This is a genomic window from Peribacillus sp. SIMBA_075 (assembly GCF_046534585.1).
This window is the reverse complement of the sequence record NZ_JAWRYN010000005.1, coordinates 115344-173014: the sequence shown is the minus strand read 5'-3', so window position 1 is coordinate 173014 and position 57671 is coordinate 115344. Positions and strand designations below refer to the sequence as shown.

Annotated in this window: 59 protein-coding genes, 1 pseudogene and 3 riboswitches (2 of these 63 cut by a window edge); of the genes and pseudogenes, 46 read left to right on the top strand and 14 right to left on the bottom strand. The window is 40.3% G+C overall.

Features of this window, described 5'->3' with window-relative positions; translation table 11 throughout:
* From SB775_RS06675 to SB775_RS06635, 9 genes are all read left to right on the top strand, one after another.
* Positions 1–170 carry the 3' portion of a hypothetical protein gene (locus SB775_RS06675; protein ID WP_089364046.1) on the top strand. The gene continues 160 nt to the left of window position 1, outside the view, so the window shows 170 of its 330 coding nt (coding positions 161–330); its start codon lies beyond the left edge, outside the window; it ends in the stop codon at positions 168–170.
* A 177-nt stretch (positions 171–347) separates the two neighbouring features.
* Positions 348–1712, top strand: coding sequence for an aspartate aminotransferase family protein (locus tag SB775_RS06670; protein WP_410860956.1), 1365 nt, complete (start codon positions 348–350; stop codon positions 1710–1712).
* A gap of 23 nt (positions 1713–1735) precedes the next feature.
* A complete protein-coding gene (locus tag SB775_RS06665; protein WP_061466113.1) occupies positions 1736–2425 on the top strand; it encodes a CoA transferase subunit A in 690 nt (229 codons plus the stop codon).
* Entirely contained in the window at positions 2392–3057 is a 666-nt protein-coding gene (locus SB775_RS06660) for a 3-oxoacid CoA-transferase subunit B (RefSeq protein ID WP_089364044.1), read from the top strand. Before SB775_RS06665 ends, SB775_RS06660 begins: the two co-directional genes overlap by 34 nt.
* A 9-nt stretch (positions 3058–3066) precedes the next feature.
* Positions 3067–4338 (top strand): peptidase, encoded by a 1272-nt coding sequence (locus SB775_RS06655; RefSeq protein ID WP_410860955.1) that lies wholly within the window; start codon positions 3067–3069, stop codon positions 4336–4338.
* A gap of 80 nt (positions 4339–4418) precedes the next feature.
* The gene (gene ablB, locus SB775_RS06650; protein ID WP_410860954.1) at positions 4419–5267 is read left to right on the top strand and encodes a putative beta-lysine N-acetyltransferase; all 849 of its coding nucleotides are present in this window, start codon (positions 4419–4421) and stop codon (positions 5265–5267) included.
* A gap of 82 nt (positions 5268–5349) precedes the next feature.
* Positions 5350–6735 (top strand): sigma-54 interaction domain-containing protein, encoded by a 1386-nt coding sequence (locus SB775_RS06645; protein WP_410860952.1) that lies wholly within the window; start codon positions 5350–5352, stop codon positions 6733–6735.
* Positions 6736–6854: 119 nt separating this feature from the next.
* Positions 6855–8258, top strand: coding sequence for a lysine 2,3-aminomutase (gene kamA / locus SB775_RS06640; protein ID WP_410860951.1), 1404 nt, complete (start codon positions 6855–6857; stop codon positions 8256–8258).
* Between the two features lies 1 nt (position 8259).
* A complete protein-coding gene (locus tag SB775_RS06635) occupies positions 8260–8541 on the top strand; it encodes a YokU family protein (protein ID WP_089364039.1) in 282 nt (93 codons plus the stop codon).
* Positions 8542–8751: 210 nt separating this feature from the next.
* Here the strand turns inward: SB775_RS06635 and SB775_RS06630 are convergent.
* Positions 8752–9749, bottom strand: a pseudogene (locus SB775_RS06630) (amino acid permease); the annotation flags it as partial.
* A 202-nt stretch (positions 9750–9951) separates the two neighbouring features.
* Here SB775_RS06630 and qoxA point away from each other — a divergent pair.
* The 5 genes from qoxA (at position 9952) to SB775_RS06605 (ending at position 14431) form a co-directional block, all read left to right on the top strand.
* Positions 9952–10893, top strand: a complete 942-nt coding sequence (gene qoxA, locus SB775_RS06625; RefSeq protein ID WP_318686430.1) for a cytochrome aa3 quinol oxidase subunit II — start codon at positions 9952–9954, stop codon at positions 10891–10893.
* A 50-nt stretch (positions 10894–10943) separates the two neighbouring features.
* Positions 10944–12899: a cytochrome aa3 quinol oxidase subunit I gene (gene qoxB / locus SB775_RS06620; protein ID WP_061463594.1), complete on the top strand. Its 1956-nt coding sequence runs from the start codon at positions 10944–10946 to the stop codon at positions 12897–12899.
* Entirely contained in the window at positions 12890–13486 is a 597-nt protein-coding gene (gene qoxC, locus SB775_RS06615; RefSeq protein ID WP_061463593.1) for a cytochrome aa3 quinol oxidase subunit III, read from the top strand. Before qoxB ends, qoxC begins: the two co-directional genes overlap by 10 nt.
* Before the next feature lie 2 nt (positions 13487–13488).
* Positions 13489–13776: a cytochrome aa3 quinol oxidase subunit IV gene (gene qoxD, locus SB775_RS06610; RefSeq protein ID WP_089364036.1), complete on the top strand. Its 288-nt coding sequence runs from the start codon at positions 13489–13491 to the stop codon at positions 13774–13776.
* 355 nt (positions 13777–14131) lie between these two features.
* On the top strand, positions 14132–14431 hold the full coding sequence (locus SB775_RS06605; protein WP_410860950.1) for a hypothetical protein: 300 nt from the start codon (positions 14132–14134) through the stop codon (positions 14429–14431).
* Positions 14432–14656: 225 nt separating this feature from the next.
* On the opposite strand, the gene SB775_RS06600 is transcribed toward SB775_RS06605, so the two are convergent.
* Complete coding sequence (locus SB775_RS06600) at positions 14657–14779, bottom strand: hypothetical protein (protein WP_410860974.1); 123 nt, start codon at positions 14777–14779, stop codon at positions 14657–14659.
* A 733-nt stretch (positions 14780–15512) separates the two neighbouring features.
* On the opposite strand from SB775_RS06600, the gene SB775_RS06595 reads away from it, so the two are divergent.
* The 7 genes from SB775_RS06595 (at position 15513) to SB775_RS06565 (ending at position 22459) form a co-directional block, all read left to right on the top strand.
* Complete coding sequence (locus tag SB775_RS06595; RefSeq protein ID WP_061463589.1) at positions 15513–15755, top strand: YozE family protein; 243 nt, start codon at positions 15513–15515, stop codon at positions 15753–15755.
* A gap of 14 nt (positions 15756–15769) precedes the next feature.
* A complete protein-coding gene (locus SB775_RS06590) occupies positions 15770–17536 on the top strand; it encodes an ATP-binding protein (protein ID WP_410860949.1) in 1767 nt (588 codons plus the stop codon).
* A gap of 175 nt (positions 17537–17711) precedes the next feature.
* The gene (locus SB775_RS06585) at positions 17712–18419 is read left to right on the top strand and encodes a hypothetical protein (protein ID WP_061463587.1); all 708 of its coding nucleotides are present in this window, start codon (positions 17712–17714) and stop codon (positions 18417–18419) included.
* A gap of 174 nt (positions 18420–18593) precedes the next feature.
* A complete protein-coding gene (locus tag SB775_RS06580) occupies positions 18594–18764 on the top strand; it encodes a YozD family protein (RefSeq protein ID WP_064505166.1) in 171 nt (56 codons plus the stop codon).
* A gap of 242 nt (positions 18765–19006) precedes the next feature.
* Positions 19007–19711 (top strand): purine-nucleoside phosphorylase, encoded by a 705-nt coding sequence (deoD, locus tag SB775_RS06575; protein WP_061463586.1) that lies wholly within the window; start codon positions 19007–19009, stop codon positions 19709–19711.
* Positions 19712–20005: 294 nt separating this feature from the next.
* Positions 20006–21463 (top strand): lmo1851 family serine protease, encoded by a 1458-nt coding sequence (locus tag SB775_RS06570; RefSeq protein WP_410860948.1) that lies wholly within the window; start codon positions 20006–20008, stop codon positions 21461–21463.
* A 108-nt stretch (positions 21464–21571) separates the two neighbouring features.
* Positions 21572–22459: an LCP family protein gene (locus SB775_RS06565; protein ID WP_410860946.1), complete on the top strand. Its 888-nt coding sequence runs from the start codon at positions 21572–21574 to the stop codon at positions 22457–22459.
* A gap of 176 nt (positions 22460–22635) precedes the next feature.
* On the opposite strand, the gene mtnA is transcribed toward SB775_RS06565, so the two are convergent.
* The 3 genes from mtnA to SB775_RS06550 form a co-directional block, all read right to left on the bottom strand.
* The gene (gene mtnA / locus SB775_RS06560; protein WP_284470451.1) at positions 22636–23682 is read right to left on the bottom strand and encodes an S-methyl-5-thioribose-1-phosphate isomerase; all 1047 of its coding nucleotides are present in this window, start codon (positions 23680–23682) and stop codon (positions 22636–22638) included.
* 14 nt (positions 23683–23696) lie between these two features.
* The gene (gene mtnK, locus SB775_RS06555; protein WP_410860945.1) at positions 23697–24899 is read right to left on the bottom strand and encodes an S-methyl-5-thioribose kinase; all 1203 of its coding nucleotides are present in this window, start codon (positions 24897–24899) and stop codon (positions 23697–23699) included.
* 77 nt (positions 24900–24976) lie between these two features.
* Positions 24977–25131: riboswitch (SAM riboswitch) on the bottom strand.
* A gap of 71 nt (positions 25132–25202) precedes the next feature.
* Positions 25203–25985 (bottom strand): carbon-nitrogen family hydrolase, encoded by a 783-nt coding sequence (locus SB775_RS06550; protein WP_289320220.1) that lies wholly within the window; start codon positions 25983–25985, stop codon positions 25203–25205.
* A gap of 99 nt (positions 25986–26084) precedes the next feature.
* Between SB775_RS06550 and SB775_RS06545 the strand changes: the two genes are divergently transcribed.
* From SB775_RS06545 to SB775_RS06515, 7 genes are all read left to right on the top strand, one after another.
* On the top strand, positions 26085–27257 hold the full coding sequence (locus tag SB775_RS06545; RefSeq protein WP_089364029.1) for a pyridoxal phosphate-dependent aminotransferase: 1173 nt from the start codon (positions 26085–26087) through the stop codon (positions 27255–27257).
* Positions 27258–27385: 128 nt separating this feature from the next.
* Positions 27386–27538, top strand: a riboswitch (SAM riboswitch).
* Positions 27539–27643: 105 nt separating this feature from the next.
* Entirely contained in the window at positions 27644–28876 is a 1233-nt protein-coding gene (mtnW, locus tag SB775_RS06540; protein ID WP_410860943.1) for a 2,3-diketo-5-methylthiopentyl-1-phosphate enolase, read from the top strand.
* Positions 28877–28882: 6 nt separating this feature from the next.
* Positions 28883–29542, top strand: coding sequence for a 2-hydroxy-3-keto-5-methylthiopentenyl-1-phosphate phosphatase (locus SB775_RS06535; protein WP_410860942.1), 660 nt, complete (start codon positions 28883–28885; stop codon positions 29540–29542).
* Complete coding sequence (locus tag SB775_RS06530; protein ID WP_410860941.1) at positions 29539–30168, top strand: methylthioribulose 1-phosphate dehydratase; 630 nt, start codon at positions 29539–29541, stop codon at positions 30166–30168. Before SB775_RS06535 ends, SB775_RS06530 begins: the two co-directional genes overlap by 4 nt.
* Positions 30169–30190: 22 nt before the next feature.
* Complete coding sequence (locus SB775_RS06525) at positions 30191–30724, top strand: cupin domain-containing protein (protein ID WP_410860940.1); 534 nt, start codon at positions 30191–30193, stop codon at positions 30722–30724.
* Positions 30725–30848: 124 nt separating this feature from the next.
* Complete coding sequence (locus tag SB775_RS06520; RefSeq protein ID WP_410860938.1) at positions 30849–31775, top strand: CobW family GTP-binding protein; 927 nt, start codon at positions 30849–30851, stop codon at positions 31773–31775.
* A 62-nt stretch (positions 31776–31837) separates the two neighbouring features.
* Complete coding sequence (locus tag SB775_RS06515; RefSeq protein ID WP_284470457.1) at positions 31838–31972, top strand: hypothetical protein; 135 nt, start codon at positions 31838–31840, stop codon at positions 31970–31972.
* 68 nt (positions 31973–32040) lie between these two features.
* On the opposite strand, the gene SB775_RS06510 is transcribed toward SB775_RS06515, so the two are convergent.
* Positions 32041–32283 carry a hypothetical protein gene (locus SB775_RS06510; protein WP_061463574.1) on the bottom strand — a complete coding sequence of 81 codons (243 nt, stop codon included), beginning with the start codon at positions 32281–32283 and terminating at the stop codon, positions 32041–32043.
* A 110-nt stretch (positions 32284–32393) separates the two neighbouring features.
* Between SB775_RS06510 and SB775_RS06505 the strand changes: the two genes are divergently transcribed.
* From SB775_RS06505 to SB775_RS06480, 6 genes are all read left to right on the top strand, one after another.
* Entirely contained in the window at positions 32394–32660 is a 267-nt protein-coding gene (locus tag SB775_RS06505) for a hypothetical protein (protein WP_089364061.1), read from the top strand.
* A 118-nt stretch (positions 32661–32778) separates the two neighbouring features.
* Complete coding sequence (locus SB775_RS06500) at positions 32779–33741, top strand: YncE family protein (protein ID WP_410860936.1); 963 nt, start codon at positions 32779–32781, stop codon at positions 33739–33741.
* Between the two features lie 5 nt (positions 33742–33746).
* The gene (locus SB775_RS06495; protein ID WP_061463571.1) at positions 33747–34433 is read left to right on the top strand and encodes a response regulator transcription factor; all 687 of its coding nucleotides are present in this window, start codon (positions 33747–33749) and stop codon (positions 34431–34433) included.
* Positions 34430–35845 carry a sensor histidine kinase gene (locus SB775_RS06490; protein WP_410860935.1) on the top strand — a complete coding sequence of 472 codons (1416 nt, stop codon included), beginning with the start codon at positions 34430–34432 and terminating at the stop codon, positions 35843–35845. Before SB775_RS06495 ends, SB775_RS06490 begins: the two co-directional genes overlap by 4 nt.
* Before the next feature lie 19 nt (positions 35846–35864).
* Entirely contained in the window at positions 35865–36302 is a 438-nt protein-coding gene (locus SB775_RS06485) for a FixH family protein (RefSeq protein WP_410860934.1), read from the top strand.
* Between the two features lie 448 nt (positions 36303–36750).
* Positions 36751–37470 carry a CAP domain-containing protein gene (locus SB775_RS06480; protein WP_410860933.1) on the top strand — a complete coding sequence of 240 codons (720 nt, stop codon included), beginning with the start codon at positions 36751–36753 and terminating at the stop codon, positions 37468–37470.
* Between the two features lie 163 nt (positions 37471–37633).
* Here the strand turns inward: SB775_RS06480 and SB775_RS06475 are convergent, their stop codons facing one another.
* Positions 37634–38101 carry an Hsp20/alpha crystallin family protein gene (locus SB775_RS06475; protein WP_410860932.1) on the bottom strand — a complete coding sequence of 156 codons (468 nt, stop codon included), beginning with the start codon at positions 38099–38101 and terminating at the stop codon, positions 37634–37636.
* A 159-nt stretch (positions 38102–38260) separates the two neighbouring features.
* Here SB775_RS06475 and SB775_RS06470 point away from each other — a divergent pair, with 159 nt between their 5' ends.
* Positions 38261–39034 (top strand): SDR family oxidoreductase, encoded by a 774-nt coding sequence (locus SB775_RS06470; RefSeq protein WP_410860930.1) that lies wholly within the window; start codon positions 38261–38263, stop codon positions 39032–39034.
* Positions 39035–39083: 49 nt separating this feature from the next.
* Here the strand turns inward: SB775_RS06470 and SB775_RS06465 are convergent, their stop codons facing one another.
* Together SB775_RS06465 and SB775_RS06460 are read right to left on the bottom strand one after the other, a co-directional pair.
* Positions 39084–40439, bottom strand: coding sequence for an MATE family efflux transporter (locus SB775_RS06465; RefSeq protein ID WP_410860929.1), 1356 nt, complete (start codon positions 40437–40439; stop codon positions 39084–39086).
* A gap of 128 nt (positions 40440–40567) precedes the next feature.
* On the bottom strand, positions 40568–41680 hold the full coding sequence (locus SB775_RS06460) for a mechanosensitive ion channel family protein (RefSeq protein ID WP_286141001.1): 1113 nt from the start codon (positions 41678–41680) through the stop codon (positions 40568–40570).
* 202 nt (positions 41681–41882) lie between these two features.
* On the opposite strand from SB775_RS06460, the gene SB775_RS06455 reads away from it, so the two are divergent.
* Both SB775_RS06455 and SB775_RS06450 read left to right on the top strand, forming a co-directional pair.
* A complete protein-coding gene (locus SB775_RS06455; protein ID WP_410860928.1) occupies positions 41883–42962 on the top strand; it encodes an undecaprenyldiphospho-muramoylpentapeptide beta-N-acetylglucosaminyltransferase in 1080 nt (359 codons plus the stop codon).
* Positions 42963–43014: 52 nt separating this feature from the next.
* Complete coding sequence (locus tag SB775_RS06450) at positions 43015–43164, top strand: DUF2639 domain-containing protein (RefSeq protein WP_089364016.1); 150 nt, start codon at positions 43015–43017, stop codon at positions 43162–43164.
* 33 nt (positions 43165–43197) lie between these two features.
* Here the strand turns inward: SB775_RS06450 and SB775_RS06445 are convergent, their stop codons facing one another.
* From SB775_RS06445 to SB775_RS06430, 4 genes are all read right to left on the bottom strand, one after another.
* Positions 43198–43881, bottom strand: coding sequence for an LrgB family protein (locus SB775_RS06445; RefSeq protein ID WP_081108829.1), 684 nt, complete (start codon positions 43879–43881; stop codon positions 43198–43200).
* The gene (locus tag SB775_RS06440; RefSeq protein WP_410860926.1) at positions 43856–44248 is read right to left on the bottom strand and encodes a CidA/LrgA family protein; all 393 of its coding nucleotides are present in this window, start codon (positions 44246–44248) and stop codon (positions 43856–43858) included. Before SB775_RS06440 ends, SB775_RS06445 begins: the two co-directional genes overlap by 26 nt.
* Positions 44249–44454: 206 nt before the next feature.
* The gene (locus SB775_RS06435) at positions 44455–45009 is read right to left on the bottom strand and encodes a GNAT family N-acetyltransferase (RefSeq protein ID WP_061463563.1); all 555 of its coding nucleotides are present in this window, start codon (positions 45007–45009) and stop codon (positions 44455–44457) included.
* A 352-nt stretch (positions 45010–45361) separates the two neighbouring features.
* Positions 45362–46141 carry an undecaprenyl-diphosphate phosphatase gene (locus tag SB775_RS06430; RefSeq protein WP_410860972.1) on the bottom strand — a complete coding sequence of 260 codons (780 nt, stop codon included), beginning with the start codon at positions 46139–46141 and terminating at the stop codon, positions 45362–45364.
* Positions 46142–46366: 225 nt separating this feature from the next.
* On the opposite strand from SB775_RS06430, the gene SB775_RS06425 reads away from it, so the two are divergent.
* The 5 genes from SB775_RS06425 (at position 46367) to dapF (ending at position 50995) form a co-directional block, all read left to right on the top strand.
* Positions 46367–46687 carry a DUF4870 domain-containing protein gene (locus SB775_RS06425; RefSeq protein WP_061463562.1) on the top strand — a complete coding sequence of 107 codons (321 nt, stop codon included), beginning with the start codon at positions 46367–46369 and terminating at the stop codon, positions 46685–46687.
* Between the two features lie 224 nt (positions 46688–46911).
* Positions 46912–47706 (top strand): hypothetical protein, encoded by a 795-nt coding sequence (locus tag SB775_RS06420; protein WP_410860924.1) that lies wholly within the window; start codon positions 46912–46914, stop codon positions 47704–47706.
* An 88-nt stretch (positions 47707–47794) separates the two neighbouring features.
* A complete protein-coding gene (locus tag SB775_RS06415) occupies positions 47795–48367 on the top strand; it encodes a beta-class carbonic anhydrase (protein WP_061463560.1) in 573 nt (190 codons plus the stop codon).
* 156 nt (positions 48368–48523) lie between these two features.
* Positions 48524–49825 (top strand): NCS2 family permease, encoded by a 1302-nt coding sequence (locus tag SB775_RS06410; protein WP_089364012.1) that lies wholly within the window; start codon positions 48524–48526, stop codon positions 49823–49825.
* A 183-nt stretch (positions 49826–50008) separates the two neighbouring features.
* Entirely contained in the window at positions 50009–50995 is a 987-nt protein-coding gene (gene dapF, locus SB775_RS06405) for a diaminopimelate epimerase (RefSeq protein ID WP_061463558.1), read from the top strand.
* A 16-nt stretch (positions 50996–51011) separates the two neighbouring features.
* On the opposite strand, the gene ligD is transcribed toward dapF, so the two are convergent.
* Positions 51012–52856: a DNA ligase D gene (gene ligD, locus SB775_RS06400; protein ID WP_410860921.1), complete on the bottom strand. Its 1845-nt coding sequence runs from the start codon at positions 52854–52856 to the stop codon at positions 51012–51014.
* A 149-nt stretch (positions 52857–53005) separates the two neighbouring features.
* Between ligD and ku the strand changes: the two genes are divergently transcribed.
* The 4 genes from ku to metH form a co-directional block, all read left to right on the top strand.
* Positions 53006–53848 (top strand): non-homologous end joining protein Ku, encoded by an 843-nt coding sequence (ku, locus tag SB775_RS06395; RefSeq protein WP_410860919.1) that lies wholly within the window; start codon positions 53006–53008, stop codon positions 53846–53848.
* Positions 53849–54364: 516 nt separating this feature from the next.
* Positions 54365–55015, top strand: coding sequence for an MOSC domain-containing protein (locus SB775_RS06390; protein WP_410860918.1), 651 nt, complete (start codon positions 54365–54367; stop codon positions 55013–55015).
* A gap of 111 nt (positions 55016–55126) precedes the next feature.
* Positions 55127–55225: riboswitch (SAM riboswitch) on the top strand.
* A gap of 103 nt (positions 55226–55328) precedes the next feature.
* Positions 55329–57176 (top strand): bifunctional homocysteine S-methyltransferase/methylenetetrahydrofolate reductase, encoded by a 1848-nt coding sequence (locus tag SB775_RS06385; protein ID WP_410860917.1) that lies wholly within the window; start codon positions 55329–55331, stop codon positions 57174–57176.
* Positions 57169–57671 carry the beginning of a methionine synthase gene (gene metH / locus SB775_RS06380; protein ID WP_061463554.1) on the top strand. Its footprint extends 2947 nt past the window's final position, so only the first 503 of its 3450 coding nucleotides appear in the window; it begins with the start codon at positions 57169–57171; its stop codon lies off the right edge, out of view. Before SB775_RS06385 ends, metH begins: the two co-directional genes overlap by 8 nt.

Here is a 57671-nt window from a genome sequence, read left to right as displayed (position 1 = left end):
GTCATTCCTGCATGAAAAATGTTTTGCGTCATCCGTCTTTAAAAGAGTATGAATATGTACATACATCAGTTATCGATAAAACTGCTTTTTATAAAAATGTGCTGGCTGTTTTAAAGGATGAAAGTTTTTTGGAGTCAATTCGTGAAGAAAAACTAAATAGCGTATTGTAAGAAAAAAGTGTATCTCTTGTGGATACACTTTTTTTGTTCCTATTTTTTTCCGAACATGAAACCAAGAAATTTATCCGTTTACATGCATAGGTCAATTTCCTTAGCAAGATTGCCTTCATCTGGACATACACTTTACAATAATGCATTTGTTTATAAAGAGAAGGAGTGTGTGGGTTTATGGAGCAGTCCTCATTGATCAAGCCGGTCCTGGGAGGAACCTACCCGACTATCAGTCATGGTCAGGGAGTGTTTTTATACGACAAAGAAGGAAAGGATTACCTTGATGCTTCTTCCGGTGCTGTTACTGCCAATATTGGCCATGGCGTCCAGGAAATCATGGAGGCGATGGTAAAACAGGCTCGACAGGTTTCATTTGTATATCGTTCCCAATTTACCAGTGAAGCTGCAGAGAATCTTGCCGGAAAAATTGCTGAATTGACCAAAGGGGATCTGACATATAGCTTTTTTGTAAACAGCGGCTCCGAAGCGACTGAAACTGCATTGAAAATTGCCATCCAGCATTGGCAGGAAAAAGGGAAGCCCAAGAAACAGAGAGTCATATCGAGGTGGATGAGCTACCATGGTATCACGATGGGGGCTCTTTCAATGTCTGGCCATCCGATTCGCCGGGAACGATTTACTCCTTTACTTGAATCATATCCTTCTGTATCTCCTCCATATTGTTACCGGTGTCCACTCCAACTTGATCCCCATACGTGTGGTATGGCCTGTGCTTCTGAATTGGAAGCGTCGATCCGGCGTATTGGCAGTGAAAATATAGCTGCTTTCATCGCAGAACCTGTTATTGGAGCAGCCGGAGGTGCCATTATTCCTCCTGATGGTTATTTTCAAAAACTCAAGAAAATCTGCGAAGAGAATGATATTTTATTCATTGCCGATGAAGTCATGACTGGATTTGGACGTACCGGTAGGATGCTTGCTTCCGAATATTGGGATGTGGAACCTGATATCGTAACATTTGGTAAAGGTATGAGTGGCGGGTATACCCCGATAGCGGCCGCAGTAATGACCAAAAACGTGATGGAGCCAATAATCAAAGGCTCGAAGTCAATTATCGGAGGCCATACGCTTAGTGCAAATCCATTATCGTGTGCGGTTTCTTTGGCCGTTTTAGAATATGTCGAGAGGAATGAACTTGTCGAAAAATCAGCCGATAGGGGAAAGGACCTAATTAGGGGCCTGAAGAAGTTAGCTGGGAAGTATTCCTTTATCGGTGATATACGTGGCAGGGGTTTATTGATTGGCATCGAATTTGTTCAGGATAAAGCCACGAAGTCCCCATTTCCGAAGGAGGCTGATGTGACCAATGAAATCATTGAATTGGGAATGAGGAATGGAATACTGCTGTATCCCGCGGCGGCAGGCCTTGACGGTGTGACCGGGGCAGCCATCATCATCTCCCCCCCGTTAACGATATCGGAAGAGGAGTGTGCAGAATTGTTAATGCGGATCGATATAACTTTTCAGCAATTCAATGAATCCAAAGGAAAACGTCCAGCACAACAAGGAAGTGAGTCATAGTGCCGGAAAATACATTCCAGAAGATTTGTCGTTTGGAGGATGTCCGCCATCTCTTTAAAGATAATCAGTCCATCCTGTATGGGGGGTTCGGTGGCATAGGGACACCTCCAGGATTGATCAATTTGATTTTGGAGTCAGGTATAAAGGGTTTAACCTTGATTGGGAACGATACAGGTTTCCCTGATATAGGAATTGGAAAACTTGTCACCCAACGCCGTGCGAAAAAAATCATCGTTTCCCATATCGGTTCCAATCCAAATGCAGGACTATTGATGAACAATGGAGAGCTCGAAGTGGAGTTCTCTCCGCAAGGGACGCTTGTCGAACGCATCAGGGCCGGGGGGATGGGGCTAGGTGGGGTATTGACTGATATTGGAATTGAGGCTGATTTCGTCCGGGACGGCAAGCAAACAGTAAAGCTAGGTGAGAAAAATTATCTGGTGGAATCTGCATTAACTGCCGATATTGCCATTGTTTATGCAGAAATGGCAGATCCTTATGGAAATCTCATCTTTGATAAAAGCGCCAGGAATACGAATCCACTTGTAGCTACGGCCGGACAAATCACTATAGTCGAAGCCATGCAAATCGTTCCGCTTGGCTCTTTGGATCCAGAGGACATCATTGTACCGGGTGCCTTTGTGGATTATATCATTCCATCAAAAGGAGTCGATTGGAAATGGGTTTGGGAACCGAAGATAGAAATCGAATAGCGAAACGGGCAGCATCAGAAATAAGCGATGGGATGCTGGTCAATTTGGGAATTGGCATTCCATCCCTTGTACCGAATCATCTTTTGAATGACCATAAGGTTATGTTTCATGCTGAAAATGGCCTTGTAGGTATTGGCAGTTCTCCTGAAAAGGGTAAAGAAGATGCCCATCTTTGCAATGCTGGGGGGCTGCCGATCACCATTAGAGCGGGGGCTTCCTACTGCGACAGTACGGTTGCATTTGGGATGATACGGCGCGGCAGGGTTGATATCACGATTCTTGGAGCCCTTCAAGTAAGTGAAGTGGGGGATCTCGCTAATTGGATTGTCCCGGGAAAGCGGGTGCCAGGCATGGGCGGTGCCATGGAATTGGCTGCAAAGGCAAAAAAGGTCATCGTCTTAATGGAACATACCGATAAAGCGGGCATGTCTAAATTAGTCAAAAAATGTACGTTGCCGTTAACCGCCAAGAAATGCGTACATATGATCATCACTGAGCTAGGGGTGTTTTCTGTAAATTCGGAAGGCCTTTTATTAACTGATGTATTTGAACCGTTCAGTATTCAGGAAATCAGGAATCGGACCGAAGCCTTGTTTACCGTCTCAGAAAACATCCATATTTTAAAAGAATGAGAGAGGAGAATGGATATGTATGAGGAAAAAATAAGAAAATGGTTGAATGATTCAAGGACGAATGGGATTCAGCTTTTGCAAAAACTGGTTCAGGAACCGAGTAAAAGGGGGCAAGAAGGAAGTGCACAAGCCATAGTGGTCGAGAAGTGCAGACAACTGGGTCTTGAAATAGATCTATGGGAAATCGGGGATGAACAATTAAGGAAACATCCCCATTTTTATTGTGACCGCAGGGATTTTAAAGGGAATCCGAACCTTGTGGCTATTAAAAGAGGAACCGGCAAGGGGAAATCCCTCATTTTAAACGGCCATATTGATGTAGTTCCTGAAGGAGATCATGCAGCATGGCATGATGATCCGTATAGCGGCAAGTTAATGGACGGAAAAGTGTTCGGGCGGGGAACGACAGATATGAAAGGCGGCAATGTTTCTTTATTGCTAGCCATTGAAGCGATTGTCGAATCTGGAATCCAATTAAAGGGGGATTTGATTTTTCAGAGTGTGATTGAGGAGGAAAGCGGTGGTGCCGGTACACTTGCGGCAGTCATCCGAGGGTACGAAGCTGATGGGGCAATCATTCCGGAGCCTACCAATATGAAACTATTTCCTTTACAGCAAGGTTCGATGTGGTTTCGACTGAAAATAAAGGGCAAGTCTGCACATGGAGGCACGAGGTATGAAGGAGTCAGTGCAATTGATAAATCGGTTAGTGTAATGAAAGAAATCAAGAGGCTTGAACAAGAACGGAATGAGTCACTCCGTCATTCACTCTATAAAAATGTACCCATCCCCATTCCGATCAACATAGGTAGCATTCAAAGTGGGAATTGGCCTTCTTCCGTGCCGGATATAGCCGTACTTGAAGGAAGATTCGGTGTCGCACCTAAAGAGACCATGGAAGAGGCACAGAAATCACTAATACAGCGAATAGATGCTTTAAACCAGAGTGATGAATGGTTCAAAGAAAAACCTATTGAATTAGAATGGTTTGGGGCCAGATGGCTCCCTGGCAATCTCGAAATGGATCATCCGCTTATGAAAACCATTGGCACATACTATGAAAAAGTGGTGGGGGAAGCCCCGCTTGTCGAAGCGTCCCCTTGGGCGACGGATGGAGGGTATCTTTCAGGGGTTGGTTCGACTCCCGTAGTTGTATTTGGACCAGGGGAAACAAAAATGGCCCATGATTCCAACGAATATATAGAAGTGAATAAAATGATGGAGGTTGCAGAAATCATCGCATTGACCATAATTGAATGGTGTGGCGTGGAACCGCAATAATTATTTTCCCCGGGGTCTGATTCTAGAAGGGGTCAGGCCTTCTTTTACAATGATCGATTGATGTGAAAGGAGTGAGACAAATGGAGACGGGAATGATTGAAAAAAGAATTCAAAAGCAAAGGTGCACAATACATATCACGATCGACCAATTTAATAAGCGGGTCAGGGTTGATGATTATCTAGGTCATTTTCAAGAATGCGTAGAGGAGTCTCTGAAGGTAGCTAAAGGTATGTCAGCGGAGAAAATCATCTTCAAGTCACGCAAGGAAAACGTTCTGGAATTACTTGCCCAGGGCTTTTTATATGAAGGAAGCATTGATAAATTCTTTTTGGGAAGCGATTGTTTCTTCCTTGTTAAATATAAGAGGAATGAAAGGCGAAACAGTGAAGAATGGGAAAAGGAAGATCAAATCCTCTCGGATATTCAGAGTCTGCCGATAAAAACCGGACTAGATGATCCACCTTCAGCTTATCAAGGCCGTATGGCGGAAGTTACCGATGCACTTCAGCTGTCACAATTGTATGGGAAAGTCTTCGAAGTGTATCCCACTCCGATGAATGATCCGTCATATGTGAAAAAGTGCATGGAAAAGGGAACGGTTTTTTATGTTTTTGTTCATGAAGGGAGAATCGTCAGTGCTGCTTCCGCAGAAATTGATTCTTTTTATCGTAATGCGGAAATCACTGATTGTGCAACATTGCCGGAACATCGGCAGTATGGTTTGATGAAACACTTGATTTCCGCACTAGAAGACTATCTTATTTCGCATGGGATTTTTTGTATCTATTCAATTGCCCGGTCGCTCTCATTCGGTATGAATGCTGCATTGCATCAGCATGGATACTCGTACCGCGGACGTTTGGCCAATAATTGTTATATCTTAGATAAACTGGAAGACATGAACCTTTGGGTGAAAAATTTTACTTGAATGCTCATTTTTAGGCGGTTCATGACAAGTTTTTGGCATTTCCTCATATACATCTAGGAATAAGGTCTAGAGGAGGGATATCTTGCCAAGTGAATTTTTTAATACAAGTGAAGTGTTGGAAGCGATATTAGAAACCATTGATGAAGGCATTCATGTGATAGATCCAAAGGGACAGACCATCTTTTATAACGGAGTGGCGGCCAATCATGATGGGATGAAAAGAAGTGAGGTGCTTGGAAAACCGTTGCTTGAAGCCTTTCCTTCTTTGAATCACAAATCATCGACATTACTACGGGTCATTAAATCTGAAAAACCAATCTACAACCATAGTCAATCGTATGTAAATGCACATGGGCGAATCATTGAGACGCTAAATACGACGCTCCCCATATATGTGGATGGGTTTATGATAGGTGCAATAGAAATTGCCAAGGATTATTCAAGCTTGAAGCAATTATCTGAAAGATTGGCTGACCTGGAAAGCTCGCTCAAGACAATCAAAAGTCCTGAAAAAAAAACGCCTGGGAACGGCCGATTGTATTCTTTTACTGAAATCCTGACAAATGATACGGGGTTTAAAGGTTTGATATCACAAGGGAAAAAGGCTGCCCGCTCCTCTTCATCGGTATTGGTTTATGGGGAAAGTGGTGTAGGAAAAGAGCTTTTTGTTCAAAGCATCCACAAGGATTCGAGCCGCAGCAAAGAACCATTCATTGCGCAAAATTGTGCGGCCTTGCCAGAAAATTTATTGGAATCTCTCCTATTCGGTACCGCTAAAGGAAGTTACACTGGTGCCATGGAACGCCAGGGATTGTTTGAATTAGCCAACGGCGGAACCTTGTTTTTGGATGAATTGCAATCGATGCCGATTGACTTGCAAGCAAAGCTTCTGCGTGTGCTTGAAGATGGGTTCATAAGGAGGATAGGCGGTACAAAGAGTGTTCAGGTGGATGTCAGGATCATGGCAGCGATGAATATAAATCCTATAAAGGCGGTATCGGAAAACAGGCTGAGGCCAGATTTATTTTACAGATTAAACGTATTGAGCTACGAGCTGCCTCCGCTAAAGGAACGGACTGATGACATACCCCTTCTTACAGAACATTTCATATCAATTTTTAACAGTAAATTAGGACTGTCCATAAAGGGCATTGATGAGCAGGCAAAGGTTTTTTTTCAGGAATATCATTGGCCTGGAAACGTAAGGGAGCTAAAACATACGATAGAATTCATGATGAACCATACTGAGAAGGATGTTTTGAACATGGAAGATCTGCCCCAGTTTTTAAAAAAGGGTTCCCCTTCCTCATCAGAAAAAATAATTCCCCTTCGTGAGGCCATGATTGAAATGGAAACAAAATTGATTACTGAGGCCCTTCTTCAAACGAACGGAAATGTTTTTCAGGCATCGAGGCTATTGCAGATTCCAAGGCAGACCTTACAATATAAAATAAAAAAACATATTTGAATCTGAAAAAACCGGATGCAGCCAGCTGTCCGGTTTTTTTTAGGTGCCTTCGAATTTTGGTGTCATTTTGGCACACTTCTTGCATTTAATACTACTATCATAACTCAGGAGGTATAACCATGTTATTTGACTTATATAAGCCAGATCGCAATTGGAAAGATATAGAGCTCTGGAAAGATGTAACCGAAGAACAATGGAACAACTGGCTGTGGCAGCTTACGAATACGATCCGAACTGTTGATGATTTGAAAAAGGTGATAAACCTGACTCCGGATGAAGAGGAAGGTGTGAGGATTTCCATAAAAACCATCCCATTGAATATCACCCCATATTATGCTTCGTTAATGAATAAAGATGACCCAAGGTGTCCAATCAGAATGCAATCGGTTCCCATCTCGGAAGAAATGCATAAAACCAAATATGACATGGAAGACCCCCTTCATGAGGATGAGGACTCCCCTGTACCGGGACTGACCCATAGATATCCGGATCGTGTCCTTTTTTTGGTGACGAATCAGTGCTCCATGTACTGCCGTTATTGTACGAGAAGACGCTTTTCAGGCCAAATTGGAATGGGCGTGCCCAAAAAACAATTGGACGCTGCAATCGGTTATATACGTGACACACCGGCAGTTCGGGATGTCCTTATTTCCGGCGGTGACGGATTATTGATCAATGATACGATCCTTGAATATATCCTCAAAAATTTAAGGGAAATTCCTCATGTTGAAATAATCAGGATAGGTACACGGGCTCCGGTTGTTTTTCCTCAAAGAATCACTGAAAATTTATGTACCATTTTAAAAAAGTATCATCCGGTTTGGCTGAATACTCATTTCAATACCTCAATCGAAATTACCGAAGAGTCAAAGAAAGCATGTGAGATGCTTGCCGATGCAGGAGTACCTGTGGGTAATCAGGCCGTTATTTTAGCGGGGATAAATGACAGTGTCGCTATCATGAAAAAGCTGATGCATGACCTTGTCAAGATTCGGGTTCGACCATACTATATTTATCAGTGCGATCTATCGGAAGGCATCGGTCATTTCAGGGCTCCCATATCAAAAGGGATTGAAATCATCGAGGGACTACGTGGCCATACATCCGGGTATGCCGTTCCAACCTTTGTTGTCGATGCACCAGGGGGTGGCGGGAAAATCACATTACAACCGAATTATATCCTTTCACAATCACCGACAAAAACAGTGCTTCGTAATTTTGAAGGAGTGATTACAACATATCCCGAACCTGAGCACTACACACCAGGGCTTGCAGATGATTATTTCAAAGGGATATACCCTGAAATGGAAGAAAAACGGTCAGATATAGGAATTGCTGGTTTGATGAACGACAAGCAATTTAATTTGGTCCCTGAAGGACTGAAGCGAATGAATCGACGGGAAAATTATGGGACCAACCCAGAGCATGCTTCATTGAAAAACCAGCGTGAAAAGAGAGATCTGTTAAAAGAAAAGAAATTCCAGGCACAGCAAAAAAAGAGCACTCCAAAGGGAGATGAATAGCATGGAGACGTGTCCATGGTGTGAGAAAGGGAAGCTTGCATCGGTAAAGGGGACGGTGTATTGGGAACTGCCGGATGGTTCGAGGGCTGTTGAAATTGATGAAACGCCATCGTTCCATTGTGATAATTGCCATGCGCTATTTCAGAGTGATGAAACGACTAAAGAGATTGAAGACCAGCTGTTTTTAATTGATACGAAACAGTTAGGGAAACAGACGACGTATGACGGGTTATTGAAGATGAAGCGGGTGTTAAAGCGGAATTATTTTGACTTTGGGGAATAACAAAATAATTAGAAGTTGCCTCATCTACTTTTTTTGGTGAGGTTTTTCTGTGCGCCCGGCGGTGCGGTCTATAGGGTGCACATCTCGAACGGTGAAGGCATTAGTAGCGGTGGCTTTCCGTGGTGACGCGGAATTCTGAAGTGAATTGAGATGGATTATTTAGAAGCCTCTTTTGGAGAGGTCTTTTGAAATTTCTTTAATAAAACAACTAATTTTTATTTTCAAAATACGAAGAGCAGAAATAATAATGAAGCTAATTAACAAAATTAAGATCCCTGCGGCTGTCGTAATGTTCTCGTAAATCTTACCAGGTAACAGCAACGAAGTGATAATAATCACCGCCATCTGCGAGGTTCAAAAGGAGTGTTGTTACCCCAAATAAATGAAACGGTCATCGTTGAAAAACCAGCTAAGATAATAGTTGCGTTATTTATCCAGTGCCGTTACAAAAGGACTTTCCTTTTATTAAACGCCACATGTGCAGCCATATAAACTGCAAGTCGGAGTGAAATGATATAAATCACCACTTGTACTATTAACATAATGATAACCGCTTTGGGAGCATCTTCCTTCCTTTTAAGTCTCATGGCCATAAGTCCAATTACTTCTTCCTCCATAACCGTAAAAGTCATAGATTAAGAATGACCAAAAACCTTTCCAGCCTTTCGGGAAATAGTTCATTGACTAAAATTAGGCAACCCAGCATGTTTTACATCCCCGTGAATCCATCCGACACGGCAGCCCTGCAAGAATAATAAAATAACAATAGCCGCCGTTTTGATAACGGTCAGTAAATAAAACCCTCATTGCCGATTAAAACGACAATAATCGTGAGAATGGCGTATCCAGCTGCAAAGAGCCAAAGAGGAACATTTGGAAACCAAAATCTTGATAAGGTCGAAAGAGCCGTTAATTGGCCACCCATAAGGAGGATGTTTGAACTCCAATAGTTCCAGCCGCGTTAAATTTGACCCAACGCCCATAAGTTTGTTTGCATAGTAGCAGAAAGATCCAACTTGAGGATCTTCAGCCGTCATTTTAGCTAATAAGCTGTATACAATATAGGTTCCAAATAGCTGCGAAAAAAATCCAGTACAAATAGTGCAGCAAACCCCTATTAAGGACAATTGCCACCTTTTTAAATTTTCTTCTTCACTACCCTTATTATGACCACTAGGAAAAAAAATCCATGCAGTAACTCCCCACATATTCAAATTCCTTTTCAAAGCAAGTAGGTATTTAAATTACCTGTTTCTCTGAACATTCTCTATTGAATTCATACATATTCATCCCGCCTAAAAATGCAATTGTGAGAAATTACCATTCTTAATACACGTTTTTTGGGATAACTTCATTTTTTGTGGATAACTTAGAAATGAAATCTTAAATCTTAAATGAAAGGATACATATATGAAAACAAAATGGGTTTTATTTGCTATTCTTTCTACCATAGTCAATCTGCTTTCTGGCTGTGAATCATTAGCGGTCTTAGATCCTAAAGGACCTCAAGCCCAAACGCAAGCAAATGTGATTTGGCTATCAATTGCGATCATGACGGTTATTGTTATTGTTGTTTGTGCTATTTTAGTCTTTGTGTTAGCGAAATACCGTGACTCTAAACTACCCAAAGATTATGAACCACCCTACATTGAAGGGAATCATGTTGTTGAATCGATTATTGTGGGGGTGCCAATTTTAATCGTCATTTTCTTCTCCGTTGTTTCTGTAATTTCCAACAATAAAGTGGAAGCCACGCCGGAAGGGTACAAAGGTCAAGATCCATTAGTTATTTACGCTTCGTCATCTGACTGGAAGTGGCATTTTAGTTATCCAGAAAACGATATCGAGACAATAAACTACTTGTATATTCCAACAAATCGACCACTTGAATTTAAACTTTATTCATTCGGGCCTATCACGAGTTTCTGGATTCCACAACTTGGCGGTCAAAAATATGCCATGTCTAACATGGTGACCACATTACACTTAGCAGCGGACGAATCAGGGGAAATGATGGGACGAAATGCAAACTTTAGTGGGAAAGGATTCGCAGAAAATACGTTCCACGTCGAAGCGATATCTCAAGATAAGTTTGATGAATGGGTAAAGGAAGTTAAAGAAACTGCGAATCCTATTACTGAAGTAAGATTCAATGAATTATTAAAACCGGGTCATGAGGGACAGTTAACGTTTACTGGAACACATTTAGGCTTCTCACCAGCTCCAGAAGGTGAAAATGCTGGACATCATCATGGTTCAAGTGACTCTAACTCGAATTCAAAAGGTGAACATATGGAGCATGATCATAAGTCAAGTAATAGTAAAGAAAAATCAGCACACAATCATGAATAATTTCTTAGTCCAACTCAAGAAAAATCGTTTCAGAAAGGAAACACAAAAGTATGGGTTTTTTCTCTAGATTTCTTATACCAAATCCTAGTCCTGTCATTTACTCATCAATGGTGGCCATTGGTGTTACTGTTCTCTTGATCATTGTTGGTTTAACCCACTTTAAAAAATGGTTTCATTTATGGAGTGGCTGGCTTACAACGGTCGATCATAAAAGAATAGGTATTATGTATCTTATATCTGCGTTGTTGATGCTATTTCGTGGTGGAGTAGATGCTGTGATGATGCGTGCGCAACTTGCCGTACCGGATAACAAATTATTAGATTCACAGCACTATAATGAAATTTTTTCAACACACGGGGTTGTGATGATTCTCTTTATGGCGATGCCGTACATTATGGCCTTAATGAATTTCGTAGTGCCATTACAAATTGGAGCCCGAGATGTAGCATTCCCACGTCTAAATGCCATAAGTTTCTGGTTGTTTTTTATGGGTGCGATGCTATTCAACATCTCTTTTGTAATTGGTGGTTCTCCTGATGCAGGGTGGTCATCTTATTTCCCGCTTGCAGGTAATGAATTTAGCCCGCATGTTGGAACGAATTATTATATGATTGGTATTCAGATAGCCGGAATAGGCACATTAATGACGGGGATAAACTTTTTGACGACCATTCTTAAAATGAGAGCACCTGGTATGACATTAATGAAACTGCCAATGTTTACATGGTCTTCTTTAGTCACAAGCATTATTATCATTTTCGCATTCCCTGTATTAACAGTGGCGCTGATCATGGGAACAATGGATCGACTATTCGCAACCAAGTTTTTCACAATCACTGATGGCGGTATGGATATGCTTTGGGCTAACCTGTTCTGGGTTTGGGGACATCCTGAAGTATATATCTTAATCTTGCCTGCATTTGGTCTTTTTAGTGAGATTATCCCAACCTTTTCACGACGTAACCTATATGGCTATCGATCAATGGTTGCTTCAATGGTATTTATCTCTATATATTCATTCTTCGTTTGGACGCACCATTTCTTTACAATGGGGCAAGCAGCATATGTTAATAGTATTTTCTCGATTACAACGATGGTAATTGCTATTCCGACTGGAATCAAGATCTTTAACTGGTTGTTCACGATGTGGAAAGGTAGAATCAGATTTACTGTACCTATGCTTTATTCAATAGGTTTCATACCTCTTTTCACAATAGGTGGAGTTACCGGGGTTATGCTTGCGATGTCAGCGGCGGATTATCAATACCATAATACAATGTTTTTAGTAGCTCACTTCCACAATGTCATTATTCCGGGTGTAGTATTTGCTGTGCTTGGTGCCGGTACTTACTACTGGCCGAAAATGTTTGGTTTCATGTTAAATGAAAGAATTGGGAAATGGGCGTTCTGGTTTCTAACCATTGGTTTTTGCTTAGCATTCTTCCCTATGTATATCACTGGTTTAGATGGTCAAGCACGTCGTATGTACACATTTTCTGAATCGACTGGATTTGGACCATTGAATATGATTTCGTTTATCGGGACAGCATTAATGGCAATCAGTTTTGTATTAATCGTATATACGATTTATTATAGCATTCGCCATGCTTCAAGAGATGTTAGTGATGATCCGTGGGATGCACGTTCCCTTGAATGGGCTACTCATAACCCCGTACCAGAATATAACTTTGCTATTATTCCACAAGTGAACTCAAGGGAAACGTTTTGGGATGCTAAATATAAAGGTCATGAATTATTCAAGGGTGACTATGAAAAAATTCATATGCCCAATAACACCGGCGGACCGTTTATCATGTCCTGCATCTTCTTTGTCTTTGGATTTGCGTTAGTATTCAGCATATGGTTTCTTGCGATTATTGGGTTAATCGGTATCTTTGTTTGCATGGCTTATCGTTCATTCGAAATAGATCATGGGCATTACATTTCTGTTGAAGAAATTAAAGAGACAGAAGCAAAATTTGGGGGTGTTAGTAAATGGAAATAGATCACTCGCAACCTCTTGAATATAGTACGGAACAAAATCGTCTAAATATTTTAGGCTTCTGGATTTTCCTTGGAGCCGAAATTATGCTTTTTGGCACACTCTTTGCATCATATTTTACATTAGTTGATCGTACGGGTAACGGTCCTATTGGAGCAGAAATTTTTGAAATCACTCCAGTACTTGCTGAAACATTTTTGCTCTTAACAAGCAGCTTTGTCATCGGGCTTGGAATTCATGCAATGCGACTTGGCAACAAGAAAGCCATGTTGACATTCTTCGTAATCACTCTTCTTCTTGGAGTAGGATTCATAGGATTTGAAATTACTGAGTTCATTACCTATTATCGCGAAGGAGCTACACTGCAAACTAGTGCATTTACATCGATGCTCTTTACAACATTAGGGACACATGGAGCACATGTAACATTAGGACTTTTCTGGGGGTCATTCATTATCCTTCAAGTGAAAAACCGCGGATTGACACCTGAAACAGCCAATAAATCCTTCATTTTTTCTCTTTACTGGCATTTCCTGGATATCGTTTGGATCTTCATCTTCACCTTTATCTACATGAAAGGAATGACATAAACATGAAGGAATTTTTCCCGGCTAAACAAGTATGGGGTTTTGTATTTTCATTGATTTTGACGGTTGTAGCCCTTTTGGTTTACTTTTTCAATATGTCAAAAGCAACAGGCATGACGATTTTTATATTGACAGCATTCATACAAGCAGCTGTTCAACTAGTTGTGTTTATGCACGCTCGAGAAACTGATGATAGCAAATCAATTTTTATGACTCTATATTGCGCTATATTCCTAGCTCTAATTACTGTCTTGGGTACAATATTATGTATGATTTGGGGTTGGAGTTATTGATATGAAACAGTTTGGAAAACAGAAGGTGAATGAAGAGTAATTGAAGTTGGAAATAGGGACAATGAGCCATGAATAGGAAAAAGTTTAGAATGCACTATCACAATATAACTGCTGATAAAGGGGTATGGCTTTTGTAATTCCCTTTTAAGGTTATTTCCAACGTTTAAACATTCTCGCTATTCAAATTAAATAATACACTCTACTCTAATGGATGCATTGTTATTTAAGTATATGTATTTAATGTTTTGCTTATGGAATCTAACTAATGGGGGTCTTTAGTAACAGAAACAAGCGATTTGCTGGGGGAAATAGCCACTGATAGTGCCTGGGGAAAAGTAATAGCAAGGTGTTTGATGTGGGGAAAGGGTATCAAAAAGAAATTACTATTTCTCCAGATGCAATGAAAGCTTATCAAGAACTTCATCGTGAAAATCCTACTCGTGAGTTATATGTTCTTCATACTAATCGTAAGAACCTCAATATCAAAAAAATGTGTAGGTGTAAGGCGATAGTGAAAAGACTGGATTTATTACAGCAAATAAAAGCAATAAATAATATGGAAAAACTAACAATAGGTCCAATTGGAAGGCAAGTAGAGATGATTATTCTATACTTGCCTTTTAATTTATATGTACTCACTTATAAAGTAAGTTAAACAAAAGCTAAGTTCTTTTTGTTCATTAAAGTAACAGATGGTGCTAGCAAAAGGAATCAGTTGAACAACCGTGTGTCTTTTGGCTTCTTTTCGCATGTTTTCTTTAGATAAGACACACATCCCATACTTACAATAAAAAACGGTGTCCCTACATTCGTGTTGATGCTCCAGGGGGAGAGGGGAAATCACACTGCAGCCGAATTATCTGATCGTTTATCTTCCATATCAGGATATACCCCAATAATCATCCGCAAGTCCAGGAGTATAATGCTCAGTATATGTTGTTATCGCACCTTCAAAATTTCGCAGCACCGTTTTTGTTGGATATTGTGAAAGGAACGAATGCATCGACGGGAAAATTACGTGACTAACCCAGAACATGCGTAATGAACATGAAATGGCTGTTGAAACTTAACTACTTTGACTTTTAGAATGGCTCTTTTCGTAAAGATTGTTGTTTTTAAAACGAAACTATTTAAGGTTGATTGGAGCGGAAATGCGAGACTCCTGCGGGAGCAGCGGGACAGGTGAGACCCCACAGTCGTTTACGCCGAGGAGGCTCACCGCCCGCACCAAGGAAAGCGAGCATCTGGAGGGGAAATCAACCACAACTCACTACCTGGTAAATAGCAACAAAGTATGTGAAAACAGCCTTTAGAATAAAGGATAAATTACCAATCCCCTCATTTTAGGCAGAAAAAGCGTAAATCGCTTTTTCTATCTTTGATGAAGGGGATTTTCCCAATCACTAAAAGTAAACAATCGGGTCATTGAATATTTGAAGTAATACCGCCCATTATGCGGCATGAATGACCATGCTTTTAATGATGAACATAAAAGGCTAAAGCGTGAATGAGTACAAAAAATTTCCCGTCTTTACAAGGATGGAATTAATAAGGAATGAGAAGGATATTTATATTGTATTTCCAGCTTATATCGAATGCGGTTTTTGTAGAAAAATCGTATATTTTTATAAATTGAGGAAGAAAAAACCAAATTGATTTCTAAAAAAGTGGACGGAAGCGAAAGTTTCCGATATATTAAAGCAGAAATCATAGTTATTTTAGGGGGGCTCGACATTATGAGACCATTTTATTTATATTTAATGAAATTTCGACAACCAAAGGAAATTGATTCAATCACTAAATTTGCCAATCATGCCTATCAGGATCATGGCTTTCCAAAACAATCGACTGATTATAATGAAGTGAGCAGTTATTTAGAATTGAATGCAGACTATCTCGAAAGTATGTCAGTATTCGATCATGCATGGGAACAATATGTCCAAATAGAAGAAGGACTCCTATTGGGAGATCAGGAATAGGGAGGATCGGAAGGATGCTTAAAAGCCTTCAAACCCGAATTTTGCTTTATTCTTTACTTATAGCAAGTGTTCCTGTTCTGATATTGGGAATCATATCCTATGAATCACAACGGTCCCTGCTGGAAAAGGAAGCAAAAAATGCCTTGAATGCAGGTTCGCTGAATATTGTAAATGAAGCATATAGCTATTTGAACGAACGGATCAGTGATGTGAAGTTAATGAGTACGAATTCGGTAATCATCAATCCGGACTCTTCAAAAGAAGAGAAGTCAGTTGAACTAAAAAAGTTTATCGATGCAAAAGGAAATTATTACGGTGTCTTGCATTTGGATATGGAAGGCAATGTCATTGCAGATACCTCCAATAAAATGATCGGGGATAACCTCGCGAAGAGAATATGGTTCAAAGAGGCCAAAGAAGGTCATGAATTCCTTTCTGACGTATATAAAACCCAGGCTTACTCAGAACCCATAATTGCTTTAAGTGCGCCTGTATATGATAGTACAGGGAAGATGACCGGTGTTGTGTCTCCAGCTTTCCGATTGGAAGGGCTTTGGGAGATGATGGAGAAAAAGGCTAATGAAATTAGCGATAAATACCCAGTGGACTTTTTCATGATTAATCAGGACGGTATCATGATTTCGAAAAAAAAACCACATGGCGTCATTCAGAATTCAGCCTTGGAGGAAATGGGATTAACGAAGGAACAACTGATGGAAGCTTCGTTATCGGATGAATTGTACAGTGCAGAGAATGGGGAAAAAATACATTCTATCCAGCCTGTCCATACGATAGCACAAACGGAGAATAAGTGGTTTGTTGTTGTTGGGGCAGATAAGAAACAGGTGTTTCAGCCTTTGAATGACCTTTTATCACGGTATCTGACCATCTACAGCATCGTATTTGTTTCTATCATTCTGGCAGTCTATTTACTTACAAAGACACTTGTGCGTCCAGTTCAGGATCTTGTCGAAGCGACTGAAGATTTCATTGAAGGGAAGGAATTCGTCGTTTCCAATAAAAGAAGCTTCGAAGAAATGGAAAAATTGAATCTCGCCTTTCTAAGAATGATGGAAACGATAGAAGATCGTGAAAAGGAAATCGTCCGTACAGAAAAATTAAAATACGTTGGCCAGCTTGCTGCCGGGGTCGCCCATGAAATCAGGAACCCGCTGACGACAATAAAGGGCTTTTTCCAACTATTGAAGAGCCAGGATCATGATAAAACATTAATAGAAAAATATAGTGATGTCATGCTGCATGAAGTGGATCGGGTCAATGTATTCGTGACACAACTTCTTGATTTGGCTAAACCTCATCAATTAGAATGGGAGAAAATAGATTTAAAAGATTTCCTTGATGAAATTATAGATACCTATACTTCTTCAATTCCTAGTTCTCCTGTAAAATTAATTAATGGAGTGACACAATCCGTCTTTGTTTATTCAGACAAAAACCGGTTAAGACAGGTCCTCTTGAATGTCCTGAATAATTCTTCTGAGGCCATCGAAACAAAAGGCCAGATTGAACTACACCTGACTGCCGTGTCCCAATATGTAAAATTAATGATCAGAGATGATGGAAAAGGCATCAGTCCCGAGAATTTTAAAAAAATCGGCATGCCCTTTTATACCACTAAACCTGATGGAAACGGCTTAGGTGTAGCGACCTGCATCCAGATAATGGAGGAATTAAAAGGGAGATTCCAAATTGAGAGCGTTTACGACGAAGGAACGAAAGTGACGCTCATAATCCCTACTACGAACCGTCTCATAAAATGAGACGGCTTTTTGGTTGTAGTAAAATAATGTACAAGGTTTTTCATTCCCCTTCAATAAAATGTCAAGTTACATATCTAAATGAGCAAAATGCCCTCTCTTTTCCATTAACCTCCATGTTTGTTTGTGCATATAATTTACTAATCAACGATAAGGACCATATTGGGGGATGTCTCTTATGGGCAAAAAAAAACAGCCGAAATATAAATTAGGCGATACAGTCGTAATAACAATGTATGGGACAGTCGGGAAAATAACCGATGTCAAATTTCTCGATGGTGCTTATGTGTATGAAGTGAACTATAGTGAAGGTCTTTATATTGAAAAAACATTGCAATCCATAAATGAATATGAAGGAGAAATCCTTTATCAAAAAGAACAAATCGATATTGAATATAAATATTTATTAGGTGACTTAGTCCAGGTAGATGGATATGAACAGGATTATTTCAAGATAATCGGTTATCGAACGGAGATTTGGCGCTATAAGGAAAATGCCTGGGAGGATGTAATCTATGAGTTATCAAGAATCTCGGATGGTGAATGGCTTGAAGCGCATGAAGAAGAACTGACTTTGATAGCCGATGCTAAACGTGCAGATGGGATCATTAAAAAGTTAGGACTGCTCCTTTCTAAAAAGAATAATGAGCTTGCTATCATTGCTAAACAAAACAACCCTGGTAAAGGTGAGCGAGAAATGACAATGACAAAAAATGAAAAAAAGGAAATGATTGATGGACTGTTGGATTTATATAATGATTATTGTAAGCTCTATGAACATTTTGGCGATGATGAATATCGTCATATCATGAAGATTGCCCTTGCTAAAATTGAAAAAGCGGCAGAGGAAATTTACCCAGATCATAAAAAAAAGCAAACGAAGTGAAAAGTATGCCAAACTTTTAAAGGATCAATTTCCAAGTTTCTTAAAAAACCATTTAATTGGCCGGGAAGGGACCATGGTAAATGTAGGTCCTTAAAATGATTTTCCATAATGGAATGCCTTACTGGAATATTTGTCTCTACACACTCATAGACCTTTAATTAAGGGGGCGATGATTTGCGAGAAATTGAGGTTTTTATTGATACAGAAGAGATAGCGGAATTCTTTTTTCAAGAATTGATAAGACGGGGCTATCTTCCAACAGAAGCTGAAGTTGAAGATCTTGCTGACATCACATTCGAGTATCTTCTTGAAAAATGCATAATTGACGAAGAAGTCGATGAGTAACCTGTCATACGACGGTTAGCAGCTTCCTTTCCCTTAATTTTAAAAACCATTAAAAAAAGACGGCGGATCTCCGCCGTTTTGTTTGCTCTTTAGAAGAGGGTGCCAAAATCCTTTTCTTGATTACCAGTTTTCCTTATCTTTTAAGTCTCTAGGATAAGGTTCAATTTTCCTAACTTGTGGCTGATATGGTATAGTAGTTTTTGAATATCATTTCAACCACAAGTTAAGGAGGACATAGTTGTATGAGCGTACATATTGGTGCAAAAGAAAATGAAATTGCGGAAACGGTCTTACTTCCTGGGGACCCGTTGCGTGCAAAATATATTGCTGAAACATTTTTAGAGGATGCTAAACTTTACAATGAAGTTCGTAACATGTTTGGATATACAGGAACGTATAAAGGGAAACGAATTTCTGTCCAAGGCACAGGCATGGGTGTCCCATCCATTTCCATCTACGTGAATGAATTGATGAACAGCTATAATGTCCAGAAACTGATTCGCGTTGGAACTGCAGGGGCCATTCAAAAAGATGTAAAAGTCAGGGATGTAATCCTTGCGATGAGTGCTTCCACCGATTCCCAAATGAACCGCATGACTTTCGGAGGAGTGGACTTTGCCCCAACCGCGGATTTCGATTTACTAAGAAAAGCTTATGATGCGGGTACAGCTAAGGGCTTGCAATTGAAGGTCGGCAATGTATTTACGGCCGATCAGTTTTATAACGATAATAGCGAATTGGAAAAATGGGCAAAATACCAAATCCTTGCGATAGAAATGGAATCAGCAGCCTTATACACGCTTGCTGCTAAATTTGGCCGTCAAGCTTTATCTGTATTAACCATTTCCGATCACATCTTAACCGGTGAGGAAACATCGTCGGATGAGCGCCAGTCAACTTTTAACGAAATGGTTGAAGTGGCATTGGAAGCAGCTATCCAAGACTGATAATTGGCTGTGTTACGGCGGGTGACCAGGAATAAGTGATGCTGGATAATGAAAGTTGGATAGAGGCTCATTCATTCCTTGGTATCCGCATGTTTGTAATGTCGGGGCTCATTCAGGAATTGCCTGGGTGTCCTAAGTGTTCCATTTGATTTACCGTTTACTGAGGGTTAAAAAAAATACATATGATCATAAGTTGTTATTTTTGATAACAATTATTTTTCGATTGGCATGAAAGCTGATAAAATAGAATGAAATCGTTTATATCGTCATGAAGAATGAAAGTGGTGAGGCTAAGTGGAAGAAGAAAATCAAAAACAGCCAAAAGAGGCAGGGAAATTCATTAAAATAAAGAAGTTTACGTTCATTATGGGGATTTTCTTAGTCATATTTCTAACAGCAGGGATTACTACAATAGCCTTGACCTTTGGAGATGAAAAAGTAGAGTCATTAGCACCTGATAAACATGCGGAATTTGAAAAGCTGTATTCTACATACGATACAATAAAGGGTAACTACTATGAAAAGATTGATCAAGACAAGCTGGTTGACGGGGCAATTAATGGAATGATTAAATCATTGGATGACCCCTACTCTGCATATATGGATAAAAAGGCAGCATCTAGTTTCCATGAGAGTATCTCTTCATCTTTTGAAGGAATCGGTGCAGAGATTCAGGAGCAAGATGGAAAAATCATGGTCGTCTCACCAATAAAAGGGTCCCCCGCAGAAAAAGCAGGGGTAAAACCGAATGATATCATTTTGAGTGTGAACGGTAAAAGCGTTGAAGGACTAAGCTCTTCTGAAGCTGTCCTGAAAATCAGGGGCAAAAAGGGGACGAAAGTGGATTTGTCCATCTCAAGAGCTGGTGAGCCGGAACCGATTGAGCTCACGATTAAACGTGACACAATTCCGATTGAAACCGTTTATGCGGAAATGCTTGATGATGGAGTTGCAAAAATTCAAGTGACCAGTTTTTCCGAACATACAGTCCAAGAGCTGAAAACGTCACTTGAAGAGATGTCGAATAAGGATATGAAGGGTCTGGTATTGGATTTGCGAGGAAACCCAGGGGGACTTCTTGACCAAGCAATAGAAATGGCAAGCCTGTTCATACCTAATGGGAAAGTGGTCCTTCAAGTTGAGGATCGCAGCGGGAAAAAAGAAGTCTATAAATCGAAGAATGATGGAGAGCTGAAGATACCGGTAGTCGTGTTGATTGATGATGGCAGTGCCAGCGCTTCTGAAATTGTTGCGGCCGCTGTCAGTGAATCTGCGGACATTCCTTTGATCGGTGTCAAATCATTTGGAAAAGGGACTGTGCAGACTGCCCAAGACTTTGATGATGGGTCTAACTTTAAATATACGGCAGCCAAATGGTTGACTCCTGAAGGCAATTGGATTCATAAGAAAGGGATCAAGCCGGATATTACTGTGAAGCTTCCTGATTATGCCAGCCTTCCGTACATTTCGCCTGATAAGGAATTGAAAGCATCTGATTCCTCCAGTGAAGTGAAAGCAGCCGAAGAGATGCTGAAGGTAGCAGGCCATGATCCTGGTAAGATAGATGGATTCTTTGATGAAGCAACTACAAATGCGGTAAAAGCGTTCCAAAGGGAACAAAAAATTAAAGAAACTGGTACCATCAAAGATGATACTACCGTGAAATTGATGCAGGTCATACGGGAAAAAATACTAAAAAACGACACACAAGTGAAAAAAGCGGTTGAAGTATTAAAGAAAGAAATCAAATAAATGGAAAAGCCTGTCAGCGATTATCGATGGCAGGCTTTTTTGTCGTTCAATGAATAGTATTCCAATATAAGGTAAAAGATATGGTTAATTTTCCGATGAGGTGAGGTAATGAAAGAAAAGGTACTGTTCATATATCTAATGGTCTGGATTCTGGCAGGTTGCACCTATGCGCCTTTACCCAAACAAAATGGAAATGCAGGTACGGAAAAAAAGATAACCAAAGAAGTGATCCAAGAAGGCGTGAAAACATTTCTGTTAATTGGTGTTGATTCTCGCGGGGAGGAAAAATCTCGATCAGATGCGATTATACTGGCAAAATACTTTCCAGAGCAGGAAAAACTAAAGCTGGCTTCCATTATGCGTGATAGTTATGTGAAAATCCCTGGGGATAAATCAGCATATAACAAAATAAATGCTGCTTATTATTATGGTGGAAAGGAGCTGCTAAAGAAAACCATTCAGGAAAACCTTGATGTCAAGGTCGATCATGTTGCAGTAATTGACTTTCAGGGATTTGTGAAGATGGTGGATTTGCTTGCCCCTGAGGGGGTAGTGGTGGATGTGGATCAGGAAATTATTGATGATATGAGCATTCAAGCAAGCGTTGGTAAAAATGTTTTACATGGTGAGGAAATATTGAAATATGTCCGTTTTAGACATGACGATGAAAGTGATTTTGGAAGGGTAGAGCGTCAACAGGAAGTATTGGTTCAATTAAAATCAGCGTTTATAAATCAAATCTCGTCCTTCGAAGGGATAGCGGCCCTTCCTAGTATAATCGAACAAGGACTTTCGTATTTAAATACTGATATTGGGGTGAAAACGATAATGGAAATGGGTCCAGAAGCCGTCTTCCATAAACCGGACACCGTTGAAACTCTAAGGATCCCCGTAGAAGGAAGCTATAAAGATGAAATATATCCCCATACCGGAGCCGTGTTGGAAATGGACTATACTAAAAATAAGAAGGCACTTCAAGAATTTTTTACAAAATAAGAATAACTATTCATCATTTGTTATCGAAAACATCAATCGAAAGAGGTGATTTGTTCAAATCACTTAAATTATTTTATAATAGACCTCGCAAGAATATTACTATTTGATCTTCTTTTAAAAAACGAGAGGGATACTTAAATCCGTCTCGTCTTTTTATATCAATAAAATGACCTGGATCACTTAACAAAATGCGGAATGTTTTTTACAAAATCAGATGCAATGATGCCGTTTTCTGTAATGATGCCGGTAATTAGCTGATTTGGTGTAACGTCAAAGGCTGGATTGAATGTCTTCACGTTTTCCGGAGCGATCCGTACACCTTGAATGAAGGTGATTTCCGCTTCATCCCGTTCTTCGATCGGGATGGATGAGCCGGATTTGATAGAAAGGTCGAATGTGCTTGATGGAGCAGCCACATAAAAAGGGATACTAAAGTGCCTAGCTAATATGGCCAATCCCAATGTCCCGATTTTATTGGCTGTATCACCATTAGCCGCAATTCTGTCGGCCCCAACTATAATTCCATTGATCCGTTTCTGAAGAATCGTATGTGCAGCCATATTATCAGATATTAAGGTGACGTCAACTCCTGATTGCATCAGTTCCCAAGCAGTCAAACGCGCCCCTTGCAGGACAGGTCTGGTTTCACAAGCGTACACTTTTAGCGGAAAGCCCCTTTCTTTTGCAAGGTGGAATGGAGCCAAGGCTGTTCCATAACGGGCTGTGGCAATCCCACCAGCGTTGCAATGCGTTAGGATGGAATCACCTTTAGCGAATAAGGATAAACCATGTTCCCCAATTTTCCTGCACATTTCTTCATCCTCAGTAAAGATGGCTTTGGCCTCCGTTACAAGTGCTTCCTTGGCAGCTGAAATGCTTTGTGCTGCTTGCAAGGTGCTTTCCATCCTCCGTAATGCCCAAAAAAGGTTGACCGCAGTAGGCCTGGAAGAGGCGAGCTTTTCAATATGCCCCGTTACATTCTTCTTGAATTCCCCTAATTCAGTGGTTGTTTCCTGTTTGGCACCAAGTGCAACGCCAAATGCTGCCGTCAGTCCGATAGCTGGGGCGCCGCGTACCTTTAATGTCAAAATGCTGTCGTATACATCATCAACTGAATGAAGTTCAATGAATTCAGTTAAGGAAGGCAGGGCCTGTTGATTTAATAATGTAATATGGGTATCATCCCATTGGACTGAATATGGTAAGGGTGCTAGTGTCGTCATGTACAGGTCTCCTTTTAAAGGGTTGAATAAAATGGAAGTGTATGGTTTTTCAACGCATCAATGACAGCTGGAACATCCAATTCTTCCCGTTTTTTAATTAAAAAAGCACCAATCTTCAATGTTGTCGTTTTCGCAGCGATCCTAGATTCTTTATCTTCAATGACATTTAGATCGGCAACATGGGAAAGGCCGATGGTTCGCCGAATCAGTTCGCATCCGGCAAAACCGAATGCATCCCTTTTGAATTTAGCCAGTAAATAAGGTAGATAACCCTTCACATTGCGGAATGGGCTTATATTTTGGGTGTTCCATAGTTCAGTATATGCTTCTTCAAAGGTATTCCAAAATTGATGGAGGTGTGTGAAAATCTCTTCCTTTCCAGGGCCATTACGTGTGACTGCCTGAAAAAGAAGGTTGGCTGTGTATTGACCTAGGTCAAAACCAACTGGTCCATAAAAAGCAAATTCTGCATCAATAACCTTTGTTTCAGTTTCACTTGCAAATATACTTCCTGTATGTAAATCTCCATGAAGCAAGGATTCCTGCTCGGTTTCAAAGCTTTGTTTCAGCTTGGCGACTTCAAGTATCACATCTTGATCATTCCAAATACTTTTGGCGGCATCAGTCAATTCCACCTCGAAATCCCCGGGGAGCTCCTCGAAAAAAGGATCCGTGAAAATGTAGACTTCAGTGATTCTGCAAAGCTCCGGATTCGTGAAGTGTCGGGCCACTTCTTTTTTCGCAGAGGGTTCTAAATGATAATCGGATGTATAAAATGCCGTCTTCGCTACATACTCACCGATATGCTGTGAAAGCAATGGATATGGATCACCATCGATTAATCCTGTTCTAACGATTTTCAAGTGCGATAAATCTTCCATGACTGTGATCGCAAGCTGTTCATCCGAATAATAGACTTGCGGTACGAATTCGGGGCAATAGCTTTTGAAATGAATAAGTGCATTCGCTTCAATGGCAGCCCTTTTCAATGTCAGCGGCCAGCTTTCGCCAATTACCTTGGCATATGGGACAGCCTGTTTGATTATTATTCCTTTCTTTGTATCAGTTTCTGTAATATGAAAAACATAATTTAAGTTACCATCTCCGATTTCTTTACAGTTTAAACTGGCATCCGCATTGATCAACCCAAGTTTTTTTGCAAAGGTTACAGCTGTTTCGTTTGTCAATCTTTTGAAATTCGAATGGTTTTGAGTCATTTTTTTCCCTCCAGGTTCAAAATAAGAATAAAAAAGCCTCTTTCATATAGAAAGAGGCAGAAGTTTTGGCTTCGGACCTCTCATCTCCCAGAAAAATGAATTCTGGTGGAATTAGCACCGTGCTCTGTGGATTTTATAATCCGGCGGTGGATCCGCCCCATTTCACAATGGTATTACAGTCGGTTGCTGGGCTTCATAGGGCCTTTATCCCTCAGCCTGCTCTTGATAAGAGTATATGTATTCTGAAATTTTAATCTTCGGGAAAATAATATCAACTTTTTAAATAGTTTGTCAATGGGGAAATTAATAAAAGTCCGGCCGGCGATCTTCGAATACAGGTATTTTGTTACGTGCTTCCGTAACTTTAGTGAAGTCCAAGGTGCCTGTCAATAGTTCGTTTTCTTCTCCCGCTTCACTTACGATAACTCCCCATGGATCAATAATCAAGGAATGACCAGCAAATATATTATTGATATCCGAACCTGAACGATTAACGGCTACAACATAGGCTTGGTTCTCGATGGCACGACTAATCAATAAGGCTCTCCAGTGATCGAGTCTGGGCTTAGGCCATTCTGCGGTTACGAATAGAACTTCGGCACCTTGAACAGCATGGGCTCGCTGCCATTCAGGGAAGCGGATGTCATAACAAATGAATCCAGCACATATTTTTTCATCAAGAGTGAATAAACCTTCTTTTTCACCTGGCTGCAGGTAGCGATGTTCATCCATCAATTGAAATAAGTGAAGCTTATCATACTCTTTAATGAGTTTGCCATCCTTATTGATGATGATCATGGTGTTATAGAAACCCTTGCTCGTTTTTTTGGCAATGGAACCGCCTACGATGTGAATCTCGTGTTTCCTTGCCTGTGTTTTAAGGAATTCAATCGTTTTTTCCGCCTCTTGATCAGCAATCTCATTTAACCTGGTCAAGTCGTATCCAGTTGTCCAAAGCTCTGGTAAAATGACGATATCGGGTTCTGACCGTGCTGCTTCTTCCAACCATTGTTCCGCAACCTGAAAATTGATATCCGGTTGCCCGAATGCTATATCCATTTGAATACAAGCTATTTTCCACTTCATCGTTTAAAACCCCCACATGTAAAAAATGCTTTACAAGACTATGATAAACATATATCATTTGTGACTAGAATTTCAAGAAATTTCAGAGAAGGTGTATAAATGTTGCAATTCGAAAAATCCGGAAAGCTTCAGGACCTGCCAAAGCAGTTTTTTGCCTCACTTGTCGCAAAAGTCAATGCGATTACGGCGCAAGGACATGATGTCATTAATTTAGGCCAGGGAAATCCTGATCAACCGACGCCTGAACATATCGTGAAAAGTTTACAGACTGCCGCTGAAAGATCGATTAATCATAAATATTCACCATTCCGGGGACATCAATATTTAAAGGATGCCGCTGCCGTCTTTTATGAACGTGAATATGGAGTCAAGCTGGATCCAAATAGTGAAGTGGCGATTCTCTTTGGAGGAAAGGCAGGTCTTGTCGAACTGCCGCAGTGTTTATTAAATCCAGGTGATACGATCCTGGTTCCTGATCCCGGCTATCCGGATTATCTTTCAGGTGTAGTGTTAGCCCAGGCAAAAACCGAATTCATGCCCTTGACAGAAGAAAATGGTTTTCTTCCGAATTACAAAGTTATACATAAAGACGTGCTTGATAAAGCCAAAATGATGTTCTTGAACTATCCGAATAATCCCACTGGTGCTTCTGCAACTGAAAGTTTTTTTGATGAAACCGTCTCCCACGCAAGAGAGCATTCAATTTGTGTGGTCCACGATTTCGCTTATGGAGCGATAGGGTTCGACGGAAAAAAACCGACAAGCTTTCTCCAGGCAAAGGGAGCGAAGGATGTAGGAATAGAAATATACACACTATCGAAAACATACAATATGGCAGGGTGGAGAGTTGGCTTCGCAATGGGGAATAAAAGTGTCATAGAGGCTCTTGAACTATTACAAGACCATCTTTATGTGAGTCTCTTCCCGGCGATACAGGAAGCAGCGGCAAGTGCATTGCTTGACTCGCAGAGCTGTGTAGAGGAATTAGTGAAGATGTATGAGGGGCGCAGGAATGTTTTCATTGAGGGATTAAGGGCAATCGGCTGGGAAGTCAAAGCTCCTGAAGCATCATTTTTTGCCTGGCTCAAGGTACCAAAAGGTTTTACGTCAGAGAGTTTTGCAGACTATTTATTAACGCATGCCCACGTAGCTGTTGCCGCAGGGAATGGATTCGGTGAATTTGGCGAGGGTTACGTAAGGGTAGGGCTTCTGACTTCGGAAGAGCGGTTAAAAGAGGCTGTGGAACGAATTCGCACACTAAACTTGTTTTGACGAAGGATTGAGTATCCAATGTATCCCACCGTTAAATGGTTAAAAACGTATTGACAAAGTATGGATTACCTGTCAGAATACAAAATAAATTCTAAATCTTTCGATACTTGTAACTATATATCAGCGTTTTCTTATTTTGAGCAGGTGGAGGGACTAGCCCTATGAAGCCCAGCAACCGACCGTAATTCCATTGTAAAATGGGGCGGAATTCTTCGCCGGATTTTCATGAAATCCACAAGGCACGGTGCTAATTCTTGCAGCCAATGGCTGGGAGATAAGAAGATGGCTTTTTAAAGCCTCTTCTTATATGAAGGGGCTTTTGCCATTTAGAGCAATGCCAGGTTAATGACTTCGAGAGTTTACTAACGTGTAATAGGAGTGATCAGATGAGCGAGATAGTCGCTACTTATTTAATTCATGACTTTAATGGAAATCATGAGAAAAAAGCAGAGAGCATTGCCTTAGGTTTGACTGTGGGGACATGGACGGACCTGCCCCAATTGGTCCAGAAGCAACTGGAAAAGCATAAGGGACGTGTAGTATCCGTAACGCCACTATCTGAAGAAGAGAGGGCAAACGGCTACTTTAATCGTAAAGTGTACCGTTCGCTAATTAAAATTGCCTATCCGGCTGGGAATTTCTCTAATGATTTACCTGCAATCCTTACGACGGTCTTCGGCAAACTTTCATTGGACGGTGAAATAAAACTGATCGACCTGGATTTTGTCGGTGCTATTCAAAAAGCGTTCCCGGGACCGCAATTTGGCATTACAGGCATAAGGGAAAAGATTGAGGTATTTAACAGGCCCCTTGTGATGAGCATCTTTAAAGGTGTATTAGGAAGGGATCTAACCTTCCATAATGAGCAACTGAAGCAACAAGCATTAGGAGGTGTCGACCTAGTTAAAGATGATGAGATTCTCTTTGACCAGGAACAGACTCCATTTTTCGATAGAATAAAAACGGGAAAAAGAATTTTGAATGAAGTCTTTGAAACCACTGGCCACCGAACTTTATATGCTGTCAATCTATCAGGGAAAACATTTGATTTATTGGATAAGGCGAAGCAAGCGGCTGAAGCAGGGGCAGATGCTTTATTGTTCAACGTTCATACATATGGTTTGGATGTATTGCAAGCCTTAAGTGAACATGATCATATCAAGCTACCGATCATGGCGCACCCCGCATATAGCGGGGCATTGGCATCTTCATCATTTTATGGGATCGGGTATCCATTATTGCTTGGTAAATTAGTGAGGTTATCAGGAGCGGATTTATCCTTGTTCCCATCACCTTATGGAAATGTCGCACTTGAAAAAAAGGAAACATTAGCGATTGCTGAAGCTCTTACAAAAGATGAGTTTTCATGGAAAAAGGCCTTCCCTGTACCTTCTGCAGGCATTCATCCGGGCATGGTTCCCAACCTGATCAAGGATTTTGGGCTGGACAGTGTCATTAATGCCGGAGGTGGAATTCATGGACACCCTGACGGAGCAGAGGGCGGGGCCAAGGCTTTCCGTTCTGCTGTTGAAGCCGTTCTCGCAGGAAAGGACCTATCAGAAGCGGCTGCTGAGGAAGAAGGACTAAAAAAAGCTCTTGTTTTATGGGGAGGCTTGTAAGAAATAATGAAACCGATCATCTTTTGCGATTTCGATGGAACGATCACCAACACAGATAATATCATTTCTATCATGAAAAAATTTGCGCCTCCGGAGTGGGAAAAGTTGAAAGACGATGTCCTTCAGCAAAAAATCAGTATATCTTCAGGGGTCGGTGATATGTTTTCCTTGCTTGATAGTGGCTTGAAGGATGACATCATTCAATATGTAAGCGAGACGGCCGGCATTCGTCCAGGATTTAATGAATTCGTTGAGTATACGAAAAAAGCCAACATCCCTTTATATATTGTAAGTGGAGGCATGGATTTTTTCATTGCCCCTCTTTTAAATGATATCTTGCCAGCAGATTCCGTTTATTGCAACAATGCATTTTTTGATAAGGAAAAGATTTATATTGAGTGGCCACATGCTTGTGATGAGCAATGTAATAATGATTGCGGTTGCTGCAAGCCATCCATTATGAGGGGAATTGCGAGTGCGGGTGATTTTAAACTCGTTATTGGAGATTCAGTAACGGATTTTGAAGCGGCAAAACAGGCCGATTTTGTCATAGCCCGTGACATGCTGCTTGAGAATTGTGATAGAGAAGGGATTCCTCATCAAGGTTTTGAGACGTTTTATGATGTAATTGCTATTTTAAAGCGGCGGGAGGAGGTAAAGGCGTGAACACACATACTGAAGAATGGCTGGAGCTAGCCGATATTAAAGCTGAACTGGCCCAAAGGGATTGGTTTATGGGAACAAGCGGGAACTTGTCCATCCGCGAGCCCAAAAGTCCTTTCTTTTATATTTCGGCAAGCGGTAAGGATAAAAGGAAGCAATCGGATTCGGACTTTTTATTGGTGGATTTAAAAGGAAAACCAGTTGAAGAAACGGAGCTAAGGCCATCGGCCGAAACTTTGCTTCATACCGTTATTTACGGGAAAACCAATGCGAACTGTGTACTCCATGTCCATACAGTTGAAAATAATGTGATATCCGAATTGTACGGAGATGAAGGTCAAGTTTCTTTTCATAATCATGAAATCATAAAAGCGACCGGACGGTGGGATGAAGATTCAGAGCTTCGGATTCCAATCATATATAATCACGCTGACATTCAACAGTTATCCGATAAGTTCAAGCAACATGTCGTAGAAGACTCTGGCGCCGTGCTGATCCGCAATCATGGAATTACGGTTTGGGGTATAAGCGGACTCGAAGCAAAAAGAATACTTGAAGCTTGCGAATTTTTATTTCAATATCAACTGTTGCTTAATCAACAAAAGGCGTTTGCAGGTTCTTTAAGATAAAAATCCTAGAGGAGGATGAATGATGGCGATGATTAGGTTCCATGAAACAAACGAGGTTATTGAAAACGGTGAACGGGTAAAAGGCTTTTTAGAAACACAAGGGGTTATTTATGAACAATGGGACATTTCGAAATTACCGGCCCATCTTGTGGAAAAATACGATCTGACAGATGCTGACAAAGAGGAAATCCTTTTAACTTTCAAATCTGAGATAGCGGAAATTTCCGAAAGAAGAGGCTATAAAGCTCAAGATATCATCACATTATCCGATGCAAATCCAAACTTGGATCAAATGCTTGAAAACTTTAAGCAGGAACACCACCATGAAGATGATGAAGTGCGTTTCATAGCAGGCGGAACCAGTATTTTTGCCATTGAGGGCAGCGATAAGCGGTGGTTTGATGTACGGCTTAATCCAGGAGATCTTATTAGTGTACCAGAATCCACACGGCATTATTTCACGCTGGCAGAAGATAGAAAAACTGTAGCTGTCCGTATTTTCGTTACAGCGGCAGGATGGGTGCCGATTTACGAAAAAGACGAAGTTCAAGCATGAATCATTGTCGAAAAACCAGCTTACGGGCTGGTTTTTTTATGTGGTTCGGGCAAGTGCTTTTAAAAGATAAGTATGATAAAATTTAACGGAATTGAATTTTACAGGATCATGGGAGCAGATACAAATGAAAACAACCGAAGTTTACATATTAGGAGGATTTCTCGGCAGCGGGAAAACGACGCTTCTACGAAATATATTAAAACAGGAAAGTGAAGCAAATAGGAAAGTGGCCGTCCTTTTAAATGAGCTCGGCAGTGTATCGGTGGACAGCGGCCTGATTGGTGATGAAGTGCCATTGAAGGAGTTGTTTGACGGCTGCATTTGCTGCACCATTCAGGATAAGCTGGAGGTTCAGCTTCATGAATTGCTAACTGAAAACAACCTGGACGCCGTTTATATTGAAACGACGGGCGCAGCCCATCCAGTTGAAGTATTGGATGGCATCATGTCGCCGCTTTTCGCCAAAAGACTGGATTATAAAGGGATTATAACGGTCGTCGATTTACTACGGTGGCGCGATCGGGAAGAACTGTCTCCACAGCTTCGGCAGTTGCTTGCTGAGCAAATCCACCATGCGGATTTCATATTATTGAATAAAGTGGACCTTGTAAGTGAGATGGAGGCAGCACAGCTGATATATTCGATACAGGCGCTTAACACCGATGCTGTTTGTTTATTGACGGAGTATGCGGCCATTTCCTTGATATCGTTGCAGCAGATGCAAAGAAAACGGCAAAATGGCCATCAAAAGCTTGATGTACACGACCATTTGCATTTAACTGCAGTGGTCCACACATTTGAGGGTGCCGTGACACAAACTGACTTTGAAGATTGGCTTAGGGGCCTTCCGGAAACGGTCTATCGAATGAAAGGATACATTTCCTTTACACATTCACAGCTCCCCCATTTATTCCAATACTCATACGGAATGCCGATGTATATGAATGAAATGATGAAAATGCCATTGAATATCGTCATTATCGGTGAAAAGTTGGATAGGAAAATTATCATCGGCCAGTTGAAGGCTTTGGAAGCGAAAGCGGCCCAATAAACGTCTGCCGCCCATTAAAAAGAAACATAAAAGGAGACTTTCTTATCAAGGAGGCGGTAATATTGCCATGGAATAAGAATGATTATCCGAATTCGATGAAAAATCTAGATGAAGATTTAGGGAAAAGGCCATTGAAATCGAGAATGCATTATTGGATGATGGATATGGGGATGGAAAAGTCATTCCAATTGCCATAGACCGCAGCAAAAATGTCGGTGGGAAAAGATTGAAAAAATGGTCAGACCATAAATGGGTCTGACCATTTTCATTGTTGCAATCCAAAGGCGGCAAATGTCTTTTCGTCTTCAATTAATCCGCAAGCAGCACATTGCACCCGAATTTCTGGACCATTATATGCTAGATGGAAAGGCTGAAGCGAATCGTTCGAATATTGTTCAACGATTTCACCGGATTGCGGATCCTTTTTAATGGGGGTTGATACTTGCTTAATGAGATTGAAGCGAGATTTATTTGTCCGGCAATTCGGACAGCGGTATACTTGAGACAATTTACTCACTCCTTTTTTTGAATTTTTTATTGCGTAATCGTAATATTAAGGTAGTCTTTACAAACTTGATTAAAAATATGTATAAATTAGTGATGGATGGAAGGGATAATATGAAAGATAATGTCAGGCAAGAAGCAGTACTGGAGGCTTATTTAAGTTTATGGAATAATCGTAAGGTGCCGGATGGAGGTGGAAGGGAAGTATTATCGGAACTCATTCGCCGCGAGCTTTTAGATGAAAATGCACACCCCCGTGCCCGGAAACCAGTACTGGAAAAGTTTTACCTCTGTATTAAACGCGTGATGGGTTCTGCGCTTTCAGAAGAAATGAAAAACGCGATCGTCATATCCTATGTCACTGAATTGGAAAGGTTATGATTCCGGTTGTGATACGGATGCTAGTTTAGAGAATATTCTTTTCCGCTTCATACTTTTTTCACAAATCATTGTTAAAATTTTAAAAAAATAGATATTTAATGAATAAGGAGCTTAAAATATGAAGTGGGGCATTGGGCTTTTTCTTGCCATCTTACTGCTTACTGGGTGTAATGGCAGTAATACATTTACAAAAATAAATAAAAGTAAATCTTTCTTGGCGACAGTCAATATCAAGGATACCTCCCTGACTTTCATAGATGAAAACTATCATCCATTTGCCAAATGGGATATTTCAGAACCATTTACCGGAGCCCTGCTCCTGGCAGACAAAGATACTATCCTGCTTTATGGAAAGGATATGGAGAAAGTCCAAGTTTACTCTTTATCAGAAGGAAAACTGATAAACAGTTGGGAAATTGGGAAAGGGATCGTCAATATGCAGTTATTACATGATGGAAAAAGCATCGTGGCAGTCAATCAATCGAATCACTCCATTTATTTTTTAAATGATGAAGGTGAGGAACAGGATGTAGTCAGTGTCGGTAAAAGCCCTTTGACCGTTCTTCAGGGTGTGCAAGCGAATCGCTTGTATGTAATTAATTTTGGAGATACCAAATGTTCAGTGATAAATCTTGAAACGAAAAAGGTTGAATTCGAATTTCCCATACATAGTTCCAGCACTGGCTCATTGCTGAGGGAAGAAAAGGATGAAATATGGATCGGAGGACACGGTCATGGAGATCAAGTGGAAGAAGATCTATATATTTATTCGGCAAAAACGGGAGAGTTGAAGAAAAAGTTGAAGGCTCCCACCATGCCGATAAAGTTCCTGGAGAATGCTGAAGGCATTTTTGTCCTTAGTCATGGCACAAGCTCCTTATATAAATTGAATGATCAATATGAGGAAGTGAAAAGCAAGGTGGTCGGCGTCAACCCTTTTGAAATGGCGAACTTTAACGAAGATGTGGTCGTAGCTGGATATGATAGTGATGAAGTGTATGTAGTGGATGCTGGAACAGTCGATGTTAAAAAAACGATCAAAGTCGGCGAAGGTCCATTCCAATTGATGTTGAGGGAGTAGTTGACATGCATGTTTACACCATTTTAGTCGTGGATGATGAAGAGGATATGCGGAATCTAGTTGAAATGTATTTGCTGAACTCAGGTTATCGATGCCTTCAAGCTGCGAATGGAAAAGAAGCCATTAGTATGGTTGAAACACATGAAGTGGATTTAATCCTACTGGATATCATGATGCCAGGTATGGATGGTTTCTCGGTATGTGAAAAGATTCGTGATAATTGGGAGATCCCTGTAATATTTGTCAGTGCGAAAGGTGAAGAGTGGGATATGGTGAAAGGGCTGAAGCTCGGCGGGGACGATTATATCGTCAAACCGTTCAATCCAGGAGAATTGGTCGCTAGGGTCGAAGCGGTATTGCGAAGGACAGGCAAACTATCATTGAAAGAAGAGGATCTAAACCAAGTGCGATTCGGTAAAATTAGCTTAAACTTACAATCCAGAACGGTTTTGGTGGAAGGGACCCCTATCAATTTAACCTTGAAAGAATTCGAGTTGCTCTTATTCCTCATGCGTCATAAAAGTCAGGCACTTAGCCGTGAACAACTGCTTGAAAATGTATGGAGCGGGGAGTATGGGGGGTCTTTACGTACCGTGGATACCCATATCAAAACGTTACGAATGAAATTAAGCGCGGCCGATTACATTCAAACCGTCTGGGGAATCGGGTATAAGATAGAGGAAAAGAAATGATTAATAAATGGAGGTCCCTCTCTTTTAAATTATGGCTTACCATCATCACGGCCATCATCCTGTCCGTGCTGTTCGCTTACTCCCTTTCCCAATATTATTATAAAAATCTTTATGTGGAGAAGCTTAAAACAGATTTAGTCAATGAAGCGTCATTGCTTAGTGAGGATTATACCGGCGGTGAAATCAGTGAAGACTTCAAGCAAAAAGTTGAATGGTTTAACAGTAAGAATGACAGCGAGGTCTTTGTCGTCAGCAATCCCAGGGAATTGAGTGCCTGTCTCCCTTTTGAAATCAATTATGACACCCTCATTTCTGAAGAAGAACGGCAAATGCTTTTAGACGGGAAAGCCGTTGAAAAAGAGGGGTACGAGAAAAGGTTTGAAAAGAACATCGTAGCGGCCATCATACCCCTGATTGACGGAAATCGCCTCGAAGGCATCATCTATACGTATATTCCAGTGGATTCTATTACGGTCTTGCTTAAGGAATTTGCTGCAAAGTGGATGGCAGCGGTTCTTTTATTCTTGATTGTCGCGATTTTTTTTACTACGAAATGGCTGAAAAAGCTAATCAGTCCAATCAAGGACATCGAGACTGCTGCCCATCGAGTCTCAGAGGGCAATTATGACATACAGGTTCAGGTAAGGAGTCATGATGAAATAGGTAAACTGGCAAAAGCCTTTAATGATATGGCTAACTCCATCCATTTGGAAGAAGAAAGAAAAAAAGAGTTTCTTGAAAATGTTGCACATGAGCTTAGAACCCCGCTTAGTTACGTAAGGGGATACACGCAGGCCATTTTGGATGGTGTAGTGAAAAATGATGAAGAGGAGCGTAAATACCTTCAACTCATTTCAAGGGAAGCTCTTAGGCTGCAGCGGCTTGTAGGAGATTTGATGGATTTATCAAAAATGGATAGTGATCCATTCATGTTATTTAAAACCCCGATTGCCTTTGCTCAATTTATTGAAGATGTTCTAGTGATTTATGAACCTATAATAAAAGAAAAGCAATTGGACTTGAAAATCGATCTGGATCCGGACCCGATTATTATTGGGGATGAAGGCAGGATGGAACAAATCTTACATAACATTTTTGATAATGCCATTCAGTATACGGAGCCTGGAGGATCAATCAATATTACCTTGATTCAGTATAAAGAAAATTGCGAACTGGTGGTTACTGACACGGGTAATGGGATTCCTGAAGCGGATCTACCATATGTAATGAATCGCTTTTACCGGGTGAACAAAGCACGCAGCCGTTTTGATGGCGGGTCAGGGCTTGGGCTGTCCATCGTCAAAAAATTGGTGGAATTGCAAAATGGCAATATCGAAATAGAAAGTAAAGAAAAAATAGGAACAAAAGTCAGGGTAGTGCTACCTATAATAGGAGAAGAATTGAATTCATAAAAAGGGGATACGTTCAAAAATGAAAAGAATCATGTTATTTTGCATGGCGTTAATTTTATTGGCTGGATGCGGCAAGGAAGAGGAAATTCCGAAAATGTTGAATGTCGATTTAGCTGTCAATCCAATTCATGCCAAAGTGGATGAGCCTGTGAAGTTTCAGGCAAAAGTGACCTATGGGGATGAAGAAGTGACAGATGCGGATGATGTCAGCTTTGAAATTTGGCTTGCAAATAGCAAAGACCATGAAAAGATTCCTGCAAAACATAAAGAAAACGGCATTTATGAATTGGAAAAGACTTTTGAAGAAGAAGGAACCTATTATGTATATGCCCACGTAACAGCAAGGGATATGCACAACATGCCAAAGGAGAAATTCGTCATAGGCAAACCAAGCCCTCCGGAACAAAATGGTGGAAAAAAGGATATGGACGAGATGAATGATGATGAAATGAAATGATGAATGCAAAATCCAAACCAAAACAATTCGGTGGAATCCGGATTGTTTTTTATTTGTAAAATCCTCATGGGGGGATAGGGGTGAATGATGAAGTCTAATGTCGAATTTAAAACGAAAAAAATGTAACATAAAAGTAATGAAAGTCATAATAAGTAGCTTGGAAACGATATGTCAACGAAAAGTTATTAGTATTCCATGGAAATGGTTCTATGTAACTACCATTGACAAGGAATAGCTAGAAAAATATGGGTATTTATACTACTTACAGAAACATAGATAGTTAAAGCATTTTTGCAAGACTTCTCTGAAACTTGAATAATAATATTCTCTCATTCGCCTCCTGTGAATTTGATGGAAATTGATGGTTCATATATTACGAAAAATGCATGATATGATAATTCCAGAAGCAAAACACAACACAAAATGAACATCACAGGAGGAAATACGAATGAAAAAGAAAATGTTTATGTCAGCAGCAGCAGCTGCAGCTATTATATTCACAGGAGTAGGAGTTAACCAAGCAGAAGCAGCCAACTGTGATACTGTAAAACAAGTAACTTATCAAACTATGAATAAAGAGGATATGCAAAATGTCCTTGACCAATACTTAACTAAATACAATTTCACATTACCTGCAGCGCAGGCTCAACAAACACCAGTTCAAACACCGGTTCAAGAAGTTGGAACAACGAACCAAGCAAAACCTGAAGCAAAACCTGAAGCAAAACCTGAAGCACCAGAAGTAACACCTGATAAATCTACTGATAAAAAAGCAGAGACAAGCTCTGAATTAAGTGCTTATGAACAAGAAGTTGTTAAATTAACGAATGCAGAACGTGAAAAACAAGGTTTGGCAGCACTTAAAATCGACACTAAGTTGAGCAAAGTTGCCCGTATCAAGTCTCAAGACATGAAAGATAAAAATTACTTTGATCACAATAGCCCAACTTACGGCTCACCATTCGATATGATGAAACAATTCGGAATCAGCTATACATCAGCTGGCGAAAACATCGCACAAGGTCAACAAACACCTGAAGAAGTGGTACAAGCTTGGATGAATAGCGAAGGACACCGTGAAAACATCATGAATCCTAGCTTTACTCATATTGGAGTAGGTTACGTAGCATCTGGTAACTACTGGACTCAACAATTCATCGGAAAATAATAGATTAATAGAAGAGTGCATCCCATTAACATGGGGTGTGCTTTTTTTGTGCCATTGATTGGTTTTTGTAATATGCCGAAATCTAATTGTATGGACTGGTGGTTGTTGACAACAAGAGAAAGAAGGAACCGCACCATAAATTTAGTGTGGTCCCGAAGCCAAATCAAATCTCGGATACATCGATTTCTGAATACTGGGTATTGAAACTTTTTTGAAGGCGTATTTCCAATGTTGATTCTTTATATTGGGCGGATGCCCCTTTTTTCTTAACAAGAGCGGGAAGTGTTATGACATGCCGATCTGACTCCTCTGGAATCCCCTCGATGATGGATTGGTTAGAGGTATGGTAAAGTTTCATTTTCTTTAGCCAAGATTCATCTTCTATGGGAATTCTTACAAAGACATTTAAATGGGTTTCAAAAACATCTGCATGTAAAGGATGTTCAGATTTGGCATGTTCTTTTTGTGCCCCGCCTTCACTATGGTTCATCATACCTTGCATATTGTCAGGGATGACCTGTGAAAATACCTTTTCAATGAACGATTGTACATCACTTTGCTGCATATTTTTCATGAAGTCCTTTTGGTTCATGTTATTTTTTAAAGAAAAAAGTGAATTCCAGGGAAACATATTGAATTCCTCTCTCCTGCTTATTGGCTGACAGGTTTATTTCTTATATTTTATGCAGGCTAAAGCCTATAGGTTCGTTTTTATAATTACTAAATTATAGAAAATGGGTCAAACTTATGTATAATTAAGTAAAATCCATTAGATAAAGAGGGTAATCCTGTGGATGAAAAAGTAGCTTTTATTACTGGTGGAGCAACGGGAATCGGCAAAAGGATGGCAATTTCACTTGCGGATAATGGTATGTCCATTATCATTACTTATCGAAAAAGTAACAAGGCAGCCTTAGCATTAGTGAGTGAATTGCAGGAAAAGTACAATGTAAAGGCACTTGCGATTCAAGGTGACTCGTCGAGTGAGAAAGATTGCCGAAATATTTTGCAGTTGGTCTTGGAGGCTTTTGGCCATGTTGACATCTTCATTCATAACGCAGGGCCTTATATGCATGATCGCAAGCCCATGACTGAATATGGCAGTGATGAATGGAAGTACATCATGGATGGAAATTTAAATGGTTTTTTCTATTTTGCCAAGGAGCTTATTCCGCAAATGCGCAGTAGAAGATGGGGCAGAGTCATCACTTTAGGGTTTGAGAGGTGTGAAACTGCACCAGGCTGGATATATCGTTCTGCTTTTGCCGCTGCAAAGAGCGGGTTGACCTCCTTAACTAGAACTTTGGCTGCCGAAGAAGCTAAAAATGGGATCACCGTGAATATGGTCTGTCCTGGAGATATCATAGGTGATTGGAAAGAAGAGGAAATTAGGGTCGCAAGAGGAGAAAAGGATGATACGGTTCCAGTCGGAAGACCAGGTACAGGGGAGGATATAGCGAGGGTCATCACGTTCCTATGTGATGAAAAATCAGATTTCATTACCGGTAGCGTCATACCGGTAACAGGAGCTAAGGATGTTCTTGGGAAATTATATAAACCCTAGTGGTTTAGGGTAAAAAGGTGGGGCCGGTGTAATCCAGCCCCACTCTTTTTTATGCCATTTTTTTATACTTTACTTGCTGTATGAACCTTAAACGAGCAGCCAACCCTATCGCTCCGAGGGCCAAGCCGGAAATTAAGCCGATCCAATACCCAAAGGCTCCCATATCCGTATACTGTGCAAAGAAATAGCCAATGGGAAGCCCAAGAATCCAATATGAGACAAGGGACATCGCAAACGTGACATTTACATCTTTATATCCACGCAATATACCCTGTATAGGTGCCTGCAGGGCATCTGATATCTGAAAGAAGATGGCATAGATTAAAAAATGTGATGTCAGCATCATTACCTCATGATCTTTAGTGTAAACAGATGCGACAGGTTCGCGGAAGAGGAATAGGATGGTCGACAAAACGAGCGACATCGTCAATGCCATCGAGATGCCAATCCAGCTGTACTCTTTGGCATCTTTATAACGGGATGCCCCAATTTCGAATCCAATGACGATCGTCAATGCCATGGATATACTTAGCGGTATCATATAAAGCAATGACGCAAAATTCATGGCAATCTGATGCGAAGCAATTGTCACGGTATCATACTTACTCATCAAAAGGGTAACGGCCGAAAAAATGCTGGTTTCAAAAAAGATGGCCAGACCGATAGGCACCCCAATCAATAATAGGGCACGCCATTCTTTCCAGGAAACCCGGAAAAATTCATTGAAAACCTTATATGTCGAAAATGGGTTGATTTTCACCACTACAATGATGGCAACCAGTGCAATTAACCAATAAGTAATGGCAGTAGCGTATCCGGAACCGACTCCTCCAAGTTCCGGGAATCCAAACTTCCCGTATATTAACAGGTAATTAAATATGACGTTAATCGGGAGTGCACACAAGGTAATGATCATGGAGATCCTCGTCTGCCCGAGTGCATCTATGAATGACCTCAACGCATTATAAACGAATAAAGGAATGATCCCGATAGAAAGGGCGATCAAATAATCATGCGCCACCCGGTGGACATTACTTTCAAGATCCATGGCAGTCAATATGGGATTCAATGAAAACGCCCCAATGATTAAAATGACCAAGGCTAAAGCGACAGCTAAATACAGGGCCTGCATCACAGAATAGGAAACGGATTTGGACTGCCTGGAACCAACGAGCTGTGAAACCACCGGCGTTAAGGCAATCAATATCCCACTTAGCCCCGTGTACACAGGTGTCCAAAGGGAACTGCCGATCGAGACGCCGGCAACGTCCTGCGTACTGTATTGCCCTGACATCATTACATCAAAAAAAGTCATGGCATATAGGCCGATTTGAGTTATCAGGATAGGTATCAATATATAAAATAACATACGGATCTTTTGCGATTTAGTATAAGTCTGGTTCATCAAAGTACCTCAATATAAATATTTGAAATTTTCAACACAATGGAAGAATTATATCACAGAAGCGCGTGATGTTTTAAGCTTTTATTTGAAGTTGAAAAAGACTTGCCGTTTTAGGGCAAGTCTTTTTGTCAGTCGCGCATGGATTCAAAATCATTCATGGCTTCTATATTTGAATCTTTTTGAAGAATGAAAGCCTGGGAAGGGATGGCAATTTGCACATCTTCCTGCTCCAATATCTCCATTATTTTAAAGTTCACATCTTCTTTAATTGATAAATATCCTCCAAAGTCAGTCGCATTCGTGAAGAAATAGAGGTAAAGGTTGAAGCCGGAATGACTAAACTCATCAAACTTAACAAGAATCGTTTCCGGATGTACTTCTGAATGATCAATCAGCATTTTTTCTATGCCTCTAATGACATTTTCCAATTTTTCTTTTGGCGTTGTAACATTCACATCCAAATGGAAGGCAATCTGTCTTTTACCCATCTTTGACCAGTTAATAATCGGTTCATTCGAAAGGGTCGCATTTGGAACCGTAACTAAAGCTTGGGCGAAAGTCCGAACTTTGGTGCTTCGGAATGTGATGTCTTCAATGGTTCCCTCCACACTTGGAGTTTTGATCCAATCCCCTATTGTAAAAGGTTTTTCGGTGACGATGACGATACCCCCGAAAAAATTGCTGACGGTATCTTTAGCAGCAAGAGCGAAAGCCAATCCACCCAAACCAAGCCCTGCAACAAATCCATCGACATTAAAACCCCATTCCTCCGCAATAATGGAGGCACCAAAAGCAATGATGATTAACTTTATGATTTTCGTAAAGAACGGCATGACGATTAGATCGACTTCAAGTCCAAATTTACTTACTAATTTCGGAAATAAAATAGTTAAAATCGAACTGATATTGAAAATCGTCCAAAAGAATAAGAAGACAAAAAATGATCTGTATATTTTCAATCTTAATTCAGTCGAAGGCGAGTCAAGCGGGAAATAGTGCATCGAAATAATAACACCAATCAAAACGATAAGCAATCTTACCGGCTGTTCGATAGCGAGCATTAAGTTGGCCGCAAATTCAACTTTACGTTTTTCTGCCATTCGAAGAAAGAATTTGAATATATATTTAGTAAATACTTTCCGAAGCAAAAGGAAGATTAGAAAAATACCTATGGAAATTCCTAATTGGGTCCAGGCTTCGATTCCATCAAATTGATGGAGAGATTCAGAAACTTCTTGCAATGTATTACTCCTCCAATGTATCTTGTAGTATTGTAGAATACTAAGATTATAATATATTCATGTTAAAAAAGGAAAAAATAATCGATAATTACATTCATCATGGTAATTTAAGGTTCACTTACTGCTTTTTCAAGTTATTAATGGCATGGATATATGGTAATATGGATGCAAAGTGATTTTTTAAGTTTGGAAGGTGGAAATATTGACTAAGAAAATAGTATTTACCGGAGGCGGTTCTGCCGGTCATGTATCTGTTAATGCAGCAATCATCCCGGAATTTTTAGAGCATGATTGGGATGTTACTTATATTGGTTCAAAAAAAGGCATTGAAAAAAATATCATCGAAAAGGAATTTCCCGAGGTCCGTTATGAAACGATTTCAGTAGGGAAATTCCGACGTTATCTTTCTGTTGAAAATATGAAAGACCCTTTCCGGGTCATAAAAGGGATTTTTGATGCACGAAAAATCCTAAAAAAGACCAAGCCGGATTTCATTTTCTCTAAAGGTGGATTCGTATCCGTTCCGGTCGTTTTGGCAGGCAGAATGCTGAGAATTCCGATTGCAATCCATGAATCGGATTATACACCTGGACTGGCCAATAAAATTGCCATGCCACTTGCATCGAAGATTTTCACTACCTTCCAGGAAACGGAAAAAGGTCTTCCGAAGGAGAAGGCCATGTATCTAGGAGCTGTATTGCGCGATGGGATTTTTAAGGGAAATCCTTCCGCTGGAAAGGCATTTTGTGGATTCACGAATAACAAACCGGTTTTACTCGTTATGGGCGGCAGCCTAGGAGCTGTAAAAATCAATAACTTGATTACAGATAACCTTGATGCCCTACTAAAGGAATACCAAATTATTCACATTTGTGGTAAGGGAAATGTGAAAAACGAATTGAAACAAAGGGGATATGCTCCCTTTGAATTCGTACATGAAGAATTATTCGATCTATTGGCTGCTGCTGATGTCGTCGTATCAAGGGCAGGTTCAAATTCAATATTTGAATTCCTAGGTTTACAAAAGCCTATGTTGCTTATCCCTCTAAGTGCCAATGCATCCCGTGGAGATCAAATCTTAAATGCTTCAAGCTTTGAAAAACAGGGATTTTGTAAAGTCATTCAAGAAGAGGATCTAAATGAGGGGATCTTTCATGCTACATTAGCGGATTTAGTGAATCAATCGGAAGGTTATCAGGAGAAAATGCGACAAAAACGCCCATTCAAAACGGCAGCGGAAATGTATGAATTATTACTTGAAGTAATGACCGCAAAAAAATAAGTATCAATCCCCTCATTGAAGCATATCTTTTTCGAACAGAGGAGGGGGTAGAATGGCTTATGAATATTCTAAAGGATGGTTCATTCAGCAATTAAAAGCCGCAGGGATTAACTATCATCCAATCGAGAAAAAAAAGCTGGAGCTGTATAAATCATATATTCTAAGACGTTTATATGACGACCTGCAAAAGGATAAATCATAAAAGAACCGCAACGTCATTGACGTTGCGGTTCTTTTATAGGAAATGACTTATAAACGGAAAGAAACAGGAAATGAGGATACCTGCAATAGCCATTGCCGCACCTGCGACTGCCCCGGTAAACTCACTTTCCTGAGCGGCTTGAGCCGTTCCAAGGCCATGAGCGATCGTACCATATGCGATACCACGCGCAAAGGGCATCGTAATGTTTAATTTATCCATCATTTTTGGAGCGATCATCGTACCCAGCACCCCAGTCAAAATGACGAAGGCTGCTGAAATATTAGAATTACCACCATAAAGTTCCGTGATTTCTACTGCGATTGGCACTGTAATTGATTTAACCGCCAATCCTTGGAGTATGAACTGCGGAAGTGAAAATGCTTTAGCAATGGCTAAGGCAATGATCAATGTGACCATAAGACCAAAAATCATGCCGCTGATTGCCGGCATTGCATATTTAACGATTATCTTCCTGTTTTTATAAAGTGGTACGGCCAAAGCAACGGTAGCTGGCCCCAAGAAATAGGTGATGATGTCTTTTCCCGGTGAATAATCTTCGAAGTTCAAACCGCTGATCAGCAGTACGAGAATGATTGTAACCGTACTGAAAAATACGGGCGTAGTAAAAGGTGATGGATGTTTAGCATATATTTTCCTTCCTATGTAATAGGAAAGGATGGTTATCAAGATGCTATATGTTGTGATGAGCGCTGTCATGCCGCTTAACCTCTCCTCTATTGGATAACTTTTGAACAGCCCAAGCCGAAACGATGAATCCCAATATCAGGCTGACTCCCAATGTAAGTGCCAATGGCAAACCAAATTCAATGAAAAGCCATCCCATGGTCATTAAACTGATTGAAATTGGAATGAAGAAAAAGGCTAGGTGCTTTACCAAAAATCCTGAAGTAAGATCGATCCACTCAACTTTTATAACCTTCATCTGTAATAAACTGAATAACAGAATCATGCCGATGACGTTCCCTGGAATAGGTAAATGAAGTAAAGTGGCTAAATAATAGCCGAGCTTGCAAATGATGAGCAGCATGATAAGCTGCACGATAAAAGCAAATGTTTTTTTCATGATTAGGTCCTTTCAATGACTCTTTGAATATATTTTTGAATGGGTCAATTGTATTCATTATAAAAAAATATCCCTGAAATGAATAGGGAATTGTAGTAATCTTTCCTAAACATCCTGTGAAAATGGAAAAAAGAGCTTTCCAATATTGGAAGCTCCTGACCATTATATGAAAAGATAAACAAAGCCATCTTAAAATGCTTTTCGTTTTATGCTTCAAGTAACTGCTGTTCGTCATCATCATGCTGTCTAAGGATATGAAAGGTGTATAAATCTTTCGGGATTTCATACAAATCGAAGATATCTCCTTCATGATTGATCTGATCATAAAGGGACTTTCTTGTTTCGTTGGCATTAACAGCATATGGAAGCTTTTCCGCGGCTTTAATCGAGCGAATATTTTTTTTGCGAATACGCATGAATACCGTTTCCAAACCGAGCTCGAAAAAAAGCTCTTTAAAGAAAGCGTCCTTTGCAATGGCATTATACCCTTTCCCGTGAAAAGGCTTGCCAAGCCATGTGCCTAAGAAACCTGCACCATCTTCAATATCGTATAAAGAAATACAACCGATGGGATTTTCCCATTCATCCAAGATTGTTCGTGAAATGAGTTCCCCAGAATCTTCTGCCTCGATCGTTTGCTTAGTAATGAAAACATATTCTTCATATGAATCTACTTTATGGCGCACGAAAGGGAAGACATCTGGATGCGTCATTTGTTCATAAAGAGAAAAACAATCTGTGAAATCTCTCTTTTTTAACATTTCCGTCCCTCCGTTTGAGGGCAGTTCTTATGCGTAGTCGCTGCCCACCCTCGAAATTTTTTAAGTCGTTCATCAAAAAATTTCGGGGTGGGAATCGAACCCACTAGAACCGGAAACCGGTGGCGCACCATTTGCCTTCCCTATTTTTATTGTCAGAAATTATACAAATCAAAAGACCCTTACGAAGGTATAATACTAAAAAAAAATCGGTTTGGGAATAGGTTTTTTGCCTTTTTTTTTCGTCAAATTTCAACTTTTTTATGAAGGGTGAAATTTGAAGGCAAACGCTTGCTTTTTTTCATGAAAAACTGATTTCTTCGCCCGATTTTTCAAGGGTAACTTGATGCTTCCTTTAAAACTTCCCTGTGAATTGCATGAATAAAATGATCGCCCCGAGGGCCCATACATAAATGGAGAATATTTTGAGTGAACGCTTTTTTAAGAAATCGATCATCCATACTACAGCAATATAACCAAAGATTGCTGCGGCTAGGGTACCAACGAAAAGCGAAGTGACTGGAAGCCGTTGAACTTCTCCTGTAATTATTGGTTTCATCTGAAATACAATGCCCCCCGTAATGGCTGGAATTGAAAGCAAGAAGGAAAAATAAGCTGCCGTGGCCCTATCAAGCCTGCAGAAGAGCCCTGCGGCTATCGTTAGGCCTGAACGCGAAAGAGCAGGCATGATGGCAGCAGCTTGGAAAGTACCGATGATCAGGGCATCCTTAATGGAAATTTCATTAATTGACTTGCCACCTTTTTTTACACCGTCCGCTACCCATAAAATCAGCCCGGTCACTAAAAATTCCCAGCCAATGGTCACCCCTGTTTTTGAAAGGCCATCAAACCAATCCCCAAGTAAAATGCCGGCAATCACTGCAGGGATCGTCCCTGCAATGAGAAGCAGAGTCATTTTGGAGAAAGGGTTTTTCAAAACTGAAATAATGTCATTCTTGTAGACGACCAATAATGCCAGCAATGTACCGATATGGAGCATGGTATCAAGAAAAATGCCGGCCTCGTCAAGATGGAATATATGCCGTCCTAAATATAAATGTCCAGTACTTGAAATAGGTAAAAACTCAGTCAAGCCTTGAATGATTCCAAGGATGAAGGCTTGAAAATCGTTCAGCAAAAAAACATCACTCCATTCTAGAAGGTATGGGACAATCCATTATTTAATCTGTATGCACAAGACGGATGAACATGTTCGGATTTTTCGTTAAATGTATTGCCAATGGGGTTTCATGAAGAAAAGGCAGTCCATTTTTACTTTTTTCGAATATAATGAAAGGAAAATGAAACTATTTTTCAACTGATTCGTAATTATTAATATGAGAGAGGAGGAGAAGACACTATGCCTACTAAAGATGAGAAAGTGTTTGCTGCCCTTATTTATGTAATCAGCTTTTTTACAGCATTTATCGGTCCTTTAGTGATTTGGTTATTGAAAAAGGACTCGTCACAATTTGTGGATTATCATGGAAGGGAATACCTGAATTTTTTCATTTCCTACACTGTATATTCAATAGTTGCAGGGATACTTACTATAGTATTGATTGGATTCTTGCTATTGCCGGTTATCGGGATAGCTTTAGTCGTATTCACCATCATTGCTGCTGTAAGGGCTTATGAAGGAACGGATTACAGGTTCCCCTTAATTTTTAGGATTTTATAGAATGATGTAAAAGGATTCCGTATTCGGAGTCCTTTTTTATATGAACCATGTTGGGAATTGACCTTCATTAAAAAGGGAATAGATCATATTAAAGCGAATAAAGTAATATGATAACAACTTCATTGCACTTTAGGAAGTGAAAGACGGGCGGCTTGTAGTACTGCTAATTAATGTTCGCTTAAGGCGGCAAACTTTCTTGTAAGGGGTGAGGAAAAGAGCAGAATATGAATATACGTGAATATTATCAAAAAACGAGCAATTCAAATTTCAATGCCTCTTGGATATCTCTTGTTTTGGCCGTTGTATTTTTCATTTGCCATATTTTTTCGTTGATACCTGGCAATATATTATTGATAACGTTTCCTTTTATTTTATTTAGTATTGTCCAATTTATCAGTCACAGGATATATGAGAATAGAATTAAGGAATTGCCTGATGAATTCGTCGGGACGAATGCCGGGTTATTAAAAAATGAACATGTTTTATTGACTTTTATGCCAGCACCGACATTGCGGCTGCTTCTCTTTGCACCTGATGGGTCTCTAATGGGCGAGATACGTGATTTGAATATGAAGTGGTTCATGTGGATGATTCCCAATTTCTTGTCGATGCTCCTGGCCAAGCGATATGAACTGGTGGACAATGAGGGGCGCTTGTTAGCCAAGTACCATATCAAAAGAGGGCTTTTCAATAAAATGACGATCATGGATGATCAAGGCGGCCTTATTGGATCGTATCAAGAAAATCGTTCATTCGTGAAGATCAATGGAATGATATATAAGGAAGACGGTACAGAATGGATGCCCATTCAAACGCCGGGGAGTGTGAATTCTTTTGAGATAGTCACAAAAGATGGGGAAAAGATCGTTTCATACCAAGAAGGTTGGATGCCTATGGAATGGGGGAGACGATTCAAGACAAATACCCCCATACTTTCTTTTTCATCCAATGTTGATGAAATCCCTAAAATCATCGTCTTTGGGTTTTGTGCAGCCACTCTAAATCATCGTTCAAATTGACTAGTGTTATCCTTTAGCAAATCCTTTTAATATTTGATATAATTATAGAAGGATACATAGATTGATTACATAATAAAAGGTGGTAAATATGAGTTTACTTAATGAGATTCTTAATTTTAATGAACAGTTTGTAGAAAAAGGTGATTATGTTAAGTATAGAACGGATAAGTTCCCTGAGAAACGTATGGTCATCATAAGCTGTATGGATACTCGGCTCGTTGAACTATTGCCAAAATCCTTGAATATCAAAAATGGCGATGTCAAAATCCTGAAGACTGCCGGGGCAATCGTCTCCCATCCATTTGGAAGTGTCATGCGAAGTATCCTGATTGCCATTTATGAGCTAAAGGCAGATGAAGTATTCGTCATACCTCACCATGACTGTGGAATGGCATCAGTAGATGCAGATTCTGTAGTAGGGAAAATGGTTGAACGTGATATTCCACAGAGCACCATCGATACCCTTGGAGCTGCAGGAATAGATATTCGCAGTTGGCTTCGCGGATTTGATGATGTTTATGAAAGTGTTAAGAAAAGTGTGGAAGTGATTAAAGGACATCCTTTAATACCTAAAAATATTCCTGTACATGGTCTTATCATTTCACCCGATACAGGGAAGCTGGAATTGATAGTCGATGGGTATGCGGAAGAACAAAAATAATATATTTATCGAAGCTGTCGGGATTATTTCCGGCAGTTTTTTTCGAATTTTAAGCAATACTATTTATTTTTATCCTTTTTTTTGATAAAATCGCGAAGTGTAGTTTGTCACTAATACAAACGGGTGGGCGAGGGATAAATTTTATAAGGATACAACATGAAGAAATTAAACTTGGAAACGTTTTTCCACTTTTCAGACTATGGAACGAATGGAAAACGTGAAATCCTTGCTGGAGTCGTCGGCTATTTTACGATAGTCTATATACTCATCGTGAATTCCCTGATTTTATCGGAAGCGGGCATACCAGTTAATGGTGCAGTGATTGCCACGATTCTTTTATCTGCTTTAAGCTGTGTCATGATAGGAATTTGGGCGAATGTCCCAATCCTCCTCGTTCCAGGAATGGGCGTAAATGCCCTTTTTGCTTATACCATGGTTCAAGGGATGGGTCTATCTTGGCAATCGGCGCTTGGTGCTGTGTTTATCTCAGGGGTTATTTTTGTAGTCATTGCTTTTACAAAATACTCTAAGTTAATCAGTGAGTCAATTCCAAGTTCGATAAAAGAAGCCATATCTGTTGGTCTTGGCTTATTCTTGATGCTAATCGGTCTCGAGAAGGGCGGGATAATCACGGGAGGTTCATCATCTATCGTCGCATTGGGAGATTTAAGCGATCCAGCAGTGTGTGCAACGGTGTTAACCTTTTTACTGGCAATCACGCTATTCATCAAGAATGTCCCCGGTAACTTCATGATTACCATCCTGGCAGGTAGCCTTATTGCCTATTGTTTCGGGACGGTTCAACTATCGGAAATCCATTTTTCAGGCATAGACACAGCTTCCTACGGCGATCTCTTCTTTTCATTATCGTTCATGGAAGCGGACCGAATTGAATTCTGGATAAGTGTATTTGCGATGACGATGGTTCTTGTTTTTGAAAATATTGGTCTTGTACACGGGCATGTAGACAGTATCAACCGCCAGGACGCCTATAAAAAGTCGCTGCAGGCGACAAGTGTTTCCGTTTTATTTTCAGGTATATTCGGATCGAGCCCTACCGTTGCAACAGTTGAAACCGCAGCAGGAATCGCATCTGGAGGCAGAACCGGTTTTACTTCAGTGGTGACGGGTTTGCTATTCATTCTATCATTGCTGTTTATACCAGTGATTAAAGTGATCCCTGATAGCGCCATTGCCCCCATTTTAATTATTATTGGCATTTTGATGCTCGGAAACATTAAAAAGCTGGATTTCAGCGATTTAACCGAGAGTATACCTGCAATCATGATCATCACGATCATTCCATTCACATACAGTATCGCGGATGGAATGGCATTCGGTTTCATTCTGTACCCGTTCTTGAAGCTTGTTACCGGAAAGGCGAAAGAAGTGTCAGCCCCGATGTATGTGAGTGCTGGAATGTTTATCGTCTATTTCATCATCAGTATGCTCGGTTAATATTATGGAAGAGCGGTTGGAATGAGTTCTCTCTTATTCCAACCGCTCTTCTTATTGTATATTTTTGACGAAAAAAATGGATTTATTGTGAATTACTCGATGACACATCCATTCTGAAAATGCTATGATATAGAATATTAAAAAATGATAAATGACTAGCAGCATATTAGAGGATGTGACAGGATGATTATTGAAGGTTTAAAAAGCCATGGATCAGGTAATGATTTCTTAATAATTGATGAATTGACTACGGCCTTGACGTTTACTGAAGAAGAGCGAAAAAATTTCGCGAAGGCCCTATGCAATAGGGAAAAGCTTGGAGCGGACGGTATTTTGTTTGTAATGGAAAGTGAACAGGCCGATTGCCGGATGCGTGTTTTTAATGCGGATGGATCGGAAGCTTCGATGTGTGGCAATGGACTTCGCTGTGTTGCGCGTTATGCGAACGACGTTCTAGGGCTCGATAAAATGATTGTGGAAACGATGAAGGCAAATCTACTCGTGGAGAAAACGGAAGATATTTATGAGGGCATCCCGACTTTCAAGGTGGAAATTTCCCCGGTAAGTTTTAATGTAAAGGATCTTCCTCTTGTATTAGCAAAAGAACAATTGCTAAACGAACCAATGCCGGAACTTCATGATACCCTTTTATTTTCGGCATTGGCGGTTCCTAATCCACATTTAATCACGCTCGTCGATAGTGACGTTTTGCAAAGTGATTTGCAGGCAGACCTTTCGACAAAGGTCAATCAACCGAATGCGCTTTTTCCTGATGGTGTCAATGTCAGCTTTGTGAAAGAGCTTGAACCAGGGAGCATTTATGTGCGGACATTTGAACGGGGAGTAGGCTTCACTAATGCATGTGGAACGGCGATGTCAGCTTCAAGCCTAGTAACATGCTCTGTTGGAATTAACTCATTGGAAAGTGAAATATCTGTCTATAATAACGGTGGAAAAGTTAAATGCGTCGTCCATCATGATGAAGAAAGCCAAAAGTATTCAATAGATTTAATCGGGAATGCAACATATGAATTCAAGGTATTGATTGAAATAAACTTAGATCAGCCCGAAAAATTCAAAATGCTTGAAAAACAGGTTTTTGAATCGGAAACAAGCTTATATTCCAAGCTGCAGGATGAAGTTCAAAGTTATTTGAAAACGACATTATAAATTTAAAGACCAACAATTAGTTGGTCTTTTTTTGTTTTAGGAATGACAATACTTCCAAAAAGGCTGGGCCATTATCGACAAGTCTGTAATCCATAAATGGACACCCTTCCCTTTTTAATCTGTTTGGTACGGTTTCAATCGTATAGTCCTTCAACTGGAGACTTTCGTCCACTTCCTTCCAAAACAAAGGTGTGGCCACACCCGCGAAAGAATTTCCGCGTGGGGAATAAGGAACAATTATGGTTTTTCCTTCACTATGCTGTACAAAGTCCAAGTAAAGTCGATTATGCCGATTTATTTTCATTCTTTCCGTCGTAAAATCATTTGGGTTGGAACTGGTTAGGTAGTCGCCGAGAAAGTCGGTGAATATGCGTGTCTCCTGATAAGTAAATCTGTCATCAGGCAGAGGGATGTGAATTTGCAGTCCTTTGTTACCTGACGTTTTTACAAAAGCCTTTATCCTTAATGATTCCATCACTTTTTTAATTTCCTGTGCGGCCTTTATCGCCAATGAGAAAAATTCGATGGAAGGAGGGTCTAAGTCCAGGACGATTTCGTCGGGCCTTGTTTTACCCGCTTTCTGAAATGGGGCGTGGAATTCCAATGCAAGTTGATTACCAAACCAAAGAAGCGTTTCAATATCGTTACACAGCATATACTCGATATCCACATCCATGAACGTTTTAATAAAGTCCGGCGCATAATCAGGTTTGTTTTTCTGGAAAAATCTTTCTTTATCCATAGTGCCATGAGGATAACGGATTGTCGTAAGCAGTTTATCCTTTAAGAAAGGTAAGAAGAAGGATGAAACCTCTCTTAAATAATGGAGGTATTCAACTTTTACCACCTTTTTTCTACCAGTTATCCAAAGCGGTTTATCCTTGGAGGTTATTTGTACAGTATCTGGAAACGTGTACTGGCCTATCACGAATTTCTCCCAGGTGCATTCTTCGGGAGCCGTTTGTAAAAGCCATTGCGAAAACTGAGGTTCACGCAATTCATTTTCCTCATATACGTGTAGGAATTGAACTTCGATGCAAATGGATGGATGGATATAAAAAAATTGTGCATCCTCATCTGATGCATTTTGCTTGATCAGTTCATGCAATATCCCTTTATCTTGAGCACTCAGTCCATTTTTAACACTTCCGATTTTCGTTGCGGCACCTTCTTTTAAAACTGCGAGGGAAACGTAACCATTTTCTTTGTGCAATGCTGTAATGAAACAAGAAACGGTCTTCCAATTTTTCACTTTGATCCAAGATGTAGTACGTTTTCCTTCTTGCCAAGTACCCCGAACTTCCTTAGCGACAACCCCTTCGCCATCTAATAGGATGACCTTATTCAAGGCATTATCCAAAACGTCAAAACTCTCAATTAATTGGATCAAAGCCTTATCGTTGGGGTCAGGCGGCATAGGAAAACCAAGTGCTTCACCCATATTCAGCATCAATCCTCTTCGTTCTTCCATAGGTTTAGCAGCTATGTCCTTTCCGCTGATGCGAATCAGGTCAAACGCAATAAACCGGCATGGCGAAAAATGAGCTTTTTCTGAAATTAAGGATTGTTTCCCAAGGCGCCCTCGCCACTGGATTTGGAAAAAGTCGGCCTTTGCTTGATTGGTAAGCCAAACCAACTCTCCATCTAACTGTAGCGGGAGATAATCTTCCAGGTCCAAATTTTTGATGTACGCAATGATTTCTGGGAATTGTGGTGATAATTCCTTCTCGTTTCGACTCGAGATGCTTATCGTATCGGAGTCTATCGTTAAAATTGCCCTAAAGCCGTCATATTTGACCTCATAACGCCAATCTTTGGAGGTGGGGGCTTCAGGGTAATAGGTTGGCAGCATTGGTTTCATTTAGTTTTACCTCCGCAAATAATTGATTAACATTATTTTGCCAAAAAAACGAAGTGTTAGAGTTGGCAATTGTTTTTTCGGTTTTTTTTGAACAAAGGGGAATAATAAAATTGTTCTTCTCTTTAAAAATAAGTTATGAGGTGACGAATATGCATACGATGTGGAAGGGGAGCATATCATTCGGTTTGGTGAACATTCCGATTAAACTTCATGCTGCAACGGAGGATAAGGATATTTCTTTAAGGACGTTGCATAAGGAATGTCATTCACCGATTAAATACGAAAAAGTTTGTCCGGTATGCCAGAAAGAAGTGGGTAAGGATGATATAGTCCGCGCTTTTGAGTATACAAAGGGAAAATTTGTTGTCTTGGAAGACAATGAACTAGAGCAACTGAAAAAACAAAACGAAGAAAAAGCCGTGGAAATTGTGGATTTCGTTAAAATAGCAGAAATAGATCCCATATATTTTAACCGGAGTTATTACATGTCGCCTAATGATGGAGGGATAAAAGCTTATTCCCTTCTGAGACAGGCCCTCAAGGAATCGGATAAGGTAGGGTTAGCGAAAATCATCATACGCTCAAAAGAACAAATGGCGGTAATTCGAGTCGTTGATAATACCTTGGTGATGGAAACGATCCATTATCCGGATGAAGTTCGTTCAACAGCGGATGTACCGAATATCCCTGCTAATGATACCATTGTAAAAAAGGAAATAGATACTGCCGTGTTATTGATAGATCAATTAACGACTACTTTCGATCCGGCAAAATACACCGATGATTATCGAACCGCATTACTTGAATTGATTGAATCGAAGAAAACGGGACAAACGACGATTACAGCCAAAACAAAAGAGCCAGTTTCCAACAATGTAACAGATTTAATGGAGGCTTTACAGGCATCCATTGACCGAACGAAACATGATGAACCGGAAAAGAAAAAGACGACCCGAAAGAAAGCGGCACCGAAAAAAAAGAAACAAGCATAAAACAGGAAGCTGAGCGGAAGACGCATTATGTCGCTCGGCTTTTTGCTCGTTTTAGCCAAGGGAATGGCAAGATTATGAAAGACTTTACAAAGAAATAATTCGTTAAAATTACATAAGTAATGCATGTACAAATAGGTATTGGATCGATATGTCCCGATTAATGGGATTAAAAGAAAATAGTGGATGAAAATGAAGGCAAAAAAATTCGCTCCCTAAAGAGCGACAATGAGGAATTCAATCGTGAAAATCAACATATAGGCGAACGGTTGTAGTTTTCGACTATATATTGTGTTCATATTCTACCATATTTAATTCTGAAATAGCAACAAAATTACTAAACTATCCTATGATTTTTTCTGGAAATCAATGATATTCGACCGCTTAACGGATCATGGGGGATTTTGTATGTTCCGATCCACTATATTCTCATAAATAATTACAGAAAAAATGGATTTTTAGTATAATTTAAACATATGGGATGATATAAATTAAAATGAACGGAAGATGATGTTAAAAATGGAAAATGGAAAAATCAAATCGCTTCATGCAGGAAGGCCCAAACAGGAAAATTTTTCGAATATCGATATCTTTTCAGCCATGGATAAACAAGCACAGGATAATGTGACAGTAACTAGATCTGGCATAATTGGTGATGGGGTAGGTAATGTAAAGTTCCATGGGGGTCCTGATCGGGCTTTGTGCTTTTACCCCTTTGAGCATTATTCATTATGGAATGAAAAATTCTCTAAAAAGCTGGATATCCCTGCATTCGGTGAAAATTTAACCATAGCGGGGATGACGGAGGTATCAACATATATCGGCGATATTTATCAAATAGGCGAAGTGATTGTTCAAATTAACCAGGGGAGGATTCCTTGTTCGACCATTTCCCACTTCAATCAAGAACCTAAGTTTTTGGAACTCGTGCTAAAAACGAGTTTCACTGGTTATTTTGCAAAAGTACTTCAAGAAGGAACGATAAATAAACAAAACGAAATCGTGCTAATAGATCGTTTGCAAGAAAAAATTTCAGTTCATTATGCAGCAGAGGTGATCCTTCATAAACGAGATGGGCTGGAAGGCGCAAACGCTTTACTTAAACTGGATCCGTTAGCGGAAGCCTGGAAACAAAGGATATTAAAGAGAGTTCAAGCTGCAAAAGATTGAATGATTTTTGCAAAAGTGAAAAAAATGACGATCAGGTATTGAAATTGACAGATTATTAATGTAAATTAAATATAATCAAATTTTGAAATCTTGTGAAAATTATATAAATGGATCTTATCGAGAGAGGTGGAGGGACTGGCCCGAAGAAACCTCAGCAACCAGCTTAGGCAAAGGTGCTAAATCCAACAAGCAGAGCTTGATAGATGAGGAGAATGTTTCAAAAAACCTTCTTCTTTGAGAAGGTTTTTTTTCTTTTCTCTCATACTCATATAAAACGACAAAAACAGGATTGTTTTTGAGAGAGGATGTAATGATGAATTTTCGTAAAGAAGTGAAAGAAAGAATGCTGGTTGGGGAAGGGGCAATGGGGACCTTACTGTACTCTAATGGCATCGATCAATGTTATGAGGAATTAAACTGTACGAACCCAGATCAAATAGTGTCCATCCACCGTGCTTATTTGGAAGCTGGTGCAGATATCCTTCAATCGAATACCTACGGAGCCAACTTCAACAAATTGAAACGCCATGGACTAGAAGATGAAGTAAGCAGAATCAATCGCCAGGGAGTCATCCTTGCTAAAAAAGCGGCAAAAGGAAAGGCATATGTCTTCGGTACCATAGGGGCACAGCGGAATATCAGGAAATCGGATTTAAGCATTGAAGAGATAAAGCGAGGTTTTCGAGAACAGCTATACAGTCTGCTGATGGAAAATCCTGATGGGATTCTCCTAGAAACATTCTATGACCTGGAAGAACTTGAAACCGTCCTGCAAATCGTTAAAAATGAAACTGGACTGCCGATCATCGCAAATGTTTCGATGCATGAACTGGGTAATCTTCAAAATGGAATCCATTTAAATGAAGCCTTTCAAAAACTTGAGCAATTGGGTGCCGATGTTGTTGGGGTGAATTGCCGTCTCGGTCCACATCATATGATTAGGGCCTTGGAAGAAGTAAGTTTGCCAAAGCAAGCGTCGATTGCCATTTATCCTAATGCCAGCCTTCCGGATTATGTGGATGGAAGGCTTGTCTATAAAGCTGTGCCGGAATATTTCGGTTCAAGTGCCCTCGAGCTGCGTGAGCAAGGTGCCACGATCATAGGAGGCTGCTGTGGAACGACGCCTTTGCATATTCAAGCTGTAAAGAATGCAATTGGAAGTTTGGTACCAGTAAAAGAGAAAATAACTAAAACCCGTGAAATAGAAATAATTAAAGTGATTGATAGAGAGTTGGAAATCCCACTTTACGAAAAGGCCAAAACTGAAAGGACGATACTAGTTGAACTTGATCCACCGAAAAAGTTGGGAATAGAGAGTTTCATGACTGGTGCTGAGGTTTTGAAAAAAGCAGGGGTCGATTCAATTACATTAGCGGATAATTCACTTGCTTCACCAAGGATATCGAATGATGCACTGGCTAATTTACTGAAGAACCAATTGAATGTAACGCCGATGGTGCATATAACATGCCGGGATCGGAATTTAATTGGCCTGCAGTCACATTTAATGGGTCTGCAGACAGTGGGGCTGAATGAGTTATTGATCATCACCGGAGATCCTTCTAAAATTGGGGACTTCCCAGGTGCCACTTCGGTTTATGATTTATCGTCGTTTGACCTGATAAGTATGGTCAAACAATTTAATGAAGGTCTTTCCTATTCCGGTCAAAGTTTGGGCCAACGGGCAAATTTTAAAATTGCCGCCGCTTTTAATCCCAATGTGAAATATCTGGATAAAGCTGTTCAGAGAATGGAAAAGAAGATTGCATGTGGTGCTCAATCCTTTTTGACACAGCCAATTTATTCGGTGGAGCAGATTGAAGAGGTATATGAAGCTACAAAACATTTAGAGACCCCGATTTTCATCGGTATCATGCCCTTGACAAGCACACGGAACGCCGAATTCATCCATAATGAAATCCCAGGCATCAAATTGCCTGATAATGTTAGAAGGGCTATGGCTTTAGCGGGGGATGACCCTGTAAAGTCAAGGATTGAAGGGGTGAATATCGCACGAGAGCTAGTGGACGCGGCAAGGGAAAAATTCAAGGGCATATATTTAATCACTCCGTTCCTTCGCTATGAAATGACGGCGGAACTTACGAAATATATTAGAAAAGTCGATAGTAAACAAACATCAGAGGTGGCAGTACATGAATAAAAAAGCGATTCAAGAACAGTTGGATACTAAGATTCTCCTTCTTGATGGAGCGATGGGGACCATGCTCCAAGCGGAGAATTTAACAGCAGAGGATTTTGGCGGGGAACAATTCGAGGGCTGCAATGAGTATTTATCACTGACACAACCAGAAATCATCCAATCCATCCATGAAAAATATTTAGCGGCAGGCGCTGATATCATTGAAACAAATACCTTCGGAGCGACAAGCATCGTGCTTGAAGAATACCAAATAAGCACAATCGCTTACAAGCTTAATAAAATTTCAGCCGAGCTTGCCGTTAAAGCATGTGAAAAGTATTCAAATGAAGATTGGCCAAGATATGTGGCTGGCTCGATGGGTCCCACTACAAAAACGCTTTCCGTAACAGGGGGAACGACTTTTGATATTTTAACCGATTCCTATGAAGAACAGGCACTTGGTCTCTTGGATGGTGGGGTGGACTTGCTATTGGTGGAAACCTGTCAGGATATGCT

Coding starts and splice junctions, on each gene's coding strand:
- SB775_RS06670 (WP_410860956.1), top strand. CDS start 348: ATGGAGCAGTCCTCATTGATCAAGCCGGTCCTGGGAGGAACCTACCCG.
- SB775_RS06660 (WP_089364044.1), top strand. CDS start 2,392: ATGGGTTTGGGAACCGAAGATAGAAATCGAATAGCGAAACGGGCAGCA.
- SB775_RS06655 (WP_410860955.1), top strand. CDS start 3,067: ATGGATATGTATGAGGAAAAAATAAGAAAATGGTTGAATGATTCAAGG.
- ablB (WP_410860954.1), top strand. CDS start 4,419: ATGGAGACGGGAATGATTGAAAAAAGAATTCAAAAGCAAAGGTGCACA.
- kamA (WP_410860951.1), top strand. CDS start 6,855: ATGTTATTTGACTTATATAAGCCAGATCGCAATTGGAAAGATATAGAG.
- SB775_RS06635 (WP_089364039.1), top strand. CDS start 8,260: ATGGAGACGTGTCCATGGTGTGAGAAAGGGAAGCTTGCATCGGTAAAG.
- qoxA (WP_318686430.1), top strand. CDS start 9,952: ATGAAAACAAAATGGGTTTTATTTGCTATTCTTTCTACCATAGTCAAT.
- qoxB (WP_061463594.1), top strand. CDS start 10,944: ATGGGTTTTTTCTCTAGATTTCTTATACCAAATCCTAGTCCTGTCATT.
- qoxC (WP_061463593.1), top strand. CDS start 12,890: ATGGAAATAGATCACTCGCAACCTCTTGAATATAGTACGGAACAAAAT.
- qoxD (WP_089364036.1), top strand. CDS start 13,489: ATGAAGGAATTTTTCCCGGCTAAACAAGTATGGGGTTTTGTATTTTCA.
- SB775_RS06600 (WP_410860974.1), bottom strand. CDS start 14,779: ATGCATTCGTTCCTTTCACAATATCCAACAAAAACGGTGCTGCGAAAT.
- SB775_RS06595 (WP_061463589.1), top strand. CDS start 15,513: ATGAGACCATTTTATTTATATTTAATGAAATTTCGACAACCAAAGGAA.
- SB775_RS06590 (WP_410860949.1), top strand. CDS start 15,770: ATGCTTAAAAGCCTTCAAACCCGAATTTTGCTTTATTCTTTACTTATA.
- SB775_RS06585 (WP_061463587.1), top strand. CDS start 17,712: ATGGGCAAAAAAAAACAGCCGAAATATAAATTAGGCGATACAGTCGTA.
- deoD (WP_061463586.1), top strand. CDS start 19,007: ATGAGCGTACATATTGGTGCAAAAGAAAATGAAATTGCGGAAACGGTC.
- SB775_RS06565 (WP_410860946.1), top strand. CDS start 21,572: ATGAAAGAAAAGGTACTGTTCATATATCTAATGGTCTGGATTCTGGCA.
- mtnA (WP_284470451.1), bottom strand. CDS start 23,682: ATGACGACACTAGCACCCTTACCATATTCAGTCCAATGGGATGATACC.
- mtnK (WP_410860945.1), bottom strand. CDS start 24,899: ATGACTCAAAACCATTCGAATTTCAAAAGATTGACAAACGAAACAGCT.
- SB775_RS06550 (WP_289320220.1), bottom strand. CDS start 25,985: ATGAAGTGGAAAATAGCTTGTATTCAAATGGATATAGCATTCGGGCAA.
- SB775_RS06545 (WP_089364029.1), top strand. CDS start 26,085: ATGTTGCAATTCGAAAAATCCGGAAAGCTTCAGGACCTGCCAAAGCAG.
- mtnW (WP_410860943.1), top strand. CDS start 27,644: ATGAGCGAGATAGTCGCTACTTATTTAATTCATGACTTTAATGGAAAT.
- SB775_RS06535 (WP_410860942.1), top strand. CDS start 28,883: ATGAAACCGATCATCTTTTGCGATTTCGATGGAACGATCACCAACACA.
- SB775_RS06525 (WP_410860940.1), top strand. CDS start 30,191: ATGGCGATGATTAGGTTCCATGAAACAAACGAGGTTATTGAAAACGGT.
- SB775_RS06520 (WP_410860938.1), top strand. CDS start 30,849: ATGAAAACAACCGAAGTTTACATATTAGGAGGATTTCTCGGCAGCGGG.
- SB775_RS06505 (WP_089364061.1), top strand. CDS start 32,394: ATGAAAGATAATGTCAGGCAAGAAGCAGTACTGGAGGCTTATTTAAGT.
- SB775_RS06500 (WP_410860936.1), top strand. CDS start 32,779: ATGAAGTGGGGCATTGGGCTTTTTCTTGCCATCTTACTGCTTACTGGG.
- SB775_RS06495 (WP_061463571.1), top strand. CDS start 33,747: ATGCATGTTTACACCATTTTAGTCGTGGATGATGAAGAGGATATGCGG.
- SB775_RS06490 (WP_410860935.1), top strand. CDS start 34,430: ATGATTAATAAATGGAGGTCCCTCTCTTTTAAATTATGGCTTACCATC.
- SB775_RS06485 (WP_410860934.1), top strand. CDS start 35,865: ATGAAAAGAATCATGTTATTTTGCATGGCGTTAATTTTATTGGCTGGA.
- SB775_RS06480 (WP_410860933.1), top strand. CDS start 36,751: ATGAAAAAGAAAATGTTTATGTCAGCAGCAGCAGCTGCAGCTATTATA.
- SB775_RS06475 (WP_410860932.1), bottom strand. CDS start 38,101: ATGTTTCCCTGGAATTCACTTTTTTCTTTAAAAAATAACATGAACCAA.
- SB775_RS06465 (WP_410860929.1), bottom strand. CDS start 40,439: ATGAACCAGACTTATACTAAATCGCAAAAGATCCGTATGTTATTTTAT.
- SB775_RS06450 (WP_089364016.1), top strand. CDS start 43,015: ATGGCTTATGAATATTCTAAAGGATGGTTCATTCAGCAATTAAAAGCC.
- SB775_RS06445 (WP_081108829.1), bottom strand. CDS start 43,881: ATGACAGCGCTCATCACAACATATAGCATCTTGATAACCATCCTTTCC.
- SB775_RS06440 (WP_410860926.1), bottom strand. CDS start 44,248: ATGAAAAAAACATTTGCTTTTATCGTGCAGCTTATCATGCTGCTCATC.
- SB775_RS06435 (WP_061463563.1), bottom strand. CDS start 45,009: ATGTTAAAAAAGAGAGATTTCACAGATTGTTTTTCTCTTTATGAACAA.
- SB775_RS06425 (WP_061463562.1), top strand. CDS start 46,367: ATGCCTACTAAAGATGAGAAAGTGTTTGCTGCCCTTATTTATGTAATC.
- SB775_RS06420 (WP_410860924.1), top strand. CDS start 46,912: ATGAATATACGTGAATATTATCAAAAAACGAGCAATTCAAATTTCAAT.
- SB775_RS06415 (WP_061463560.1), top strand. CDS start 47,795: ATGAGTTTACTTAATGAGATTCTTAATTTTAATGAACAGTTTGTAGAA.
- SB775_RS06410 (WP_089364012.1), top strand. CDS start 48,524: ATGAAGAAATTAAACTTGGAAACGTTTTTCCACTTTTCAGACTATGGA.
- dapF (WP_061463558.1), top strand. CDS start 50,009: ATGATTATTGAAGGTTTAAAAAGCCATGGATCAGGTAATGATTTCTTA.
- ligD (WP_410860921.1), bottom strand. CDS start 52,856: ATGAAACCAATGCTGCCAACCTATTACCCTGAAGCCCCCACCTCCAAA.
- ku (WP_410860919.1), top strand. CDS start 53,006: ATGCATACGATGTGGAAGGGGAGCATATCATTCGGTTTGGTGAACATT.
- SB775_RS06390 (WP_410860918.1), top strand. CDS start 54,365: ATGGAAAATGGAAAAATCAAATCGCTTCATGCAGGAAGGCCCAAACAG.
- SB775_RS06385 (WP_410860917.1), top strand. CDS start 55,329: ATGAATTTTCGTAAAGAAGTGAAAGAAAGAATGCTGGTTGGGGAAGGG.